Source organism: Streptomyces sp. NPDC088124, assembly GCF_040685895.1.
Taxonomy (GTDB): domain Bacteria; phylum Actinomycetota; class Actinomycetes; order Streptomycetales; family Streptomycetaceae; genus Streptomyces.
This window is the reverse complement of sequence record NZ_JBFBJB010000045.1, coordinates 1-57,671: the sequence shown is the minus strand read 5'-3', so window position 1 is coordinate 57,671 and position 57,671 is coordinate 1. Positions and strand designations below refer to the sequence as shown.

36 protein-coding genes (1 of these 36 running past the window's edge) are annotated in these 57,671 nt (G+C 70.2%); 14 read left to right on the top strand and 22 right to left on the bottom strand.

The genetic code is table 11. The annotated features are described in order from the left end of the window. The 4 genes from AB0P17_RS31115 to AB0P17_RS31100 form a co-directional block, all read right to left on the bottom strand. A protein-coding gene (locus tag AB0P17_RS31115; protein ID WP_365816032.1) for a PQQ-dependent sugar dehydrogenase crosses the window boundary here: on the bottom strand, positions 1 to 3,186 show its 5' portion. It extends 114 nt beyond the left edge of the window; the window shows 3,186 of its 3,300 coding nt (coding positions 1-3,186); the start codon lies at positions 3,184 to 3,186; the stop codon falls past the left edge of the window. A gap of 43 nt (positions 3,187 to 3,229) precedes the next feature. Next, on the bottom strand, positions 3,230 to 4,213 hold the full coding sequence (locus AB0P17_RS31110) for a sugar phosphate isomerase/epimerase (protein WP_365816030.1): 984 nt from the start codon (positions 4,211 to 4,213) through the stop codon (positions 3,230 to 3,232). A gap of 259 nt (positions 4,214 to 4,472) precedes the next feature. After that, the gene (locus AB0P17_RS31105) at positions 4,473 to 5,426 is read right to left on the bottom strand and encodes a hypothetical protein (RefSeq protein ID WP_365816028.1); all 954 of its coding nucleotides are present in this window, start codon (positions 5,424 to 5,426) and stop codon (positions 4,473 to 4,475) included. A gap of 756 nt (positions 5,427 to 6,182) precedes the next feature. Beyond that, a complete protein-coding gene (locus tag AB0P17_RS31100; protein WP_365816026.1) occupies positions 6,183 to 6,722 on the bottom strand; it encodes a DinB family protein in 540 nt (179 codons plus the stop codon). Positions 6,723 to 6,893: 171 nt separating this feature from the next. On the opposite strand from AB0P17_RS31100, the gene AB0P17_RS31095 reads away from it, so the two are divergent. The 3 genes from AB0P17_RS31095 to AB0P17_RS31085 all read left to right on the top strand — a co-directional run bounded on the left by AB0P17_RS31095 (position 6,894) and on the right by AB0P17_RS31085 (position 9,588). Then, positions 6,894 to 7,802, top strand: coding sequence for an ABC transporter substrate-binding protein (locus AB0P17_RS31095; RefSeq protein ID WP_365816076.1), 909 nt, complete (start codon positions 6,894 to 6,896; stop codon positions 7,800 to 7,802). Positions 7,803 to 7,936: 134 nt separating this feature from the next. Beyond that, on the top strand, positions 7,937 to 8,758 hold the full coding sequence (locus tag AB0P17_RS31090; RefSeq protein ID WP_365816074.1) for an amino acid ABC transporter permease: 822 nt from the start codon (positions 7,937 to 7,939) through the stop codon (positions 8,756 to 8,758). Next, on the top strand, positions 8,755 to 9,588 hold the full coding sequence (locus tag AB0P17_RS31085; protein ID WP_365816024.1) for an amino acid ABC transporter ATP-binding protein: 834 nt from the start codon (positions 8,755 to 8,757) through the stop codon (positions 9,586 to 9,588). The genes AB0P17_RS31090 and AB0P17_RS31085 overlap by 4 nt, the downstream gene beginning before the upstream one ends. Positions 9,589 to 9,645: 57 nt before the next feature. Here AB0P17_RS31085 and AB0P17_RS31080 read toward each other — a convergent pair whose 3' ends face one another. Continuing rightward, on the bottom strand, positions 9,646 to 10,845 hold the full coding sequence (locus tag AB0P17_RS31080; protein ID WP_365816022.1) for a low temperature requirement protein A: 1,200 nt from the start codon (positions 10,843 to 10,845) through the stop codon (positions 9,646 to 9,648). 656 nt (positions 10,846 to 11,501) lie between these two features. Here AB0P17_RS31080 and AB0P17_RS31075 point away from each other — a divergent pair. Both AB0P17_RS31075 and AB0P17_RS31070 read left to right on the top strand, forming a co-directional pair. Continuing rightward, positions 11,502 to 15,683: an amino acid adenylation domain-containing protein gene (locus AB0P17_RS31075; RefSeq protein ID WP_365816020.1), complete on the top strand. Its 4,182-nt coding sequence runs from the start codon at positions 11,502 to 11,504 to the stop codon at positions 15,681 to 15,683. Next, positions 15,680 to 25,447: an amino acid adenylation domain-containing protein gene (locus AB0P17_RS31070; protein ID WP_365816018.1), complete on the top strand. Its 9,768-nt coding sequence runs from the start codon at positions 15,680 to 15,682 to the stop codon at positions 25,445 to 25,447. The genes AB0P17_RS31075 and AB0P17_RS31070 overlap by 4 nt, the downstream gene beginning before the upstream one ends. 40 nt (positions 25,448 to 25,487) lie before the next feature. Here the strand turns inward: AB0P17_RS31070 and AB0P17_RS31065 are convergent, their stop codons facing one another. Beyond that, entirely contained in the window at positions 25,488 to 26,705 is a 1,218-nt protein-coding gene (locus AB0P17_RS31065) for a BPL-N domain-containing protein (RefSeq protein ID WP_365816016.1), read from the bottom strand. Positions 26,706 to 26,958: 253 nt separating this feature from the next. Between AB0P17_RS31065 and AB0P17_RS31060 the strand changes: the two genes are divergently transcribed. After that, positions 26,959 to 27,675, top strand: a complete 717-nt coding sequence (locus tag AB0P17_RS31060) for a lysophospholipid acyltransferase family protein (protein ID WP_365816014.1) — start codon at positions 26,959 to 26,961, stop codon at positions 27,673 to 27,675. A gap of 75 nt (positions 27,676 to 27,750) precedes the next feature. On the opposite strand, the gene AB0P17_RS31055 is transcribed toward AB0P17_RS31060, so the two are convergent. The 10 genes from AB0P17_RS31055 to AB0P17_RS31010 all read right to left on the bottom strand — a co-directional run bounded on the left by AB0P17_RS31055 (position 27,751) and on the right by AB0P17_RS31010 (position 37,863). After that, complete coding sequence (locus AB0P17_RS31055) at positions 27,751 to 29,262, bottom strand: alpha/beta hydrolase (protein WP_365816072.1); 1,512 nt, start codon at positions 29,260 to 29,262, stop codon at positions 27,751 to 27,753. A 208-nt stretch (positions 29,263 to 29,470) separates the two neighbouring features. Next, positions 29,471 to 30,256: an urease accessory protein UreD gene (locus AB0P17_RS31050; RefSeq protein WP_365816012.1), complete on the bottom strand. Its 786-nt coding sequence runs from the start codon at positions 30,254 to 30,256 to the stop codon at positions 29,471 to 29,473. Then, positions 30,253 to 30,930 (bottom strand): urease accessory protein UreG, encoded by a 678-nt coding sequence (gene ureG / locus AB0P17_RS31045; RefSeq protein ID WP_365816010.1) that lies wholly within the window; start codon positions 30,928 to 30,930, stop codon positions 30,253 to 30,255. Before ureG ends, AB0P17_RS31050 begins: the two co-directional genes overlap by 4 nt. A 120-nt stretch (positions 30,931 to 31,050) precedes the next feature. Further along, positions 31,051 to 31,725, bottom strand: a complete 675-nt coding sequence (locus AB0P17_RS31040; RefSeq protein ID WP_365816008.1) for an urease accessory UreF family protein — start codon at positions 31,723 to 31,725, stop codon at positions 31,051 to 31,053. A 28-nt stretch (positions 31,726 to 31,753) separates the two neighbouring features. Beyond that, positions 31,754 to 33,475, bottom strand: coding sequence for an urease subunit alpha (locus tag AB0P17_RS31035; protein ID WP_365816006.1), 1,722 nt, complete (start codon positions 33,473 to 33,475; stop codon positions 31,754 to 31,756). Further along, entirely contained in the window at positions 33,468 to 33,779 is a 312-nt protein-coding gene (locus AB0P17_RS31030) for an urease subunit beta (RefSeq protein WP_365816004.1), read from the bottom strand. The genes AB0P17_RS31035 and AB0P17_RS31030 overlap by 8 nt, the downstream gene beginning before the upstream one ends. A 13-nt stretch (positions 33,780 to 33,792) precedes the next feature. After that, complete coding sequence (locus AB0P17_RS31025) at positions 33,793 to 34,095, bottom strand: urease subunit gamma (protein WP_365816002.1); 303 nt, start codon at positions 34,093 to 34,095, stop codon at positions 33,793 to 33,795. Positions 34,096 to 34,310: 215 nt separating this feature from the next. Then, positions 34,311 to 34,622, bottom strand: a complete 312-nt coding sequence (locus AB0P17_RS31020; RefSeq protein ID WP_365816000.1) for a type II toxin-antitoxin system Phd/YefM family antitoxin — start codon at positions 34,620 to 34,622, stop codon at positions 34,311 to 34,313. A gap of 188 nt (positions 34,623 to 34,810) precedes the next feature. Next, complete coding sequence (locus AB0P17_RS31015; RefSeq protein ID WP_365816070.1) at positions 34,811 to 36,808, bottom strand: DUF2264 domain-containing protein; 1,998 nt, start codon at positions 36,806 to 36,808, stop codon at positions 34,811 to 34,813. Further along, complete coding sequence (locus AB0P17_RS31010; protein ID WP_365815998.1) at positions 36,808 to 37,863, bottom strand: hydroxyacid dehydrogenase; 1,056 nt, start codon at positions 37,861 to 37,863, stop codon at positions 36,808 to 36,810. Before AB0P17_RS31010 ends, AB0P17_RS31015 begins: the two co-directional genes overlap by 1 nt. 300 nt (positions 37,864 to 38,163) lie before the next feature. Here AB0P17_RS31010 and AB0P17_RS31005 point away from each other — a divergent pair, with 300 nt between their 5' ends. From AB0P17_RS31005 to AB0P17_RS30980, 6 genes are all read left to right on the top strand, one after another. Next, positions 38,164 to 39,042, top strand: coding sequence for an AraC family transcriptional regulator (locus AB0P17_RS31005; RefSeq protein WP_365815996.1), 879 nt, complete (start codon positions 38,164 to 38,166; stop codon positions 39,040 to 39,042). Between the two features lie 331 nt (positions 39,043 to 39,373). Further along, positions 39,374 to 40,228, top strand: coding sequence for an ABC transporter permease subunit (locus tag AB0P17_RS31000; protein WP_365816068.1), 855 nt, complete (start codon positions 39,374 to 39,376; stop codon positions 40,226 to 40,228). Between the two features lie 65 nt (positions 40,229 to 40,293). Next, complete coding sequence (locus AB0P17_RS30995; RefSeq protein ID WP_365815994.1) at positions 40,294 to 41,157, top strand: carbohydrate ABC transporter permease; 864 nt, start codon at positions 40,294 to 40,296, stop codon at positions 41,155 to 41,157. Between the two features lie 88 nt (positions 41,158 to 41,245). Continuing rightward, positions 41,246 to 42,907 (top strand): extracellular solute-binding protein, encoded by a 1,662-nt coding sequence (locus tag AB0P17_RS30990; protein WP_365815992.1) that lies wholly within the window; start codon positions 41,246 to 41,248, stop codon positions 42,905 to 42,907. A gap of 560 nt (positions 42,908 to 43,467) precedes the next feature. Next, on the top strand, positions 43,468 to 45,702 hold the full coding sequence (locus AB0P17_RS30985; protein WP_365815990.1) for a glycoside hydrolase family 78 protein: 2,235 nt from the start codon (positions 43,468 to 43,470) through the stop codon (positions 45,700 to 45,702). Between the two features lie 182 nt (positions 45,703 to 45,884). Next, positions 45,885 to 47,018, top strand: coding sequence for a glycoside hydrolase family 99-like domain-containing protein (locus AB0P17_RS30980; protein WP_365815988.1), 1,134 nt, complete (start codon positions 45,885 to 45,887; stop codon positions 47,016 to 47,018). Positions 47,019 to 47,565: 547 nt separating this feature from the next. On the opposite strand, the gene AB0P17_RS30975 is transcribed toward AB0P17_RS30980, so the two are convergent. The 6 genes from AB0P17_RS30975 to AB0P17_RS30950 form a co-directional block, all read right to left on the bottom strand. Then, positions 47,566 to 47,970 carry a transposase gene (locus AB0P17_RS30975; RefSeq protein ID WP_365815986.1) on the bottom strand — a complete coding sequence of 135 codons (405 nt, stop codon included), beginning with the start codon at positions 47,968 to 47,970 and terminating at the stop codon, positions 47,566 to 47,568. A 181-nt stretch (positions 47,971 to 48,151) separates the two neighbouring features. Beyond that, positions 48,152 to 48,352 (bottom strand): winged helix-turn-helix domain-containing protein, encoded by a 201-nt coding sequence (locus tag AB0P17_RS30970; protein WP_365816066.1) that lies wholly within the window; start codon positions 48,350 to 48,352, stop codon positions 48,152 to 48,154. 51 nt (positions 48,353 to 48,403) lie between these two features. Continuing rightward, positions 48,404 to 49,114 carry a hypothetical protein gene (locus tag AB0P17_RS30965; RefSeq protein ID WP_365815984.1) on the bottom strand — a complete coding sequence of 237 codons (711 nt, stop codon included), beginning with the start codon at positions 49,112 to 49,114 and terminating at the stop codon, positions 48,404 to 48,406. A gap of 39 nt (positions 49,115 to 49,153) precedes the next feature. Next, positions 49,154 to 53,182 carry a glycosyl hydrolase gene (locus AB0P17_RS30960; protein WP_365815982.1) on the bottom strand — a complete coding sequence of 1,343 codons (4,029 nt, stop codon included), beginning with the start codon at positions 53,180 to 53,182 and terminating at the stop codon, positions 49,154 to 49,156. 156 nt (positions 53,183 to 53,338) lie between these two features. After that, positions 53,339 to 54,703, bottom strand: coding sequence for a GDSL-type esterase/lipase family protein (locus AB0P17_RS30955; RefSeq protein WP_365815980.1), 1,365 nt, complete (start codon positions 54,701 to 54,703; stop codon positions 53,339 to 53,341). 2 nt (positions 54,704 to 54,705) lie between these two features. After that, positions 54,706 to 56,229, bottom strand: a complete 1,524-nt coding sequence (locus AB0P17_RS30950) for a hypothetical protein (RefSeq protein WP_365815978.1) — start codon at positions 56,227 to 56,229, stop codon at positions 54,706 to 54,708. Positions 56,230 to 56,747: 518 nt separating this feature from the next. Here AB0P17_RS30950 and AB0P17_RS30945 point away from each other — a divergent pair. Together AB0P17_RS30945 and AB0P17_RS30940 are read left to right on the top strand one after the other, a co-directional pair. Beyond that, positions 56,748 to 57,287, top strand: coding sequence for a winged helix-turn-helix domain-containing protein (locus tag AB0P17_RS30945; RefSeq protein WP_365815976.1), 540 nt, complete (start codon positions 56,748 to 56,750; stop codon positions 57,285 to 57,287). After that, positions 57,284 to 57,671, top strand: a 388-nt coding sequence (locus tag AB0P17_RS30940; protein WP_365815974.1) for a transposase, incomplete at its 3' end; no start/stop codon positions are given. The genes AB0P17_RS30945 and AB0P17_RS30940, both read left to right, overlap by 4 nt.

The window sequence follows — 57,671 nt, the reverse complement described above, 5'->3', positions numbered from 1 at the left end:
CGCGCGGGCCTGGCTGATCCTGCCCGCCTCGGCGTGCCCGCGTGCCTGGTCGAGCCGGACGGTCAGGCGCTGCTTGCCCTGATCGGTGACGAGCTTGTCGGCGCTCAGGCGCGGGATCAGCGCGGCCAGGTCGTCGAAGGAGGCGCGGGTGGTGAAGCGCACCGTCTTCGTCGTGGTGTTGCCCGCCCGGTCGACGGCCTTCACCGTGAGGTCGTGGCCGCCGAGCGGCAGCCGCCACAGGTCGAGCGGCTGCCCCGGCGTGATCGGGGCGCCGTCCAGGGTGGTGGTCGCGGTGACCCCGCCGGAGACCGCGTCGGTGGCGGTGACCACGGGCTTCGGGCGCTGGGAGTCCCCGTAGGCGCCGTCGGCGTCGAGGCCGGTGACCGTGACGGCGGGGCCGGTGCGGTCGATCCGTACGGTCAGGGTGCCGGTCTCGGAGACGTTGCCGCCGCTGTCGGTGGCCCGGTAGCGGACGGTGGTGGTGCCCTCCGTCGACAGGGTGACGGCGGCGTTCGCCGACAGCCAGGTCGTACCGCCGTCGACCGAGTACTGGCGGCTGCTGACGGTGCCGTTGTCGGTGGCGGTGACGTTCAGCGACACATTGCCGGTGTACCAGCCGTTGGCGCCGTTCGGCCGCGGCGGGTCGAGGGTGGCGGCGACCTTCGGCGGGGTCTTGTCGGCGACGCCCGTGCCCTGGAAGGTCAGGGAGTCGAGGTCGACGCCGCCGGAGGTGGTGACGTAGAGCTGCCCGCTGCCCGAGGGGGCGTCCGGCAGCTTGGTGGTGACGGTCCCCCAGCCCTCGCCCGCCGGCACGGTGACGGTGGCGAACGGCGCGGCGTCGGCGGCGTTCCAGCGCAGCTCCAGCTTTCCGGCGCCGGAGGCACGGGTCTGCACCCCGGTGATGCCGGCGAAGGAGACCGGGTCGTAGGCGATCCAGTCCCCCGCGTCGAAGGAGGTCACCTTGCGCTGCCCCGACGCGGTGGTGTCGTCGGTGATGGTGACCCCGTCCGCGGAGTCGTAGTGCTCGGCCTGCATGAGGGCCGGGTTGAGGACCACCTGGGCGTCGCCGGTGGCCGGCGGGACGCCGTTCGCGCCCTTGTCCGTGTAGGTGATGCCGAGGACGCCGAAGACGTTCTCGGTGTCACCGTGTCCGGCGTCGGACGGCGTGACGACGGCGCCGGAGCAGCCGGTGCCGCTGTTGACCGGGTGGCCGTGCTGGTTGTGTCCGAGGCCGAAGGTCCAGGCGGCCTTGGCGCAGTCGGGGGTGGCGCCGTCCTCCGGGTCGTCGACGGAGATCCCGTACGGCACGGCGTCGCCCCAGTTGAAGAAGCCCCCGTCCGGCGGCGAGGTGATCTTCACGGTGGGCGCGGTGTTGCCGACGGTGATCTGGCGGCTCGTCAGTCCGTTCTTGCCCTGCGGGTCGGTGACCTTCAGGCGGGCCTGGAACTGTCCGTTCTCCGGGTAGGTCCGGCTCGCCGTGGGGCCGGTGGCGTCGAAGGTGCCGTCGCCGTCCAGGTCCCACTGGTAGGTGAGGGCGCCGTTCTCCGGGTCGGTGGAGCCGGTGGCGCTGAAGTTGACCGTGAGGGGGGCCTGTCCGGAGGTGACGTCGGCCTTGATCACGGCGGTGGGCGCCTTGTTGCCCTCGGCGTAGTCGATCCGGTAGAGGCCCGCGTCGGGGTTCTGGCGGAAGAAGCCGTCGCCGTAGTCGAGGACGTAGAGCGCGCCGTCGGGGCCGAACTCCAGGTCCATCGGGTTGTCCCAGGGCGGGTTGCCGGTCGCGGACCGCTCGCTGTTGGGGAGGACGTTCTCCAGCTTGCCGACCGGGCCGTCGGGGCCTTCGAGGGTGAAGGCGGCGACGTAGTCCTGGGAGAACTCCCCGAAGAACGCCTTGCCGTCCCAGTACGCGGGGAACTTGCCGGGGGACGGGTTGTCCGCGTCGTAGTGGTAGACCGGTCCCGCCATCGGGGCCTGGCCGCCGGGGCCGCCGGGACCGCGGAACGCGGTCAGCTCGGGCCAGGGCTGGTCGCTGTCCTTGTCCCCGTACCAGAGGGTGGCCGGGGTGGCCGGGGGCAGCACGGAGGCGCCGGTGTTCCAGCGCGAGTCGTTGACCGGCGCGTCGCAGTCGAAGGCCGGGCCCGGGGTGAGGGTGGCGAAGTCGAAGTCCCGGTACGGGTGGGAGTTGTCACCCGTGCAGTACGGCCAGCCGCCGTTCATGGGCTTGGTGGTGGTCTGCCACTCGACGTATCCCATGGGGCCGCGGTTCGGGTCGGCGGTGCCCGCGTCGGGTCCGTAGTCGCCCCACATCACGGCGCCGGTCGCCCGGTCCACCGTCATGCGGAAGGGGTTGCGCAGCCCCATCACGAAGATCTCGGGGCGGGTCTTCGGGGTGCCGGGCGCGAAGAGGTTCCCCTCGGGGACGGTGTAACTCCCGTCCTCCTTCACGTTGATGCGGAGGATCTTGCCGCGCAGGTCGTTGGTGCTGCCCGAGCCGCGGCGCTCGTCGAGACCGGGGTTGTAGCCGGCCGCGTCGTTGATCGGTGTGTACCCGTTGACGTTGGGGCCCGACGCCGGTGTGTTGCCGCCGGTGGAGAGGTAGAGGTTGCCGTCCGCGTCGAAGTCCACGTCACCGGCGACATGGCAGCACTGGCCGCGGTTGGCGTCGACGCGGATGATCTCCTGGGCGGTGGACAGGTCCAGCTTGTCGCCGGTCCACTTGAACCGGGTCAGGGTGTCGTACCCCTCCCATCGCTTCCAGTACGCGTCGGTCTCCCCGGCGGGCAGCTGGAGCGGGGCGGAGCCCGCCGGTGTGTCGAGCGGCGGGGAGTAGTAGAGGTACACCCACTTGTTGTTCTCGAAGTCCGGGTCCAGGGTGACGGTCTGCAGCCCGTTCTCGGAGTTCTGGTACACGTTGATGTGGTTGACGACCTTGGTCACCCCGGTGCCGGGGTCGGTGAGCCGCAGATCGCCGTTGCGGGCGGTGTGCAGCACCCGGCTGTCGGGCAGCACGGCGAGGTCGATGGGTTCGCCGGTGTCCTTGGTGAGGGTGGTCTTCTCGTAGTTGCCCCAGTCCAGGGCGTGTTCGTGGTTCTCGTGCGCCTGGGCGGCGGGGGCGAGGCCCGCCAGACCCAGCGCGGGCAGGGCGGTCAGCAGGACCCCTGCCATCAGGCGTCTCAGGGAACGGTGCACGGTGAATGCGTCTCCTCGGTCGCTGGTGGGTGGGGGGCGGGCCTCAGCTGAGGAGCCCGTGCAGCGCCGCGTAGCTGCGTTCGGCGGCGCCGAGCGAACCCGGCGGGTTGGGCTGGGCGTTGGGAGCCGTGTCCTGTTCCCAGATGCCGATGTGGGCGGCGCGCGGACCGATGTCGCGGATGAACCGCTCGTACGGCAGGTCCCCGGCGCCGAACTCGACGATGTCGAAGCCGTTCGCGTTGGACGGGTTGGCGTCACCGTCCTTCATGTGGAACAGCGGGTAGCGGTAGGGCTGGTTACGGACGTACGCGGCCGGATCGAACCCGGGGTAGCGGTACTGGCCGACGTACGCCCAGTAGATGTCCAGCTCCAGGTAGACGTGGCGCGGGTCGGTGTTCTTGAGGAAGACGTCGTAGAGGCGTACGGACGGCTTGTCCGTGGCGAAGGCGAACTCGCCCGCGTGGTTGTGCTGGTAGAGCTTGAGGCCGCGCGCGGTGGCCGCCGCGCCCCACGTGTTGAACTCGTCGGCGGCGGCACGGTAGCCCGCGACGGTGTTGAGGTTCGTGGGCGCGTTGGCCGTCCCGACGTGCGGCATGCCGAGGATCTGCGCCGCGTCCAGCTCGGCCTGGAGGTTGGTGCGCAGGTTGCCGATGGCGACATGGCTGCCGACGGCGGTGAGCCCGTTGTCGTCGAGGAGGCGGCGGATCTCCGGAACGGTGATCTGGCGGCCCAGGATGTCGGTGTTCTGGGTGTACCCGGCGAACTCGACCTCGCGGTAGCCGATCCGGGACAGCTCCGCGAAGACGACGGCGAAGCCGAGCGCGGCGACCTTGTCGCGGATGCTGTAGAGCTGGATGCCGATGCGGTCCTTGGGGATGGTGAGCCCGCGGGTGGCGGCGGTGCTCGGGGCGGCGGTGGCGGAGGTCGCCGCCGCACCGGTGACGGAGGCGGCGGCGAGCGCCACGGTGGTGCCGGCGGTGGCGCGCAGGAAGTCCCTGCGGTCGAAGGACTTGTGCAGGTGGCCCATGGTCACTCCTGAGGGATGGGCGGTGGTGTCGTCACGGCGAGGTGGCGGCGTGGGCGTGTGGGGGGGTGCCGGGGTGTGGACGGTGCCGTCGGGGATGACGGAGGGGCAGTGGTGTGCGCGGTGGCGCAGGAGGCCTCCCGGGGCGTACGGAACGACGCGCCGGCCGGCGTACCGGAGTGCGGGACGGGCGGCGCGCCGGACGGTGTCCCGTCGGGAGCGGCCGGGGTTCCCTTCAGCCGGGGTTCCCTTCAGCCGGGGCTCACTTCAGCCGGGAGTCGCCCGCCGCGTGGGCGTCGGCCCGCGCCTCGGCGGCGCGCTCCGCGGCCTTCTCGGCGAGTTCGCTGCCGCGGTCCCGCGCCGCCGCCTTGGCGGAGCGGGCGGACGAGGCCGCGGGGGTGGTCTCGCCGGTGATGCCGCCGCGGACCCGGGCCAGGTCACCGACCTTGAGCGCGGGCGTGTTCCCGGTGGCGGTGAGCGCGCCCCGGACGATGGTGTTGTCGAGCACGGCGTTGGCCGTGTTGCCGGTGACGGCGAGGTCGCCCCCGAGGTACGTGGCGCCCCGGCAGGAGCCGAGGAGTCCCTCACCGCCGAGCTGGAGGGCGTCGGCGTTGTCCTTGTACACGGTGTTGCCCTGGACCTCGCTGGCGCAGAGGACACCGCCGAGGGTGTTCCCGCTCACCGTGAGCGCGCCCTTGACGGTGCTGTCGTACACGTCGGTGTACTGGTTGCGGTCCCCGGTCAGCGCCCCGCTGAGGGTGCTGCCCGACACGTACAGCTCGCCCGACTCGGCTCTGACGGTCCCGCCGAGGGAGGAGTCGACGGCGTACACGAAGCCCTTGGTGGCGGCGATGCCGGACTTGACGGTGCTGTCCTGGAGGTGGGCGCCGAACGCCGCGCTGGTGGTCAGCGTGCCCTTGACGGTGGTGTCGGTGAGGTCGAGGTAGGCGTTCCCGCCCACGTTGACGGCGCCGTTGAAGGTGGCTCCGGCGGCGACGAGGTCGGCACCGTCCTCGACGGTCACGGTGCCCTTGACCTTCGTGCCGGTCAGGGTGCAGGACTTCCCGGCCGGTACGACGAGATCGCCGTTGACGGTGACGGCGCCGCCGTCGCCGACACAGGTGGTGTAGAGCGCCGCCTGCGCGGAGCCGGCGAAGGCGACGATCCCTCCGGAGGCCACCAGCGAGGCCGTGGCGATGAACGTGCGTACCTTCATGTCGTATCCCTTCCGCTGCGGTGACGACCGCGGCGTTCGCGCGGCCGAGACCCCGTACGTCGACGGGGGTGCTGCACAGTGAGTGAGCGTGCGACCGCCTGGGCGGCGGGCGCGCAGCGCCTCGGGACGGGGCCGGACAGGGCCGGGCCCGACCGTGGGGGGAGAGACGTGGAAAGACTCATGTGGTGAGGGGCGTTCGTGTGAACGCCGGGCGGCTGCGGTGTTACCGCGTCGAAACACTTGTCCGGTGGGCCGAGACATTAGGACGCCGGGTGGGAGCTGTCCAGAGGTTCGGTACGAATCTCTGGAACTTTCTCATCATCCGTCAAAAGATCTGCCGCTCAGAAGAAAAGGCTTTCCGCCGGTGTGGGATCACACCGGCGGAAAGCCTCCTCAACGGGTCCGTATGCGAACGCGACGGCGCAACGACGTCCGGTCGAGCCGTACCGGGCCGTACCCGTACAGCGGTCCTGCGGTACGGCAGTTCTGTGGTGCGCCAGCCCCGCGTACCCGGTCCTGGGGCGTGTTGCGAAAGTAGCGCCGTCCGCCCGCAGGGCGGGGCTCGCGGCGTCTGGTGCACTGCACTCGCTCCGCTCGCTCCGTCTCGGCACATTGACTCGTCCTGTGGACGCCGAGCGCGATCGCAAGGCGGAGGATCGGCGCCCTCGATGGCCTGGCCGTACGTGGACGACTCCGACAACGCGGCGAGCGTGCCTGCCAGACGCCGCGAGCCAGGCGGGACTTTCGAAACACGCCCTAGCGGTCCGCGGCCCCGGCCCGCACGTGGAAGCGCTGGGTCAGGCCGATCTCCGCGACGTTCTTGGCCAGTTCGAAGTTGACCCAGCTCACGACGTCGACCAGGGCCGTCTCCTCTCCCCAGGGCAGCCCGGCGGTCCGGTCGGTGGAGTCGAGCTCGGCGTCGGTGAGCGGGAGCAGCGCCGCGCGCCACTCGTCCTTCAGCCCGCGCAGCCACGTCGCGGCCGCGTCGGCGCCGCCCGGCCAGGTGATCTCCTCGCGTGCGGGCGCGCCCGGCCCGAAGCAGTGGGCGAGGGTGGTCGTCCACCAGTAGCCGATGTGCCAGGTGAGCCAGCCGATCGAGGTGGCCGGGGCGGGGTCCGGTTCCGTCGTCTCCCAGTCGGCCGCCCAGCCGCCCCGGCCGTCGGGGCGCACGGTCCAGCAGTCCGGCGCCGGCTCCCAGAGGCAGGCGGCGTCGTCCAGATCCCGCAGGTAGTACTCGAACAGGGACCAGGTCAGGTCGAGTTGGCGGGTCAGCAGTTCGGCTCGGGCTGTCGTCACCCGCAGAGCCTGGCAGCGTCCGCGATCACCGGGCAAACGCCTTTACGAGCCGCCGGGCGCCACCCCACGCCGGCGGCCGTTGGCCCGCGGCGGAATTCACCCGGCCGCAATGCCCTGATCTCGACAGACGCCCCCGCACGATGGCACTCTCCCGCCATGCGCCTCACCGCCATGTCCCTCACTGCCAGGAGCCTCGCCGCCAGGAGCCTCCTCCCCGCCGTCCTCGCCCTCACGGTCGCCGCCGCCACGGGGTGCGCCCCACAGGACGATCCGCCGGCCGCCGGTACGCCGACGGGCGCGTCCGGGCCTGCGTCCGCGTCCGGCTCCGGCTGCGCCGCGGGCGGGCTCGCGACCCGGACCAAGGGGAAGCTGACAGTCGGAACGGACAAACCGGCCTACGCCCCCTGGTTCCAGGACGACGACCCGGCGAGCGGCAAGGGTTTCGAGTCCGCCGTCGCGTACGCCGTCGCCAAGACCCTCGGCTACGGGGCGGATCAGGTGGTGTGGCAGACCGTACCGTTCAACAACTCCTTCGCGCCGGGCTCCAAGAGCTTCGACTTCGACATCAACCAGGTCTCCATCAGTGACGAACGCAAGCGGGCCGTCGACTTCTCCTCCGGCTACTACGACGTCCGTCAGGCCGTCGTCGCGCTGAAGTCGTCCCCGTTCGCGGGCGCGAAGAACGCCGCGGCGCTGAAGGGCGCCAAGCTCGGCGCCCAGGTCGGCACCACCAGCCTCGACACGGTCGACGAGATCATCAAGCCGTCGCGGCAGCCCGCGGTCTTCCAGAAGAACGACTTCGCCAAGTCGGCGCTGCGCAACGGCCAGGTCGACGCGATCGTCGTCGATCTGCCGACCGCCTTCTACATCACCTCGGCCGAGGTCCCCGACGCGAAGGTCGTCGGGCAGTTCACCGGCTCCTCCGGCGACGCGGAGCAGTTCGGGCTGGTCCTCGACAAGGGCAGCGCGCTGACCTCCTGTGTCACCCGGGCGGTCGACACGCTCCGCGCGGACGGCACCCTCGCGGAGCTGGAGAAGCGGTGGCTCTCCGACGCCGTCGACGTGCCGGTGCTCAAGTGAGCGGCGGAGGCGTCCGCGTGGGGAAGTCCCCCGGCGGGGACGGCACGGACGGGAACGGCGCCGACGGCCACCACGAGAGCGCCGGCACCAGGGGCGCGGGCGCGGAGGATCCGTACACACCGTCGGCGCGGCGGATCGAGCGTGAGCGGTACAAGCGCGCCCGGGCCCGCCGCGCCACCGCCGTCGCCGCGCTCTCCACCCTGGTCACGGGCGCCGTCCTCTTCGTGGTCATCACCGGCTCGCCGGGCTGGCAGCGTACCCGCGAGACCTTCTTCAGCGCCGAGTACGCCCGGATGGCGCTGCCCCGGGTCCTCGACGGGCTGCTGCTCAACCTCCGGCTGCTGGCGGTCTGCGGCGCCTGTGTCCTCGTCCTCGGGCTGCTGCTGGCGGTCGCCCGTACCCTGCGCGGCCCGGTCTTCTTCCCGGTCCGCGTGCTGGCCACCGCGTACACCGACTTCTTCCGCGGACTGCCGCTGATCATCTGCCTGTTGATGGTCGTCTTCGGCGTGCCGGCGCTGCGGCTGCAGGGTGTCACCACCGATCCGGTGCTGCTCGGCGGCACCGCGCTCGTCCTGACGTACTCCGCCTATGTCGCCGAGGTCTTCCGGGCCGGCATCGAGTCCGTACACCCCTCCCAGCGGGCGGCGGCCCGTTCCCTGGGGCTGTCGCGGGCGAGGACGCTGCGGTACGTGGTGCTTCCGCAGGCGGTACGGCGGGTGGTGCCGCCGCTCCTCAACGATCTGGTGTCGCTCCAGAAGGACACCGGTCTCGTCTCGATCGCGGGGGCCGTGGACGCCGTGTACGCGGCGCAGATCATCGCCGGAAAGTACTTCAACTACACGCCGTACGTGGTCGCGGGGCTCGTCTTCGTCGCGCTGACGATCCCGATGACCCGGTTCACGGACTGGGTCACCGCCCGGATGGACCGCCGCCGCGCGCAAGGAGGCACCGTATGACCGCCGACGCCACCGACGCCGCCGACGCCCCGGACATCACGCCGGTACCCGCGCCGGGCACGCCCGGGACCGGCGCCGGCGCCACCCCCGTCCTGCGCCTCGAATCCGTGCGCAAGAGCTTCGGGCGCGACCGGGTCGTCCTGCGCGACGTCACCCTGGACGTGGCCCCGCACACCGTGACCGCGCTGATCGGCGCCTCCGGCTCCGGCAAGTCGACCCTGCTGCGGTGCGCGAACCTGCTGGAGGAGATCGACGACGGGGCGATCTTCCTCGACGGGGAGGAGATCACCGATCCGCGGGCCGACGCCGACGCGGTGCGCCGCCGGATCGGCGTCGTGTTCCAGTCGTACAACCTCTTCCCGCACATGACGGTCCTCCGGAACGTCACCCTCGCGCCGCGCCGGGTCCTCGGCGTCCCCCGCGAGGAGGCCGAGGCGGGCGCCCGTGAACTGCTGGCGCGGCTCGGGCTCGGCGACAAGGCGGAGGAGTACCCGGACCGGCTCAGCGGCGGGCAGCAGCAGCGCGCCGCCATCGTGCGCGCCCTCGCGGTGCGCCCGCGGCTGCTGCTCCTCGACGAGATCACGGCGGCGCTCGACCCCGAACTGGTCGGTGAGGTGCTGTCGGTCGTGCGGGAGCTCAAGAGCGACGGCATGACGATGGTGCTCGCCACCCACGAGATGGGATTCGCCCGCGAGGTCGCGGACCAGGTGTGCTTCCTGGACGCGGGAGTGGTGCTGGAGCGCGGCACACCGCAGGAGGTCTTCGGCGCCCCCCGACAGGACCGTACGCGGCGGTTCCTGCGCCGGATCGTCGAGGCGGGGCGGCTTTAGGGCCGGTCGTCCGGATCCGGTCGACAGCCGGACGACCACGTCCCCCGCCGGCTCGGGTCATCCCGGCCGCACGGCGCCCCGGGCGGGCCGCCCGGGGCGCTCGGCCAGCGTCACCCCGACCGCGACGCTCGCCGCCGCCACCAGACCGGCGGCGAGTACCGCCCAGGTGCCCGCGAACGTGCAGGCGGCCGTCGCCAGGGCCGCGACCGGCAGGACGAGTTGCTGCGCCGGACCGGTCTTGAAGTGGCGCGCGTGCAGCAGCCAGACGGTGAACGGGAAGAGCGCCGCCGGTACGGTCACGGCGGCGGAGGCGGCGAGTGCGGAGATCGGTGCCTTGCCCACCGCGTGTTCCACGGCCACCTCCAGCCCGGCGCCGATGGCGGCGGCCGACCCGAAGATGACGAAGTGTCCGTATCCCCACTGGAACGCCTGCCGGTTGCCGGTCAGCCGCTCGTGCGCGGGGACCGCGAAGTAGACCCACCACGCGGCGAACACGATGAGAACGCCCCCGGCGGCGATGGGCAGCAGTTCCCCGAGCGCCTCGCTCTCGTCCAGGGCCTCCTGGACGGCGACGGTCGCGGCGGACATCGTCTCGCCCAGCACGATCAGGGTGAACAGACCGTAGCGCTCCTCGATGTGGTGCGGGTGCCAGGGCGTCCGGTGGACCCGCTCCGCGACCACCGGCACCAGCAGTTCGGCGACGACCAGAATCAGGAACAGCCAGTGCCTCAGGTATTCCGGCGCGACCAGCAGCGTCGCCCAGGCGACCTGGCAGAGCGCCACGCCGGCCGCGTAGCGCACGGCGGTACGCCGGGCCGGCCCCGCGGGCTCCGACAGGGCCGCCCGGAGCCACTGCGCGGTCAGGGGCACCCGCATCATCACATAGCCGATGAGCGTGACACTCCAGTCGTTGTCGACGAAGGCCCGGGGCACGCCCGCGGCGTAGACGAGCACCCCGCAGATCTGGAGGAGCACCGCGATCCGGTACGGTACGTCGTCGCAGTCGTAGGCGGAGGCGAACCAGGTGAAGTTCATCCAGGCCCACCACACGCCCCAGAACACGAAGAGGTAGCCGGTGATCCCGGCGACCGGATGTCCCTCGGCGAGGGCGTGCACGAGCTGCGCCCCGGCCTGGGCGACCGCCACGACGAAGCACAGGTCGAAGAAGAGTTCCAGCGGGGTCGCGGTGCGGTGCGCCTCGGTACGGCTGCGCGCGGTCATCCGGCGCAGCGGCCCCGCTGCGGTGGTCGGCGTCATGGACCCAGCACACCAGAGCGGCACGCGGCGGGCGGGTAGGGCGCGCTCCCTGCCCCCGTGTGGCGCCGCCAAACCCCGGCACCCCGCGTCTGCCCGGAAGGGCAAGGTGGGAGGAACGTACGGGCACCACCGGGTAGCGCCCGGAGCCTCCCGGCGGCCGGGGCGGGGCGGCCACGCGGACCCGTCACCTCCGTATGAGGCTGTTCCGTCGGGTCAACTTCCGCTGCCGTGGGTCTGATTGCCGTCCGAAACCTCTGCGGGGCACGGCGTTTCCCTGCCCCGGGCAACCATTGACATGATCAGAATCCTGTCCAATCATCATCGAGCCAGTGACGCCGAAGGGCCGTCGGTGGCCCGGCGTCCGGTCGGCGACATGCACGCGCACACGCACACGCACACGCACACGCACAGCACACGCACACCCGCACCGACAACACCGACATCGACACCGCTCCCCATCGACACCCCCATCGACACTCCTCACTGCCACGCATACACACACTGGCACGGGCAGAGAACGACCGGCGGTGCCTCGACGCACCGAGGCGGGCGCGGTCCACACCCCGCGTGACGACGACGTCCGCGGCGCGCCCCCGCACCACCCACCCGCGCGATCTCATCCCCCACTGAGCCTCTCCCAGGGGAAAGGGCTGGTCATGTCGGCGATACGCAGCTCCTCGCACACCTCGCACACCTCTCCCGCCTCGACCGCACCGCCGCCCCGCGCCGTCCCGCCGTCCGGCGGCGACGAACCGGACACGGGGCGGGGGACGCGGGCTCCCCTGTCGGCGGCGCAGCAGCGGTTGTGGATGCTGGGGCAGTTGGAGGGGGCCGGCGCGGCGTACAACGAGCCGGTGGCCTTCTCCCTGCGGGGGCCGCTGGACCGTACGGTGCTGCGCCGGGCGCTCGACGCGCTGGTCGCCCGGCACGAGTCACTGCGTACCAGGATCGTGCCCGGGGAGGGCGAGGCGTACCAGTGGATCGACCCGCCCGGCACAGGTTTCGCCCTCGTGGTGGAGGACCTGACGGGGCGTCCGGACGCGGAGGCGCGGCTCGCCACCCGGCGGTACGAGGAGTCCGCGGCCCCCTTCGACTTCGCCAGGGGCCCGCTGGCCCGTGGCCGGCTGCTGGTGCTGGGCGCGGACCACCATGTCCTGCTCATCACGGTGCATCACATCGTCTTCGACGGGGCGTCCCGGGACATCATGCTGCGTGAACTGGGCCTGCTCTACACCGCGTTCGTACGCGGTGAGCGTCCCCAGGACGACGCGTCCGCCGACCGCGCCGAGGAGGACGTGCGGGACGCGCCGGGCACGCGGGACGCGCCGGACGTGCGGGACGCCGCCGTACTGCCGCCGCTGACCTGGCAGTACTCCGACCACGCCGCCTGGCAGCGGGAGTGGCTGTCCGGCGAGGAGCCCGCCGCCCGGGCGGAGCTGGCCGCGCAGAGCGCCTACTGGACCGGGACACTGGCCGGAGCCCCGCCGCTGCTGGAGCTGCCGACCGACCGGCCCCGCCCTCCCGAGCAGGACTACCGGGGCGGCCGGGTACGGGTCAGCATCGACGCGGAGCTCACCGCGGCGCTGAAGGACCTGGCGCGGCGGCACGGCGTCACTCTGTACTCGACGCTGCTGACCGGCTGGTCCGTGGTGCTCGGGCAGCTGACCCGGCAGTCCGACATCGTTGTCGGCGCGCCGACGGCGAACCGCCGGCGCGGCGATGTCGCCGATCTGATGGGCTTCTTCGTCAACACCCTCGCGCTCCGGATCGATCTCTCGGGATCACCGACGGGCGCGGCCCTGCTGCACCGTGTGCGCGGCGCGCTCCGTGGGGCCCTGCGCCACAGCGATCTGCCGTTCGAACGTGTGGTGGAACTCGTCAACCCGCCGCGGAGTCCAGCGTACTCGCCGCTCTTCCAGACCATGTTCGCCTGGGTGCCGTCGCTGCGCGGGCTGATGGAGCTGCCCGGTGTGACGGCGGAGCCGCTGGACATCCCGTACGCGCCGGCCAAGTTCGACCTGGTGCTGGCGCTGACGGAGGAGGACGGCCGGATCGTCGGCGATCTGGACTACGCGAGCGCCCTGTTCGACCGGGGGACGGTCGAGCGGTACGCGCGCTACCTGCCCCGCGTGCTGGCGGGTCTGGTCGAGCGGCCCGACCGGGAGATGGCGGACCTCACGCTCATGGACGCGCGGGAGCAGCGGGAGCTGCTGGCGAACTGGAGCACGAACGACGGCAGTTGGCCACCGGTCGCGGTCCCCCCTGGTCCTCCGTCGCCCTCCCTGGTGGAGCGCTTCGAGGCCCAGGTACGCCTCCGCCCCGCCGGGGCCGCGGTGGTGCACGAGGGGGCACGGCTCGACTACGCCGCGCTGGGGCGGCGCGTCGACCGGCTCGCCCGTGCCCTGGTCGCCCGTGGAGTCGGCCCCGGCCAGGTGGTGGGGCTGCACGCCGGGCGGTCGGCGGAGCTGGTGGTGGGGGTCCTCGGCATCCTCACGGCGGGCGCCGCCTATCTGCCGCTCGACCCCGGCCAGCCCGCCGGGCGGCTGGCGGCCATGGTGGAGGACGCCGTACCCGCGCTGGTGCTGAGCGACCTCGCCGCGCCGCCGGACCCCTGGCGGTCCCTGACCGCGGTCGAGGCCGAGGCCGCGGACGGCGGGGGCGGTGACGGCGGGGGTGGTGACGACGGCGCGCCCCGGGCCGCGGTTCACCCGTCGGATCCCGCCTACGTCATCTACACCTCCGGCTCGACCGGGCGGCCCAAGGGTGTCGTGGTCACGCACCGATCCGTGACCAATCTGTTCGACCAGTGGCTGGCGCGGTTCGGGGAGACTCCCGGCGAGGCGGCGTCGGCCTGGTCGAGCATCGGCTTCGACGGCTCGGTGCACGAACTCCTCCTGCCGCTGACGACCGGCGCCGTACTGCATCTGGTCCCCGACGAGCTGCGCGGCGACCCGCGGGCGCTGATGGGCTGGCTGCGGGAGCACCGCGTCACGCAGGCGTTCCTGCCCCCGGCCTACGTCAAGTGGATCGACGAGGATCCGGCGGAGCGCCTGGCGGGGCTGGCTCTGCGGCAGTTGCTGACGGGGGTGGAATCCCTGCCCGAGGCGGCTCTGTACCGGATGGGACAGGTCCTGCCCGGGCTCCGCGTCTGTTTCGGCTACGGGCCGACCGAGGCGACGCTGTACACCACGGCGTACACCGACTTCCGGCCGCTGGAGCGGCCCTGCCCGATCGGCAGGCCCCTGCCGGGCACCCGGCTCTATCTGCTGGACGAACGGCTGCGGCCGGTGCCGCCCGGGGTGGCGGGCGAGGTCTTCGTCGCGGGCGCCGGCCTGGCCCACGGATACGCGCACCGCCCGGACCTGACGGCGGAGCGGTTCGTGCCCGACCCGTTCGTGCCCGGACAGCGGATGTACCGTACGGGCGATCTGGCCCGGTGGCTGCCGGACGGCAACGCCGTGTACGCGGGACGCGTGGACGACCAGATCAAGCTGCGCGGCTTCCGGATCGAACCCGGCGAGGTGGAGGCGGCGCTGCTGGCCCTGCCCGGGGTGCGGGAGGCGGCCGTGCTCGCCGACCGCGCCGGCCCGGGTGAGCCGCGTCTGGTGGCGGGCATCGGCCGGGGCGACACCGCCGCCGGGCCGCCGCGAGAGCCCCGGCCGACGCACGAGTGGCGGGCGGCGCTGGCGGAACGGCTGCCCGACTATCTGATCCCCTCGGTCTTCGTCGAGTTCCCGCGGCTGCCGCTGAACCGGAGCGGCAAGCTGGACCGTACGGAACTGCTGGAGCGCTCCCGCGCCACACTGCCGTCCCAGGTCAACACGGCCACCCCGCGGGACCACGTCGAAATGGCGCTCCACCGGATCTGGAGCCGGCTGCTGCTCCATCCCCGTATCGGGATCACCGACAACTTCTTCGACCTGGGCGGCACCTCCATCTCCGCGATCAAGGTGGCCCACGCCGTCCACGAGGAGTTCGGCGAGGACCTGCCGATCCGGGACATCCTCCTGCACCCGACGGTCGAGGCGCTGGCCGAGCGGCTGCGGAAGGGGGCCACGGGGCAGCCGGGGCCGGGCGGCCGGGACGATCACCTCGTCGAGTTCCGCGCCGGTGACGGGGAGCGGCGGGTGGTCTGTGTCCATCCGGCCGGCGGCACCGCGTTCTGCTATCTGCCGCTGGCCGCCGCCCTGCCCGCGAGCGTGGGCGTCCAGGGCATCCAGTCCCCCGGCATCAACGCGGGCGAGCTGCCGCTGCCGAGCGTCGAGGCCATGGCGGAGGAGTATCTGAAACGCGTCGATCCGCTGCCCGGCGAGTCCCTGGTCCTGTGCGGGCTCTCGTACGGCGGTCTGGTCGCCCACGAGATGGGGCGGCGGCTGGCGGCCGCGGGGCATCCGCGGCTCAGTGTGGTCCTGCTCGACACCCACGGAACGGAGGACGCGGTGGAACGCGCGGCGATCGAACCGGTGGACGCGGCCGAGTTCCGGGAGAAACTGGTCCGGTTCAACGGTATGTACCCGGGTATCGAGGACGACCAGATCGACCGGTACTTCCGGGTCTACAACCACAACCGGATGACCGCCCGGGACTATCTCCCGCCACCGTCGGCGGCCCGTTTGGTGTTCGTCCAGGCCACCCCGGACGGTGCGGACGACGCCGACCGCGAGGACGGTTCCCGCGTACGGGAGTTCTGGCAACAGCGGGCCGGACAAGGGCTGTTGACCGAACCGGTGGCATGCGGCCACTGGGACATGCTGGAGAGCGACGCGGTGCCACGGGTGGCCGAGCTGATCACCGCGGAGCTGGCCCGGCTCGCGTCCACCACGCTGGAGGCACGATGAGACCGGCGACCGGACTGGCGCGGGCGGTGTACGCACAGGCCCTGCGCACCCCGCGTGCCATCGCCGTGAGCGACGGGGAGCGGCGGCTCGACTACACCGAACTCGCCGCGACGGGCGAGGCGGTGGCCCGGGGGCTGGGCCGCGCCGGGGTGCGTCCCGGCCAGGCGGTGGCCCTCGCCCTGCCCCGCTCCTGGCAGCAGGTCTGCGCCATGCTCGGCGTGCTGCGCCTCGGCGCCCGGGTCGTCCCCCTCGATCTGCAGAGCCCCCCGGAGCGGCGCCGCCACATCCTCACCGACTCGGGCAGTGTGGCGGTACTCCACGGCGGGACACCCCCGGACGGCCTCCCGGACTCCGTACGGCCGTTGCCGGTCACCGGGCTTCTCACCACGGACCCGGGCGATTTCACACAACAGGGCGATCTCGAGCGGCCGTTCACCGACCCACCGGTCTCCTTCGTCTTCTACACCTCGGGAACGACCGGCGTGCCCAAGGGTGTCGAGGTGGGGGACTCGGGCATCCTGCGCCTCGCGCTCGCCGGGCCCGGCTATCCCGGGCCCCCGGCCGAGGGCGCGCGCTACGCCTGCCTCGCCAACCCGGCCTTCGACGCCCTGAGTTTCGAGGTGTGGGTGCCGCTGCTGACCGGCGGCCGCTGTGTCATCCTCGGCGACGAGGCCGTCCGTACCCCGCACCGACTGGCGGCGGCGCTGCTGCGGGAGCGCATCGACACGGCGTTCGTCACGACGGCGCTGTTCAACGCCGTGGTCGACACGGTGCCCGACTGCTTCGCCGGGGTCGGCCAGCTCCTGGTGGGCGGCGAACAGCTCAACGCGGCCGTGATACGCCGCTGGTACGCCCACAACGCGGCCGCAGCGACCCGGCTCCACAACGTCTACGGGCCGACGGAGGCGACCACGTTCGCGCTCTGCCACCCCATCCCGCGTGATGGCGCGGGGGACCGCATACCGATCGGGCGGGCGCTGCCGGAGACCGGGACCCTGCTGGTGGTGCCCGGCACGGAGCGGACGGCCGCGCCCGGCGAAACGGCCGAACTCCTGCTCTCCGGCGCGGGCCTGGCGGCCGGGTACCGGGGTCTCCCCGAGGAGACGGCGCGCCGCTTCGTCCGGCTCCCGTGGCACGACGGCGGCCGTACGCGGTACTACCGCACCGGCGACCTCGTGCGCGCGGACGCCGACGGTGTGATCGAGTACATCGGGCGCGCCGACCGCCAGGTGAAGGTACGCGGCTTCCGGATCGAGCCGGGCGAGGTGGAGCGGCGGATCGTGGCGCATCCCGAGGTCCGCCAGGCCTACGTGTGCACCCGTCGCGACGGGGAGCACGGGCCCAACGAGCTGCTGGCGTACGTGGTGTTCGGGCGGGACGTGTCCTTCGAGGAGTTCGACCGCCATCTCGCGGACGGGCTGCCGGCCTATATGCGCCCGCACCGCCTCCACCGCGTCGACGCCCTTCCCCGGACCGCCAACGGCAAGGTCGACCAGGCCGCGCTGCTGGGCCTCGGCACCCCGCCCTGGCGCCCGGACGGCGGTGCGGCGCCGGGGGCCGGCACGGCGCGCCAGCGAGCGGTGCTCGACCTGGCGGCGGGGATCCTCGGCGTACCGGACGCGCGGCTCGACGACCGCTGGATCGCCCTCGGCGGGGATTCGCTCAAGGCCCTGCGGCTCCGCTTCGAGATACGGCGGCGCTGGGGCCGCGAGCTGGCCCAGACGGCGGTGCTCGACGGGAGCCTCGCCGGGATCGCCGACGCGATCGGCGACACGCGGCCGACAGAGCCCGCGCGGACCACGGAGACCACGCGGACGTATCCGGTGCCCGCCGCCCCCTCCGGGGCCTGGACCGCTCCCGCCACGAGCGAGCAGCAGCGCCTGTGGTTCCTGCAGCAGCGCTCCCCCGGCTCCCGGGCCTACCACGTGGGCCAGGCGTTCCGGGTGGACGGTACGGTCGACATGATCGCGCTGCGCCGGGCCCTGCGCGGGCTGGTCGCCCGGCACCCGGCGCTGCGCACCGGCTTCGAGGCGGCGCCCGAGGGGCTGCGCCAGGTGGTGGGCGAACCGTACGACCCCTGGAGCGCGCCCGTTCCGGATACGCCCGGCCCGCACACGGCCGTTGGCGACACGGTCGTTGGCGACACGGCCGACGAGGACCTGGCCGACGAGGACAGCCCCGTACGGGCCTTCGCCGACGCGTTCTTCGGCCGGCCCTTCGATCTGGCCGAGCCCCGGATGCTGCGCGTGAGCTGGCTGCCGCGGAGCGGCGGCGGTGTGCTGTTCCTGCAACTGCACCACATCGCGGTCGACGGCTGGTCCCTCAATGTCCTGCTGGCCGATCTGTCGGCCGGATACGCGACCGCCCTCCGGGACCCGGCCGCCCCCCAGGCCCCGGAGGCGACACCGGATCCGGCGGAACCCCCGTCCCTGCCCCCGTCCCTGTCGCTGTCCGAGGCGCCGACGCCGCTCGACTACGCCGTCTGGCAGCGCGACTGGTTCGACGCCCCCGCCTACCAGGAGCAGCGCCGTGCCCTGCGCGACCACTACGCGGGCCTCGGCGCGGCGGCGGAGCAGCAGGCCATGCCTACGAACGCCGACGGCTTCTCCCCCGGGCGGCTGCTGCACACCCGGCTCGACGCGGCGCGACGCGCCTCCGTGGACCGGCTCTGTGCCGAACTCGGCCTGACCCGCTTCGAGTTGCTGCTCGGTGTCTTCGCCTGCTCGCTGTACGGAGTGACCGGCAGGACCCGGCCGCGCCTGGCCGGACCCGTGGCCAACCGGCCGGTGCGGGAGTTCGAGGACAGCGTCGGGATGTTCGCCAACACGGTTCTGCTGCCGTCGGCCGTCGAGCCCCGCGCCGACCTGCGCGGCCAGGTGGCCCGGCTGGGGGCCGGGGCGCGTGCGGTGCTGGAGCTGCAGGACGTGGCCCTGGCCGATGTCCTCGCCGACCGGGCCGCGGGGGCCGGTTCATCGCCGTTCGACTTCCTGTTCGTCCTGGAGAACACCGACTTCGGCGCGCTCGCCCTGCCGCGGTCCGCCACCCGGCCGCTGTGGTGGCCGCCCGCCGAGGCCAAGTGCCCGCTGACCCTCTCCGTGGTCGAGCGCGGGGACAGCCTCGACTGCCTGTGGGAGTACGCCGACGGCCACGTCACGGCGGCCGAAGTGGCCGCATTGGCCGACCTGTTCAACCGCGGTCTCGATCTGCTCGCGGACGGGGTGACCACGACACCGGCCGAGCTGGCGGCCCCGTACCGCCGGGCGCTGCCCGATCCGGGGCGCGGCACGGCGGCGTCCCCGGCCTGGACCACCGTGGCGGAAGGGTTCGCCCGCCAGGTCGCCAGGACGCCCGGCGCGCCCGCCCTGAGCAGCGCCGGCGGCACCGTCGGCTATGCCGAACTCGACGCCTACGCGGGGGCCCTCGCCGCCGAGCTGCTCGCCGCCCATCCGCTGCCGGAGGACGACGGCCGCCCCTGCCATGTCGCGCTCCACCTCGAACCCTCGGTCGAGCACGTGGTCGCGCTGCTGGCCCTGGCGCGGCTCAACCTGACCGTCGTACCGCTCGACCCGTCGTACCCGCCCGCCCTGTTGCGGCGGATCCTGGAGCGGGTGGACCCGCTCTGCGTGCTGCTCGCCCCCGGCGGCGAGGCGGCGTTCGACGCCGTGGACCCGGGTGGCGTCGCACGTCACACCGTCACACTGTCGACGGCCGCCGCCCCGCCCGTACCACCGCACGACGGCGCACGGCCGCTGTACACCCTGTTCACCTCGGGCTCCACCGGCGTCCCCAAGGGGGTGCGGGTCTCCGACCGTACGCTGTGCAACCTGCTCCAGTGGCAGGCGGAGTCCGGCGGTCTGGCGGGGCCCGCCGCCACCCAGCAGTTCTCCATGCTCTCCTTCGACGTCTCCTTCCAGGAGATCTTCGGCACCCTGTGCGGCGGTGGGTGCCTGCACCTCGTACGGCCCGCCTGGCGGCAGGATCCGCCGGCGCTCCTCGCCCAACTGGAGTCGGCCGGCGCGGAGCGTGTGTTCATGCCGTACGTCGCGCTGCAACTCCTCGCCGAGCACGCGGTGCACCTGGGCCGGTACCCGGCGCGGCTGCGCGAGGTGGTGACCGCGGGCGAACAGCTCGTGTGCACCGACGCGATCCGCCGCTGGTTCGCTGGCATGCCGGGCGCGCGGCTCTTCAACCACTACGGTCCCACCGAGACGCATGTGGTGAGCGCGCTCCGCCTCGACGGCGACCCGGCGCGCTGGCCGGACCGTCCCGCCATCGGGCGGCCGGTCGCGGGCGCGGTGCTGCGCGTGGTGGACGAGGCGGGCGAGCCGGTCCCGCCCGGGTGCACCGGCGATCTGCTGATCGGCGGCACCATGGCCGACCGCTGCTACCTCGGCGACCCGGCGCTCAACGAGACGCGGTTCGTGGAGGTGCCCGGCCTCGGCCTCTTCTACCGCAGCGGCGACCGCGCCTCCTTCGACCGGGAGGGCCTGCTGCACTACCGGGGCCGGGACGACCAGCAGATCAAGCTGAGCGGCCACCGGCTGGAGCTGGGCGAGGTGGAGGCGGCCCTGCTGCGCCACCCGGAGATCGTCCAGGCCGTGGTGGTACGCGACGGCGAACACCTGGTGGCCTGCCTCCAGTTCCGCGCCGGCCAGGGGCCCACGGCGGGAACGGTCCCGCCGCCCGTCCGGGAAATCACGGCCCATCTCGCGACGCTGCTGCCGGCCCATGTACGGATCGACCGGTTCCGGCGGCTGGACTCCCTCCCGCGCACCCCGAGCGGCAAACTCGACCGCGACGGCGCCCTGCGGGCCCCCGGTACGGAGCTGCCCCGCGACACCGGGGCCGTCCCCCTGACAGCACGTCCGGAGGCACGTCCGGAGGCACGTCCGGAGGCACAGCTGGAGGCACGGCTTGCCGCGGCCTTCGAGACCGCGACCGGCTCACCCATCGGGCCCGAGCAGACCTTCTTCGACGCCGGGGCGTCGAGCCTCGGCCTGATGCGCTTCCATCTGCGCTGCACCACCGAACTGGGCCTGGACTTCGGCATCGCCGACCTGTTCGAGCATGTCACCCTCCGCGCGCTGGCCCGCTTCCTCGACGGCGACGGCCAGAAGCCCGGCCCCAGTCCCACGCCCACGTCCGCCCACGGGTCGACGCCCACATCCCCGTCCACATCTCCGTCCCCGTTCACCATGAGCCGGCCCACTGTCCCGGCCACGGAGCCCATCGCCGTGATCGGCATGGCGGTACGGCTGCCGGGCGCCCCGGATCTGGGCGCCTTCTGGGAGATGGTGAGGTCGGGCGGCAGCGGCATCACGTACTTCGACGCGCCCGAGGGTGTCGTCGGGGCACGCAGCCAGCTGGACGGTCCGCTCGCCTTCGACCCCGGCCACTTCTCCCTCAGCCCGCAGGAAGCCAGGCTGATGGACCCCCAGCAGCGTCATCTGCTGATGAGCTGCGCGGACGCGCTGGCGCACGCGGGGATCGCCGATCCGTCCGCGCGGCGCGTGGGTCTGGTCGCCGGTGCCGGGGAGAACACGTACTTCCAGGCCATGCTGCGCGAGGCCGACCCCGCTCTCCTGCCCGACGGTTTCCGGCTGGCCCTGCACCACGACAAGGACTTCCTCGCCACCAAGGCCGCCTTCCACCTGGGGCTGACCGGTCCCGCCTTCACCGCCCAGGCCGCCTGTGCCAGTTCGCTGGTCGCCGTCCATCTCGCCGCCGGGCTGCTGCGCCAGGGCGACGCGGAGGTGATGCTGGCCGGCGGCGTTCTGATCGACATGGAACTGACCGGCGGCTACCGCTACCGGCCGCAGCACATCTTCTCGGTGGACGGCCACTGCCGGCCCTTCAGCGACGACGCGAGCGGCACCGTCGGCGCCAGCGGTGTCGGTGTGGTGGTGCTCAAGCCGCTGAGCCTCGCCGAGCGCGACGGCGACACGGTCTACTCGGTGATCACCGGCTCGGCCCTCAACAACGACGGTTCCGACAAGCTCAGTTACAGCGCGCCCTCCCTCGCCGGCCAGCGCGAGGTGATCCGCGCCGCCCTGCGCCGCGGCGGCCGGAGCGGCGCGGACCTCGGCTATGTCGAGGCGCACGGCACCGGCACCACCCTGGGCGACCCGGTCGAGGTCGGCGCGCTGCGCCAGGCGTTCGACATGACGGAGTCCGGCCGCTGTGCCCTGAGTTCGGTCAAGAGCCAGATCGGGCATCTGGGGGCGGCCGCGGGTGTGGTCGGGCTGATACGGGCCACCCTCGCCGTGCACCACGGTCTCATCCCGCCGCACTCCGACTTCCGCGCCCTCAATCCGGCGATCGGCCCGGACCCGACGCCCTTCTACATCCCGACCGAGGCACGGCCCTGGCCCGCCGGCCGGGACCGGGTGGCGGCGGTGAGCAGCTTCGGCATCGGCGGCACCAACGCCCATGTCATCGTCGAAGGGGCCGTGCGGGCGGGCTCGTTCCCGCCGGGCACGGCGGTGCCTCCGCTCTCGTCGCTCTCGTCGGTCGCGTCCAACGCACCCACCGCAACCGCCGCGTTCGTCCCCTCCGTCCCCTCCGTCGCACCGGTCGTGCCGATCACCATCGCGCCCTGTCTGACGCTGTCGGGCAGCAGCGAGCGCGCGCTGCGTGCCGACGCCGCCCGGATCGCCGACTACCTGACGGCGCGGCCCGAGGCGTACGGACAGGTCCTGCGCCATGTGCAGGCGGGCCGGCCGGCCCGTCGCTGGCGGCTCGCGGCGGTCTGCCCGGACGCGGCCGGCGCCGTGGAGTGGCTGCGCACCGCGGCCGAGGACGCCGTGCCCGCGGACGGGGCATCCTCGGCCGACGAGGTCCGGGCCGGTGCGGCGATCCCGGCGACCGGCCGGACGGCGGCGGAGCTGGCGGCGGCGTGGACGGCCGGGCAGCCGATCGACTGGCCCGAAGGTCCCGCGCAGGCGCCGTGGGACTTCCCGCCGCCCGCCCTCGCGACGGAGGAGTACGACTTCGCGCGCGCCGCGCCGCCGGCCGCCCCGGCCGGGGGAACGGCCGCGCCGGACGCCACGCCGCCGGCCGGGCCCGCGGTCGTGGAGACGCCTCGACGGCTCCCGGAGAACGCGTGGCTGCACCAGCCCCAGTGGGTGCGGCTGCGCCACGCCGCCACCACGGCCGCGGCGCGCACCTCCCGGCTCGTGGTGGTGCTGACGGACGGTCCGGTACGGCCGGAGCTGGTCCGCGCGTTCGAAACGGTCCACGCCCGGGTGGTACGGGTCCGCGCCGCCGCCGGTTTCGCCCGGCGGGACGACGGCGGGTTCGAGGTCGACCCGGCCGACCCGGCGTCCCTGCGCACCCTCCTCGACGCGCTGACGGAAGAGAGCGGCGAGGGCGGCCGGGACGGCTGGGACGGCCGGGACTGCGAGGACGGCGAGGACGGCAAGGGCACCGTCATCGAGTGGCTCCACGCGCTGCCGCTGGCGCTCGCCGGACCGGTCGGCGCCGACACACTGGAACGCGCCCACTGGGCCTGCCTCGACACACCGGCCGCGCTGCTGCGGGCGGTGGCGGACGGTCCCGGCACCGCACGGCTGCGCCCCTGGTGGCTGTCGTACGGGGCCCGGCCGGTGGACGGTCCCGTACGGCGGCCGGAGTCGAATCTGCTGGCCGGCGCCGTCGAAGTGGCCCCGCAGGAGGGCGCGGCGGCCGGGCACTGGCTGGACCTGCCGAGCCCGGAACCGGCCGGCTGGGCGCCCCAGGTGGCCGCGTTGCTGGCCGCCACCGACCACGCCGCGCCCGGGACGCCCGGGCAGCTCGCGCTGCGGCAGGGCTTCTGGTGGGAGCGGACCACCCTGCCGGTGCGGGCGGACGCGGCCGGCCCGGCCGACCCCCTCGGCGGGGACGTCGCGGCGGGCGCCGACGGCGTCCACCTCGTCCTGGGCGGCACGGGCGGCATCGGCGGCGCCGTCGCGGCCTGGCTGCTGGAACGTACCGCGGGCCGGGTCCTCCTCCTGGCCAGGAACCCCGTACTCCCCGCGGATTTGGCACCCTGGGCCGACCGCGTCGAGCTGATCGCGGCCGATCTCGCCGAGGCGGCGTCCGCGGCGACCATGGCCCTGATCGGGGCGCGGACCGAGCGGCTCGACAGTGTGATCCACGCCGCCGGAGCGGGAGCGGGCGGCCTGATCGTACGGCGTGACGCCACCGCGACGCGTACCGCGACGGCGGCGAAGGCGGGGGGCGCGCTGCTGACGGAGCGGCTGATCGAGCGGTACGCGCCGGGGCTCGCGGTCTACTGCTCCTCGATGTCGGCGCTGCTCGGCGGCGTCGGCCAGTTCGACTACGCGGCGGCCAACGCGCTGCTCGACGGCTTCGCCCACCACCGGTCCGGCGACGGCGGGAACACCGCGCGGCTCACCGTCAACTGGGACGTGTGGCGCGAGGCGGGTATGGCCCTGCGCGTCCCGGGGGCGGACGCCCGTCATCAGGCGCACCTCGCGGTCGGCCTGACGGTCTCGGAGGGCAAACGGCTGTTCGGGCGGGCCGTGGCGCTGCGACTGCCGCAACTCCTCGTCTCCACCACGGATCTCGACGCGTCCCGGGTGTTCTACGAGGCTCCGGCGACGGGAACGGAGACAGCGGCCGAGGGGGAGGCGGCGACCACGCCCATGGAGGTCGCGGTGGGGCTGCTCACCGAGCGGCTGTGCGAGTGGATGGGGGTGGACCGGCTCGACCCGGACCTCCCGCTCTACGACCTGGGTGCCGACTCGCTGACGATGCTGGACCTGATCAGCGAGGTCAAACGGCACTTCGGGGTCGAACTCGAACTGTCCTGGCTCAGCCACCGGGTCTCGCTCAACGAGATCCTGACGCGACTGGCCGGGGCGGCCCACGACGGACACTCCCCCGCCGGGGCACTCGCGGAAGGGGCGGCACCGCTCGCCCCCGTGTCGGGCTCCGGCTCCGGGTCCGGGTCCGGCGACGTCGACGTGGAGCTGGAGGTCTGGCAGGAGGGCACCGGCCGGGGCGGCCCCGGGCGCGCGGGCCATGGAGACCCCGGGCGCGAGGTGCTGTGCCTGGTGCACCCGGTCGGCGGTGACATCCAGGCCTACCGGTCGCTGGTCTCGGCCCTCGACCCGCGGCTGACCGTCTGTCTCATCGCCGACCCGGCGCTGCGCCGCCCCGGCGGCCCGGCGTGGTCCCTGGCCGAACGGGCCCGGCGCTACCGCGCCGCGCTCCTCGCGCGCTTCCCCGCCGAGGAGTGGCGGATCGGCCTGGCCGGCTGGTCCTTCGGCGCGTGGGTGGCGGCGGAGATGGCCGCCGAGGCGGAGGCGGAGGGCCGGGCGGTGGCCGCGCTCGACCTGCTCGACCCGCCGCCCCCGGGCGCCGGCGCGGGCTTCCAGGCGTACGACGAGACCCAGCTCGAAACGGTCTTCGCGGCCGAACTCGGCCACAGCGGCGGCTCGTCGGCCGGTGTGGCCGCGCGGGCCTACGCCGAGCGGCTCGCCGCGTGCTGCCGGGCCAATCTGCGCAGCATGGCCGGGCACGAGGTGCGGCGGCTCGCGGTCACCCCCACCCGGTTGTGGCTTGCGGGGCGGCCGGTGGCGGGGATGCCCTCGGCGGGGTCGCCGGAGGAACAGCGGGCGCTGTGGCGGCCGTACCTCCCGGAGCTGCGTTCCTGGCAACCGCTCGACACCACGCACTACGGCGTGGTCCGGCAGCCGTACGTGGCCGCGGTGGCCGAGGCGATCAACCCGGCCGTGTACGGAGACCCCCGCACGGGGTGACGGCGGCGGGGCTCGGGCGGGCCCGGACTCCCGTACGAGCTCACGCCAGCACCGCGTTCACCAGGTCGACGCCCATGTCACGGGTGTGCCGGACCGGCAGGTCGACGTCGGTGAACCAGTCGTCGGTGGCCTCGGGATGCGGCCCGACGACACCGACGCGGCCGGCGCCGAAGCGGGCGGTGAGCGCGGCGACCGTACCGTTCGGGTAGGTGGCCAGGACATCGGCATCGGGGGCGTCGCCGAGCGTGAAGTACGGCCCGTCCTGGAAGTACAGGGAGCGGGGCCCGCCGCGCCAGGCCACCCCGACGATCGTGTCGCGCTCGTCGTGGACGGTGGCGTCCGGCGAGGTGATGTACTGGTCGGTGTCGCCCGGCAGCAGCGCGAACCCCGGTCCTGATCCGGCGAGATAGCCGCCCATACAGAAGCCCAGATACCGGCCGCCGTCCCGGACATAGCCCCGGATCGCCTCCCCGTGCCGCTCCAGGTGCCGGTAGGCCTCGTCGAGCCCGCCGCCACCGGGCTGGGCCCCGGGCTCGATGCCGAGCGCCTCCGCCCAGACGTCCCGCACCTGTGTCTCCGTGGTGCCGTGGGCGGCCACCACGGGTCCGGCGCCGAGCAGCCGGCGGGACGGGGCGGGCAGTCTCCCGAGGTCGGCCTTCCCGCTGGGCATGGCCGGGATGGCGTCCAGGATGTCCAGGTAGGCCGGCACCATGTAGGCGGGGAGTCTGCCGCGTACCCGCTCGTACAGCCGGGCGGCGAGGTCGTCGTCCCCGTCCTCCGTGCGGTCCGGCGCGCGGGTCACGTAGGCGGCCAGCTCGCTGTCCCCGTTGCCGGCTCCGCCGTCCGGCGCGGGGGCCCGTGTGGTGACGGCCTCGGCCACACCGGGGTCCTCCAGCAGCACGCTGTCGATCTCACCGAGGTCGACGCGGTATCCCCGGATCTTCACCTCGGAGTCGGCGCGTCCCAGGAACTCGATCGCCCCGCCCGGGGCCGTCCTGCCGAGGTCACCGGTGCGGTAGAGCCTGCTGCCCGCGGGGGCCAGCGGATGTTCGATGAACCGGTCCGCGGTCAGCTCGGGCCGTCCGGTGTAGCCGCGGGCGAGCCGATTGGCACGGGCGTCGAGCTGGGCATAGGTCAGCTCCTCCCGGCCGCACTCGACCGCCGTCGCCGACGGGATACGGTCACAGGTCGATTCGAAGAAGAGGTGGAGCCGCTCGCCGGCTCCGCCGGGAGGCTGTCCGTTCACACGCTCGGGCACGGTCACACGCTATGTCCCGATTCTCTGACGGAGCGGCAGGGACACAACCGTCTCCGTGTCGGGCGGCACCCGCTCCGGCGCGGAGAGCCGCTGACGGGACGGTTCACGGCGGGCCGTCGTGGGAACGGCTCACGGAGCCTCGTCCCGCCTTCCGGCCGCCCTCCGCGCTGCCTACACTGGCGTCCTCCGGAATCCCCGTTGACCTGGGACAACGCCGTCCCGTGGCCGGTCGGGCCAGTGAGGAGCGCTCTCCTTGTTCTACTACGTCCTGAAATACGTGCTGCTCGGACCGCTGCTGCGGCTGCTGTTCCGGCCCAGGATCGAGGGGCTGGAGCACATCCCGGCCGAGGGGGCGGCGATCGTCGCCGGCAACCATCTCTCGTTCTCCGACCACTTCCTGATGCCCGCGATCATCAAGCGGCGGATCACCTTTCTCGCCAAGGCGGAGTACTTCACGGGCCCCGGGGTCAAGGGGCGGCTGACGGCCTTCTTCTTCCGCGGCGCGGGGCAGATCCCGGTGGACCGCTCGGGCAAGGAGGCGGGGCAGGCGGCCATCAGGGAGGGGCTGGGGGTGCTGGCCCGGGACGAGCTGCTGGGCATCTATCCGGAAGGGACCCGCTCGCACGACGGCCGGCTCTACAAGGGCAAGGTCGGGGTCGCGGTGATGGCGATCAGGGCGCAGGTGCCGGTGGTGCCGTGCGCCATGGTCGGGACCTTCGAGATCCAGCCGCCCGGGCAGGTCCTGCCGAGGATCAAGCAGGTCACGATCAGGTTCGGCGAGCCCCTCGACTTCTCGCGCTACGCCGGGCTGGAGAACCAGAAGGCGGCGGTGCGCGCGGTCACGGACGAGATCATGTACGCGATCCTCGGGCTGTCCGGCCAGGAGTACGTGGACCGGTACGCCGCCGAGGTGAAGGCGGAGCAGGCGAAGGCCGCGCCGGTCAGGACGTTCCGGCGGCCGCGTCGCTGAGAGCGGTGGCCGGCGCCGTGGGTACGGGAAGGGGGCGGCCGGTCCTGGCCGGCCGCCCCCTTCACCGCGTACGCCCTACGGCTTGGGTGTGGCGTGCGGGGCGCACGTCACGTCCGCGCGGTCCAGCGCGCCCGTCAGGAGGTAGGACTTCACCCGGTCGTTGATGCACGGGTTCACCAGGTTGGTGATGCCGTGCGAACCGGCGTCGCGCTCGGTGATCAGACGCGAGCCCTTGAACCGCTTGTGCAGTTCGACGGCGCCCCCGTACGGGGTGGCGGCGTCCCGGGTGGACTGGGTGATCAGCACCGGCGGCAGCCCCTTGCCGGTCTTCACCTCCACCGGAGTCTGCTGCTTGACACCCCAGGTGGCGCACGGCAGGTTCATCCAGGTGTTGGACCAGGTGAGGAACGGGTGGTCGCGGTGGAGCCGGGTGGTGTCCCGGTCCCACTTCCGCCAGCTCGTGGGCCACTTGGCGTCGGTGCACTCGACGGCGGTGTACACCGCGTTGCTGTTCTCCGACTTGGCGTTGCCCACGGTGTCGGAGAGGTCGGGCGAGCCGGCGTCGATGAGCGGCTGCGGGTTCCCGGCGACGTACTCGCTCCAGAGGGTGGCGGTGGGCACCCACGCGGAGTCGTAGTACGGGGCGCTCTGGAACACACCGAGCAGTTCGGCGGGTCCGACCACACCGCCGAGCGGGTTCTTCTTGGCGGTGGCGCGCAGCGTGTCCCACTGCTTGCGGACCTTGGCCGTGGTGTCACCGATGTGGAAGGTCGCGTCGTTCGCGGCGACCCAGTCCAGCCAGTCCGTGAAGCGGGTCTCGAAGGCGACGTCCTGGTCCAGGTTGGCCTGGTACCAGATCTTCTCCTTCGACGGGTTGACCACACTGTCGACGACCATGCGGCGCACATGCGTCGGGAAGAGGGTGCCGTACACCGCGCCGAGGTACGTACCGTAGGAGACGCCCAGGTAGTTGAGCTTCTTCTCACCCAGGGCGGCGCGGACGACATCCAGGTCGCGTGCGGTGTTGGGGGTCGTCATGTGCGGCAGCATCCAGCCGCTGCGCTCCTTGCAGCCGTCCGCGTACTCGGCCGCCAGCTTGCGCTGGGCGCGCTTGTCGGCCTCGCTGTCCGGGACGGGGTCGGCCTTCGGAGCCTTGACGAACTCCTGCGGGTCGACGCAGGAGATGGGCGTGGAGCGGCCCACACCGCGCGGGTCGAAGCCGACGAAGTCGTACGCCTTGGCGGCGTCGGCCCAGAGGGCGTTCTTGGTGACGACGCGGCGCGGGAAGGCCAGACCGGAGCCGCCGGGGCCACCGGGGTTGTAGATCAGGGCGCCCTGGCGTTCGTCCTTGGTCCCGGTGGAGCCGATCCGGTCGACGGCGATCTTGATCTGCCGGCCGTCGGGCTTGCTGTAGTCGAGCGGAACGCTGACATAGCCGCACTGGATGGGCTTCTCCAGCGCCCAGTCGGCCGGGCAGTCCTGCCAGTCGATGCCCTTCTTCGCGGCCCGCTCGGCGGCGAGCTGCACGCCCTTGGCCGCCGGGTCGATCCGGTTCCGGCCGTCGGCGGTCGCCGCCGGAGCCGCCATGGCGCCCGCTATGAGCGTGCCGGCCAGCAGTGTGCCTGCCGAGCCGAGCGCTGCGGTGCGTCTCACGTGGTACCTCCCCCTCTTGTCGCGCCGCCCGCGCGGCGCTGTTACGTGCGTGCTCCCCGGATCCTTTCGCCTGTGAGCTTGCCGAGAACAGGCCGGACGGGGATTTCTTTACCCAACCAATAACCGGTGAGCGGAGTTCCGCTCAGCGGTACACGGTAGCGGCGGTGTGGTGCGGCGGGCCGCCGGGCAGGCCGTCGAGCAGCTCGTCCAGCGCCTCGTCGAGGAGCCGGCGCAGCAGCAGCGCGTCCGGTGCGAGGGCGGTGACGAGCGCGCCGGGGCCGGCGAGCGGGGTGCGTACGGCGGTGTCGCCCAGCAGCCGCGGCGGTACCGGCCGCTCCTCGAACCCGGGTGCCACGACGAGGAGTTGACCGACCGCACGGTGACCGGCCAGGACCGCGGGGCCGTCCCAGCCGGCCGGTGCGCCGGGGCCGCAGGCGAGTTCCTGGTCGAGGAGCGCCCGGCCCGCGCGCCGTACCGTGAGCCGGCTGAAGAGGGTGCCGGTTTCCTCGCCATGGCGGCCGAGTACCTGCTCCTCACGGAGCACCAGCACGGCGGTGGGGGCCAGTTCGACCCGGGTCCGCATGCGCAGCTCGCTGCCGCCCGCCGAGATGAGCTGCTCGGGCAGCCAGCGCAGCTCCGCCCCGTCCCCGACGGTCAGCCGCACGTCGTAGTGGGCGGGTCCGGGCACGCCGCCGGGCAGGGCGACGGTCGCGGCGGCGCTGTCGACGGTCAGGGTGGCGCCGTCCCGTGCCTCGGCCTCGACGGTGAGCCGGTCGCCGCCGAGGGGGCCGCTCATGGCGCCGACGACGGTGACGCGGCTGCCGGGGCCGGTGGCGCGGGTGCGGCGCGGCGCGAGCGGCCCCTCGCCGGTCAGTACGGGCAGTCCGGCGCGGGTGGCGACGATCCTGGCGGTGGCGCGGACGCTCATGCGGTCCAGTCGGCGAGCCGGCCGAGCACCCAGTCGGTGACGGGCCCGACGCCGTCCTCGCTCTTCAACGAGGTGAAGGCGACGGGGAGTTCGCCGCGCTGATCCTTGGCGTCGCGGGCCATCCTGCCGAGGTCGGAGCCGACGTACGGGGCGAGGTCGGTCTTGTTGACGACCAGCAGGTCGGCGGTGGTGACACCGGGGCCGCCCTTGCGCGGGATGTCGTCGCCGCCCGCCACGTCGATGACGAAGATCTGGGCGTCCACGAGCCCCTTGGAGAAGGTGGCGGTGAGGTTGTCGCCGCCGGACTCGACCAGGATCAGGTCGAGCGGCCCCACGGTGTCCTCCAGTTCCTCGACGGCTTCGAGGTTGGCGGAGATGTCGTCGCGGATCGCGGTGTGCGGACAGGCGCCGGTCTCGACGGCCTGGATGCGCTCGGGCGGCAGGACGGCGTGGCGCAGGAGGAATTCGGCGTCCTCGCGGGTGTAGATGTCGTTGGTGACGACGGCGAGGGAGAGCCGGTCGCGCAGGGTGCGGCAGAGCGCGGCGACGGTCGCCGTCTTGCCGGAGCCGACGGGCCCGCCGAGGCCGATGCGCAGGGCGCGGCGCCGTCCGTCGGGGCGTACGGCGTCGGCGGAGACGGCCGCCCGGTCGGTGTGGCCGTGGTCGAGGTGCATGGTGCGGCTCCGGTGGGTGAGGGGGCGGGAGTTCGGGGCGGGCGGGTCACGGGTTCACGGCTCATCGCTTACGGGCTCATGGCTCATGACTCACGGGCTCTTGGCTTACGGGCTCATGGCTCATGAGGCGAACAGCCGGACCGGCCAGGCCGCGTGGGCCTGCGCCATGACGTCGAGCAGCGGGCCGGAGGCGGCGGGCAGCGCGCCGGTCCCCTCGGCCGCGGCCCGTTCCGCGTGGGCCGCGGCCTGTTCCGCGATGTCGTCGAGGGCGGGCGCGAGCCGGGCGAGGACGGCGGTGGCCTCGAAGGGGTCGAGCCCGAGCAGCCGTACCACCGCGGTGGCGGGGCCGCTGACGCTCTCGTACGCCGCGCAGTGCGCCGCGTCCACGGGGGTGAGCCCCGCCGAGCGCGCGGTCAGGCCGAGCACGACGGGCTGGTGCGCGCCGCGCGGGCGGGCGGCGGCGAGCGCGTCCAGTTCCGGGCTCGGCCAGGTGGCGCGGGCGGCGCGCATGAGCTGGCGGCCGAGCCTGCGGGCGGCGGCGCGCAGGGCGGGGGCGGGCGTACGGGCGTCGGCGGCCTCGTCCAGTTCGAGCGGGTCCACGCCCCGGGCCGCCGCGGCGGCGAGCGCCGCCGCGGTGAGCCCGGTGGTGGTGAGCCGTCCCCGGCAGAAGGCGGCCAGCTCCCCGGCGGCGCGGATCCGGCCCGCCTTGACGGCCGGCTCCGCGCCGCCCGAGTGGGCGTGGCCACCGGCGGGGAACCGGCCGTCGGCGAGGACGAGCAGGGCGGCCCGGCTCATCGCGCGCTCCTCGGCATCGGGGCGCCCATCAGAAGAGGAAGTAACGCTGGGCCAGCGGGAGTTCGGCGGCGGGCGCGGGTTCGACCGGCTCGCCGTCGATCCGTACCGTGAACGTGTCGGCGTCGACCTCCACGCGCGGCAGCGCGTCGTTCTCCCGCATGTCGGCCTTGGTGATCCGCCGGGTGCTGCGGATCGGTGCGAACTCCTTGACCAGGCCGAGGCGTTCGGGCAGTCCGTCCTCGATCGCCGCCTCCGCGACGAAGTTGACGGAGGTGGCCGCCGCGGCCCGTCCCAGGGCCCCGAACATCGGGCGGGGCAGCACCGGTTGCGGGGTGGGGATGGAGGCGTTGGCGTCGCCCATCTGCGCGTACGCGATCTGGCCGCCCTTGAGGACGAGTTGCGGCTTCACCCCGAAGAAGGCCGGGTCCCAGAGGACCAGGTCGGCGAGCTTGCCGGTCTCGACGGAGCCGACGCGCCCGTCGAGGCCCTGCGCGACCGCCGGGTTGATGGTGTATTTGGCGACATAGCGGCGGACCCGGTGGTTGTCGGCGCGGCCGTCGCCGGGCAGGGCGCCGCGGCGCTTCTTCATCACGTGGGCGGTCTGCCAGGTCCGCAGCACGACCTCCCCCACGCGCCCCATGGCCTGGGCGTCGGAGGAGATGATCGAGATGGCCCCGAGGTCGTGGAGGATGTCCTCGGCCGCGATGGTGGAGGGCCGGATCCGGGACTCCGCGAAGGCGAGGTCCTCGGGCACGGCCGGGTTGAGGTGGTGGCAGACCATCAGCATGTCGAGGTGTTCCTCGATGGTGTTGACGGTGTGCGGCCGGGTCGGGTTGGTGGAGCTGGGCAGGACGTGCGGCTCGGAGACGACGGTGATGATGTCGGGCGCGTGCCCGCCGCCCGCGCCCTCGGTGTGGTACGCGTGGATGGTGCGTCCGGCGATGGCGGCGAGGGTGTCGCCGACGAAGCCCGCCTCGTTGAGTGTGTCGGTGTGGATGGCGAGCTGGGCGCCGCTCTCCTCGCAGACGCCGAGGCAGGCGTCGATGACGGCGGGGGTGGCGCCCCAGTCCTCATGGATCTTGAACCCGAGTGCTCCGCCGCGCAGTTGGGCGTGCATCGCCGCGCGGGACATCGTGTTGCCCTTGCCGAGCAGCCCGATGTTGACGGGGAAGGTCTCCAGCGCCTCGAACATCCGGGCAAGGTGCCAGGCGCCCGGGGTGACGGTGGTGGCCTTGGTGCCCTCGGCGGGTCCCGTGCCGCCGCCGACGAGGGTGGTGACCCCGGACGAGAGCGCCTGGTCCACGACGGTCGGTGAGATGAAGTGCACGTGCGCGTCGATCGCCCCGGCGGTGACGATCCGCCCGTTGCCCGCGATGATCTCGGTCTCGGGGCCGATGACCAGGTCGGGGTGGACCCCGTCCATGGTGTCGGGGTTACCGGCCTTCCCGATGCCCGTGATCAGGCCGTCCCGGATGCCGATGTCGGCCTTGACGATGCCCCAGTGGTCGATGACGACGGCGCCGGTGATCACGGTGTCGGGCGCGCCCTCCGCCCGGGTCGTACGGGCCTGGCCCATCGACTCGCGGATCACCTTGCCGCCGCCGAACACCGCCTCGTCCCCGGCGCGACCGGGGCCGCCGCAGCGGTCCTCCTCGATCTCGACGAGCAGATCGGTGTCGGCGAGCCGGATCCGGTCGCCGGTGGTGGGGCCGAAGAGGTCGGCGTACGTGGCGCGGGACAGCTCAGTCATCGAGGGAACCTCCGGTCTCCCCGCGCAGTCCCGGCACGACGCGCAGACCGGCGAGGGGGACGAGTGCGACGGCGACGGGGATGCCGGGTTCGAAGCGGACGGCGGTGCCCGCGGCGATGTGCAGCCGCGTGCCCCGGGCGGCGGCCCGGTCGAACTCCAGGCCGGGGTTGGCCTCGGCGAAGTGGTAGTGGGAGCCGACCTGGACGGGCCGGTCGGCGGTGTTGACGACGGTGAGCCGGGTGACCTCGCGCCCCTCGTTGAGGGCCACGGGCTCGTCGGCGTACAGGATCTCCCCGGGGATCATCGGCGCTCCCCCGTCAGACGATCGGGTCGTGGACGGTGACGAGCTTGGTCCCGTCGGGGAACGTGGCCTCCACCTGGACGTCGTGGATCATCTCGGGGATGCCCTCCATGACGTCGTCGCGGCCGAGGACCTGACGCCCCGACGCCATCAGTTCGGCGACGGTACGGCCGTCCCTGGCGCCTTCGAGGATGTGCGAGGTGATCAGGGCGACCGCCTCGGGGTGGTTCAGCCGCAGTCCGCGCGCGCGGCGCTTGCCGGCGACGTCCGCCGCGACATGGATGAGCAGGCGCTCCTGCTCGTGCGGGGTCAGTTGCACGCTTCCACCTCATCGTCCGGGGCCCGGGGAGGGCCGGGCGCAGCGCGATCCTAGCCAATATCAACACTTTGTTGAATGACGATCGGGATGCTTCCCACCCTTGGCATCGCACCGTAGGACGGAAGTTTTTCGGGCGCGTTAACTCGTGACCGCAAAAGCCCCTGGGAGCGCCGGGCCGTATACGGCGCACCGCCCGCCCCGCGTCCCGTACGGGCTCACCGGCCGGCCCCCGGAGGCCGCCCGCCTCCTTCCGGGCGGCGGTCGGGGCGGTGCTCGGCGGCGATGCCGAACCGGCCCCGGTCGCCCGGCGCGGAGGAGAGGGGGCGGACCGACGAGACCGAGCTGATCACCCGCTCCTCCGTCTCCTCCGGTTCACTCTCCAGCCGCTCCAGGTCAGCGGCGGAGACGAGCGCGACCAGCGGCTTCCCGTGACGGGTCACGACCACGCGCTCGCCGCCGTAGACGACGCGGTTGATCAGATCGGCGAGCTCTGCCCGGGCTTGCGTCACCGGAATCTCATAGGTCATGCTCCTAGCCTATGTGGCGTCCACTTGGTCCAGGATGGTCCATGGCGGCAGCGAATGCCCATGTCAGAGGCTCTCGTGTGCTCCCACGCCATCGACTACCACCAGTCGCACCCCGATCACGCACGCGAAATCATCGCGACCGCCCGACGTGACCCATGCCCTCACGGTGGAGCGCGAGCACCGCATCCTCACGTGCTCGCGGCTCGCCAGCTGGGCAACAGGAACGTCGTGGACTCGTCCTCATGCCAGGTGACCACTATCCGGTTCCCTTGGCCGGCCACGTCCTCCACCGCCACTTCGGGAGCAGGGGTGTGGTCGGGCCGGCGGGTCAGGCCGACCACGGCTGCGACGATGTCACCGGCAGACACCGTCCGTGTCGCGAGCCAGGGCACGCCGGTGTACTCGCCGAGGGGGCTGGTTCCCTGCTCGACGGCGACGCCGGCTTCGTCCAGTCCACGCACTGCGTGGATAAAGGAGCGCAGATCGTCACGGGCTGTTTCGGCGAGGACGGGCTGCTTGCATGTGTCCGAGGCCGATGAGAGGGGGCCCGCGTCCGATCGGAGTGGGGTGGAGGAGGCGAGGGGCCACCCCCCGACGCGAAGCCTGACGGCCGATGTTGGGCCGTCGACCCGCGCCAGGCGTACCTCGATGCCATCACGAACAACGGAAGCGACGGTGAGAACGGGGCCAGGGGTGGCCGCACCGGCTGGGCCCGCTCCAAGGGTGGGGCCGGTATCGGCGGCCGCATCTGTCCAGTGCACGGGCCCCTGTGAAGCAGCGACCAGAACCCTGTTCGCCAGTTCCCGCGTGAACAACGTACGAAAGCCGCTTCGATGGCTGGCCCTGCCGGCGGCGTCGAGCAGGACCACTGTGTTGTCGACCGGATCGGCAACCGTCGGGCCTGTCGGCGAAGGCAGCGTCGCCGTGGAGTAGCCGAGCCGGGTGTAGAACGGGGAGTCGGCGCCGGCTTCTCCGGGCTGTGAAACGTCCGTGCCATGGTTGAGCACGGTGACGACGCCGTCTGACTGGCGGGCGGACACCAACCAGCCGGGTGCCTCGACCACATGGGCGATGTCGCCTGTCTCGATGGGCAGCGGTTGCTCAAGGTGGGACCACACCGCATGGTCGGACGGGATGAGCAGACCGAGCATGCCTTTCGCCGCCCAGTACGGAGAGCCAGGCCCTGAGTAGGACTGTCGCATGCGGGGCCAGGGGCCGTGCCATCCGAGACTGAGCAGGCCGTCCGGTTCGAGCGCGCCGTGCTTCACGAAATGCGAGACGATTCCGCTGGCCGCGCGTCGGAGCAGCCCCGGCGGGTGCTGATCTGAACCGGCGAGCGCGGACACCCACAGCGGGGCGGCTGCGGCGAAGCGATAGGTGAGGCTACGGCCCTGAAGCAGGGGCGAGCCGTCGGCGCCGATGAGGCGCAGTACGTCATCGGTGTAGCGACTCAGATCCGCGGCCCACTGGTCACGGAGCGGTTGCGGGCACAGCGTTCCGGTCACGTCGAACAGGCGCGTCCACAACATCGGGTACAGGTGCAGCGCCCAGCCGTTGTAGTGGTCGAACAGTCGGCCGTGCCCGTCGGCCAGCCAGCCGTTGGCCGCCCGAAGTGAGGCGTGAACGGCGAGACTCTCCTCGATCTCTGCGGCGGACCAAGGGCCGTCGACCTCGCGGAGGAACGATTCGACGATGATGCGGAACCAAGTCCAATTGCTCTGCGGATACCACTGTCCGAGCACGGCGGACAGCCAGCCGACGGTCTGTTCGCGAACGCGTGCGTCCAAGTGGTCCCACAGCCAGGGCCGGGTGACCTGAAGACTCAGCGCGATGGACGCGGCCTCCACCTTCGCCTGGTGCAACCCGTCGTCGGGACGCGGCCAGGCTTCTGGCGACGCCGGATCCGTGCCCGCGGCCAGCCCTCTGGCGTACCTCTCAAGGTGGTTACGAGGATCGTCACCGCCACGGCCGGCCACGAGGAAGCCTGCGATCAGAAAGGTGCGGGCGAACCCCTCCAAACCGTCGGAGATCAAGCCGCTGCCGCTGGCTGGGCCGGGAAGATCCAGCCGGGCGCTGGCGGGGGAGCGGTAGGGCTCGACGGCGGTCAGCATACGGTCCGCCAGCATCTCCCAGTGGTGCCGTGTCCATCCGGTGTACGGGGAGAGGGTGAAGTCGGGTGGACTCATCATGCTTGTACCGCCAGGTTCTGTCGGGTGACGGGATACAACGGGGGAAGTCCCGCCGCATACCGCTCGAGTTCGGTGAGCGCTGCACGCGCCATGAGGCGTGTCTCTCTCCCCTGGGATCCCGCTATGTGCGGCGTCAACAAGACGTTGGGGAGATCGTAGAGGGGGGAGTCCGCGGGGAGCGGCTCGGGATCGGTGACGTCGAGGATGGCGTCCAACCGGCCCGACGCGCAGGCAAGTTCGAGTGCCATGGTGTCCACCAGTGCCCCGCGGGCTGTGTTGATCAAAGTGGTGCCCGGCCGAAGTTTCGCCAGTTCCGCAGCGCCGATCATGTGCCGGGTCTCGGGCAGCAACGGTGTGTGCAGTGACAGGACATCGGCACGTGGCAACGCTTCGGCCATGTCGAGCAGTTCGGCACCTGCTGCCTGTACCTCCGCGGGATCCGCGAACGGATCCACCACGAGAATCGGCCCCTCGTGCAGGGTCCGCAGGAGGGCTGCTACGCGGCGTCCGATCCTTGAGAAGCCTACGATCACGACCGTGCGGTTGTGCCCGCTCAGCTCGCCCCGGCGATCCCGGTAGCCCACGTCTTCCCGGTACTTACGCGCGTCTTGGGCGAGGAACGGAACCTTTTTGAAGGACCACAACACGGCTGCGAGCGTGTATCGGGCGACCGGCTCGGCGTTGGCATCGGCAGCAGTGGTGACCACGATTCCGCGGTCGAGGACACGTTCGTCGACGTGCCCCCGCACACTGCCGGCGGCATGGAAGACGGCACGCAGACGCGGCGCGGCATCGAGGACGTCGGCGTCGAGCGGTGGGCATCCCCACGAGGTGATGAGCACCTCCACCTTCGCCAGCCGCGAGCGGACGTCATGGGATGTCAATTCGTCAGTCGCCAGGGGCTCGGCAACCGTGGCCACGGCACGTAGTCGGGTGAGCTCGGCTTCACCGAACTGAACCTGCAGGGAGTCGCGCCCCATGGCCAGCAGAGTTTCCGGACTGCGTCCATGGGGCTCAGCCACAACAGGTTCGTGCGCCGGATGTTTGCGCATCAGAGCCCCCTGTCCAAGGGCGCGGCCGCCGCAGGCGGAAGGGGACCTGGAATGGCGCCCAGCCCGCGACCTTCAGATGGCGGACTGGAGAAGACCCCGAATTTCCCATGGAAGGGGAGCTGCTCGAGCACACTACCCATCACGGGTACTGGGTGCGGAACGTGGTACATCAGTCTGGGCCATTGCTCTGTCACGAACGTGATGATATTGAAGAGAGCATAGATGTAGTGCAGGGCCGGATTGTGTGGGAGTAGGACGAAGTTGTCTCGTGGTTCGCGACACAGATATGAGCGTGCAACCGTGTTCCGCTCGGACGGGCTGCCCGTCTGGGCCGATCGTCATGAGATCACCGCCGACGTGGCGGCCCATGATCACGATTTCTTGGAGATTGCCCTCGTCATCCAGGGGCGTGCCCTCCATGTCTCCGTCGACGGTGACCACCCCATTCGCCCGGGTAGCGCGGCGGTGATCCCGCCGAATCAGTGGCATGCCTATCGAGAGTGCGAGGACCTGGTGGTCTTCGACTGCTTCGTGGCGCCGGAGCTGATACATTCCACGCTGCCGTTCCTCGATGCCGAGTTGCCTTTGATGGCTGGACTGCACGCCTCGACCCTGCCGCTTCCCCAGCGGATGCAGCTTGGTTCGGGCGCGCTGAGTGCGGCGATCGCAGAGCTGTACAGCATGAGCGACATCACCTCCGGGCCGCGCTCCCGTGTCCAGGTCATTGGGCACCTCTTGATCTACCTCGATCTTCTGAGTCGCTCGTGGGCCGCGGAGGACTCCATGGGGCGCCGTCGGCGAGCCAAGCTCCACCCCGCGGTGTCGTGCGCTGTCAAGGTGATGGAAGAAGGCCCCGGCCGCTCGTGGACCCTTGCGGAACTGGGTGCTCTGACCTCGATGGAGCGTACGTACCTTGTCCGGTTGTTTCAGCGCGATCTCGGAGTCTCGCCGATCGCCTACCTCAACCAGTTGCGGGAGCAGGCCGCGGCGCGGCTTCTGGTGCAGACGGACCAGCCGGTCGCGAAGATCGGCGCGCATCTCGGTTGGGGCGACGCCGGCTACTTCGCGCGTCGATTCAAGGCCGCTTACGGGCTGACGCCCTCTGCGTATCGCAGGCGCGCCCTCAAGGGCCAAGGCTGGGACCACTATCCGACGGGCTCGGAGTCCACCGAGCCGTAACGAAGGCCTCTCGCCATGGCGCGCCAGGACAACTCTGTCCGACTCTCGGCCAATTCAGGCCATGGTGACAGTCAAGTTTGGCCAATAGTGTCGCGACCGTGACAGAACAGCGTTACTCCCATGTGAACTCCGCCGGAAGATCTCGTCACTCGGGATTCCCGGCATGAGCGGGCCGGAGGCGGGGCTCGCCGAAATCGACTCAACAGCCCGCAAAGCCGACGGTGACGTGTCTCCGGGCGTGACCGGTCCGGCCGAACCTCCCCGCCGGCACGGAAGGACGAGCTTCGTAAGGCTGGGGCGACTCCGACGCGACCGGTTGTTCGTCATCCTCATGCTCCCGGGGCTGGCCTACTTTCTGCTGTTCCACTATGCGGTTCTCTTTGGCAACGTCATCGCCTTCAAGGACTACATTCCTTTTGACGGGTTCTGGGGAAGCGCATGGGTTGGCACCCAGAATTTCACGGACCTTCTCGGTGACTCCGGCTTTTGGCATGCGACTCTCAATACCGCAGAGATCGCCGGGTTGCAGTTGATTTTCTACTTCCCTGCCCCGTTGGCCCTGGCTCTGCTGTTGCACGGCCTCACGTCACACACCCTTCGGCGCCTTGTGCAGTCCGTGGTGTATCTGCCGCACTTCATGTCGTGGGTGATCGTGGTTGCGATGGCCCAACAGATGCTCGGCAGCACCGGTCTGTTCAACTCCGCGTTGTCGGGAGCCGGACTGCACACGGTTGACATCATCGGCAACCCGGAATTGTTCAAACCGCTGACCGTACTGCAGGTCATCTGGAAGGACTGCGGCTGGGGGACGATCATTTTCCTTGCGGCACTGACGCAGGTCGACGATCAACTCTACGAGGCCTCGGCCATCGACGGAGCGGGACCGTGGCGGAGGTTCTGGCACATCACGCTGCCGTCCATCCGGCCCATCATCATCCTGCTGCTCATCATGCGGATCGGGGACATCCTCTCCGTCGGCTTTGAGCAGATCCTGCTGCAGCGGACAACTGTGGGACCCGACGCGGCAGAAATCATCGACACCTTTGTCTACTACAAGGGAATCATCGGCGGAAACTTCGGATTCGGTGCTGCGGTCGGCCTCTTCAAAGGGGTGGTGGGGGCGATCCTCGTCTACGCCGCCAACAAGATCTCGCACCGCCTCGGGGAACAGGGAGTCTACAAGTGAGCGCTGTTGGTGGGACTCGTTCCAGTAGCCGTCGGCAGTCGGCCGGGCAAGTGCGCCCGGTCTGGATGGAGAAGCCCCGAAAGGCCACGCTGGCCGCAAAAGGTGCCGCCCTTGCGGTGATAATCCTGCTGGTCCTCATGCCTTTCGTGGTCGTCATCGCCACCTCGCTGTCGTCCACAGAGTCCGTCGTTGAGAACGGCGGCTGGGTGGTGTGGCCCAGTGACCCGTCTCTTCAGGCTTACCAGCAGATCTTCAGCGGTGGCATCGTCACTCATGCGCTGTGGGTGAGCATCGGGGTCACGGTCGTCGGGACGGCGGCGAGCATGGTGTGTACGGTCATGCTGGCCTACGCGCTCGCTCGCCCCAAGGTCTTCGGCGGCAAACCTGTGCTCCTGCTCATACTTTTCACCTTCCTGTTTCCGCCCGGAATGATCCCGACCTATCTGATGGTCAAGAACCTCGGGCTGCTGAACAACTATGCTGCGCTGATCGCCCCGGTGCTGATCAGTGTCTTCAACCTGGTGGTCCTGCGGGGGTTCTTCCAATCCGTTCCGGAAGAGCTGTACGAGGCTGCCCGGCTGGACGGTGCCGGAAACTTCAGGATCCTCGTGGCCGTGGTACTGCCGCTTTCCAAGGCTGCTCTTGCGATGGTCTCCCTCTTCTACGCCGTGACCTATTGGAACTCATGGTTCCAGGCGTCGATCTATATGGATGACGACCACTGGCCGCTCCAACAGGTGCTACGTACCTACGTCCTGAGCGGCGGTCAGCTCGCAAGCTCCACCGGCGCGGGCGACGCGGCCGTAGCCGCCCCGCAGACCATTCAGATGGCCGTCCTTGTCGTGGCTACGGTGCCGATCCTGCTGGTGTACCCGTTCTTGCAGAAGTACTTCGCCAAGGGCGTGCTCTCCGGCGCCATCAAGAGCTGAATCAAAGCTGGCTCCACTCGCCCAAAGGGCGCCCGCAGAACTCCTGGGCCATCAGCGCCAAAAGGCCTTCCTGAAGGGAAGTACGACTATGCACACCCCCTCCCGTCGTTCCGTTTTGCGCACCATAGGCATCGCCTCCGCGGCCGTCGCCGCACCTCCCTTGCTGAGCTCCTGCAGCACCTCCAGCTCTTCGGGCAACGCCACCAACGCGGGAGCCGAACTGGCGCCGTGGCCCACCTACGTGCCCAAGAAGGCCGTCACCCCGGACCTCAGGGGCGACGGCGTCACCGGCATCCAGGACACCTACCTGAAGTACCCCTCCGAGCTCACCAAGGGGACCTCTGGGACACCGGGCGACGGCTCCACGCTCAAGGTCATGACCATCACCTATGGCACAGCCCCCACTCCCCGCGGGCAGAACAAGTACTGGCAGGCCATGGAGGAGGCGCTGGGCGTGAAAATCGACTTCACTCCGGTGCCGGCCGCGGACTTCACGGCAAAGATGGCCACGTTGATGGCCAGCGACGACCTCCCGGACATCCTGAACCTCACCGGCGGCGCCACACTCCCGCACGAGGCTCCCTTTGTCCTCAAGACGATGGCCAGCATCTCGGAGTTCGTCTCCGGCGACGCCGTCAAGGACTATCCCAACCTCGCCAACATCCCGACCGCTTCCTGGAAGGCGCCGGGTCGCTTCCACGGCGGCATCTACGGTGTCCCCATTCAGCGAGCCAGGCCGGGCCTGGCGCTTTGGATCAACAGCACCAACTTCGAGAAGCACGGTTTCCGCCCCGACAACAGCAGCTACAGCCGCGAGGACTTCACGCGCCTCCTCCAGGAACTCACCCACGGCAGGCAGTACGGCATCGGTGCGGCGAAGGACAACGCTCTGAACTGGTTCGGCGCCCACGCGCAATTCCACGGGGTGCCGAACGCCTGGTCGATCTCCGGCGGAAAGTTCAGCACCTACTACGAGAGCCCTCGCTTCAAGGAGATGCTGGCGTACCTGCACACTCTGTGGAAGCAGAAGCAGTACTACCCCGACTCCGCTTCGACTGCGACGGTCGACCTCAAGACTCAGTTCTACAACGGAACTGTGCAGTCCTACACGGACAGCTTCGGTGCCCTTCCAACAACGCTCAGTCAGGTTCAGAATTTCAAGGCGACGCCGATGATCTCCTACTCAGTGAACGGAGTCGACGCCACTCCGTGGGCAGGCCCGGGGTATGCCGGGTACACCGTCATCAACAAGAAGCTGTCGAAGCCGAAGATCAAGATGGTCCTGAAGATGCTGGATTTCCTGGCCTCACCCTTTGGCACCGAGGAATACCAGCTCCTCATGTATGGCGTCGAGGGCGTGCATTTCACCTACAACAAGAATGGCGACCCGACGCCCACGGCCCTCGGTAAGACCGAGAACGTCGTCAACCTGCCATTCTACTTCATGTGCAGCGCCCCCCAGGTGCTATATGTGCCGAACGCACAGGACGAGACCAAGGCTGCCTACGAGTGGCAGCGTCAGACCTGCCCCAAGCTCATCGACAACCCAGCGACTGGCTTGCGTTCCAATACGCTGAGCACGGCCGGTGCCACGCTAAGTCAGGCCATTGACGACGCGATCATCGGCATCATCACCGGACGTCAATCCGTCAATTCGTGGGATACCGCTGTGAGCAAGTGGAAGTCCGGTGGTGGCGACAAGATCGCCTCGGAGTACGAGTCCGAGTACGCGGCAGGTACGACCAAGTGATCTGATGTGCCCCGAACCCCCCGAAATCTACTGAGGCATCGTCATTTTCGCCTCGGCGCAGATCGATGCGCCCGGCAGGTTGGCGCGCTGAGGCACACCTCGCCCGATGGGCAGTGGCCAGCGCACCATCGACGCCGGACGCGTAAACGTTTGAACACGGTGCCCGCGCCGGGTCACCACGGATGACCTGAGGAGACCGCGTGCCGCACCAGGGAGACAAGCTCCCGCGAGTAGATGCACCCCGCGCTGAACACCACCGAGAACCACTGGGCATCGGAGAAGCTCGCCCGCGACTGTCCTGGGCCGTACGGGATGCACCTGCCGGGTGGCAGCAGAGCGCCTACGAGGTCGAGTGCGCGGACCTCGAATCCGGAGACGTCGTCACCAGTGGACGGATCGACTCCGAGGACCGCGTGCTCGTTCCGTGGCCGCACCGTGAACTCGGATCACGCTGTCGGCGGCAGATCCGCGTACGAGTCTGGGGATCGGAGAGGGTTCGCGCCTCCGCCTGGAGCCCGGCGCTGACGCTGGAGACAGGTCTTCTGGAGGCATCGGACTGGATGGCGGCCTTCATCACGCCTGACGTGCCTGGGGCGGACGAGAGCGTGCCGCTGCTGCGTAGAGACTTCTCGGTTAAAGGCCCCGTACGCCGTGCGAGGCTCTACGCCACAGCGCTGGGACTCTACGAGCTTGAACTCAACGGAGTCCGTGTGGGTGACATCGCGCTCGCCCCCGGCTGGACCAGCTACCACCATCGGCTGCGCTACCAGACGTATGACGTCACCGAGGCGCTGCACTCCGGTTCCAACGCGCTGGGGGCCTCGTTGGCCGATGGATGGTTCCGGGGGCGCCTCGGATTCAACGGCGGCACTCGCCACATCTACGGTTCCCAAAGAGGGCTGTTGGTTCAGCTGGAGATTGAGTACGCCGACGAATCCACCGAGTTCGTCGGCACAGACGGGAGCTGGCGCACTGCACCGGGCCCCGTTCGCCGTGCGAGTCTGTACGACGGCGAACACCACGATGCGCAGCGTGAACGTCCGGGCTGGTCCACCCCTGGCTACTGCGCCGGCGACTGGCGTCCGGTCCAGCTGATGGACCGTGACAGGGCATCGCTGGTGGCCCCCCAGGGGCCGCCGGTCCGCTGCACCCAGGAACTCAAGCCGAACGCCGAAACCGTCTCACCATCGGGGAAGAGGATCGTCGACTTCGGACAGAACCTGGTCGGCCGCCTGCGCATACGGGCTGAAGGCCCCCCGGGTGCGATGGTCCGGCTTCGCCATGCCGAGGTGCTGCAGGACGGCGAACTCTGCGTCCGCCCCCTGCGCCAGGCGCGGGCGACCGATGAGTACGTCCTGCGCGGCGGCGGTCAGGAAAGCTGGGAACCGCGATTCACCTTCCATGGCTTCCGTTACGCCGAGATCAGCGGAGACGTCGACGACGTTGAAGTAGTGGCCCGCGTCTACCACACCGACATGGTGAGGACCGGCACCTTCACGTGCTCGGATCCCCATCTCCAGCGCCTGCACGAGAACGTGGTGTGGAGCATGCGCGGCAACTTCCTCGACGTTCCCACCGACTGTCCACAACGTGATGAACGGCTGGGCTGGACCGGCGACGTACAGATCTTCGCGCCGACGGCATCATTCCTGTACGACTGTGCGGGCATGCTGTCCTCGTGGTTACGCGATCTGGCCGCCGATCAGCTGCCCAACGGTTGTGTGCCCTACTTCGTTCCCGCGATATCGGCACCGCCCCTGGAACTGGAAACCCTGACGCCGGCGGCAGCCTGGGGTGACGTCGCCGTCCTCACACCGTGGGAGCTGTATCAGCAATACGGGGACGTTGAAGTGTTGCGGGCACAGTATCCGAGCGCGAGGGCGTGGGTCGACTGCATGACCGCGCACGCGGGTGGTGATCAGCTCTGGGACTCGGGCTTCCAGTTCGGTGACTGGCTCGATCCGTCCGCGCCGCCGGACGATCCAACCGCCAACAAGGCTGATCCGTACCTGATCGCAACCGCATACCGTGCTCGTTCGACAGCGGTTCTCGCCAGGATGGCGCACACTCTGGGCTATTCCGATGATTGCCGCCACTATGAAGAACTCGCGCGAACCATCAAGGACGCGTTCACGCAGAAGTGGGTTCTCGCGTCCGGATTGCTCGACAACGACGCCCAGTCCTCCTATGCCATCGCGCTCCATTTCGACCTGTTTCCCACCCCGGCGCAACGCGAGGTCGCGGCTCGGCGTCTGGCCGCGTTGGCAGAGGAGGCCGACTTTCACATTGCCACCGGTTTCGTCGGTACTCCTGTCATCTGTGACGCCCTTACCGACTCGGGGCATCTCGACGCCGCGTACGCCCTGCTTCTGAAGCGGACGTGCCCGTCCTGGCTCTATCCGGTAACCCAGGGTGCGACTACGATATGGGAGCGTTGGGACAGCCTTCTCCCGGATGGAAATGTCAACCCGGGCGACATGACTTCCTTCAACCACTACGCCCTGGGCGCGGTCGCCGACTGGCTGCATCGCGTCGTTGCCGGGATGGCCCCCGCCGAACCCGGCTACCGTCGCCTCCTCATCCGCCCCCGACCCGGTGGCGGCCTCACCCACGCGTCGGCGGCGAAGGAGACGCCGTACGGGCGAGCCGAAGTCAGCTGGCTGCGCGAGGCGGACACCTTCTCTGTCCATCTCACCGTGCCGGTGGGAGTCACCGCCATCGTGGATCTTCCTCGCCGGCCAGCAGAGACGGTCGGGCCAGGGCGTCATCGTTGGCATATTTCGGACCTCGATTGAATGGCCGGGGACGGGCCCGCACGGGACGTCCCCCGCGGGACTCCTCGGTGGTCAACTCTGCCCTATTTTTCCTCAATCCAGCCCGCAGCGTGGACGCCGCGTCTTCAATACAGTCGCAGTTGTGATTGATCAACGATTTGCATTCAACTCACCGGCCACCGCGCGGATGTGGGGGTGTCGGCGTGAACAGGGATGAAGTGACGCTAGCGGCGTACTACTTTCCGAACTACCACGTTGACCCCCGCAATGAGCGGTGGCACGGCGAAGGATGGACCGAGTGGGAGGTACTGAAGAAGGCCGGCCCGCGCTTCGAGGGCCATGCACAGCCGCGTGTCCCGCTGCATGGCTGCGAGGACGAAGCTGATCCGGCGGTGATGGCCCGCAAGATCGGGATGGCCATGGAGCACGGGGTCGATGCCTTCATCTTCGACTGGTACTGGTACAGCGGGCTTCCCTACCTGGAACGCCCGCTCGAAAAGGCGTTCATGCCCATCGCGGCCGATCACAACGTGAAGTTCGCTGTGATGTGGGCGAACCATCATTGGACCAATATCCATCCGTGGAAGTCCGGGACGGAGCACACCGAGCTAGAGTCGGGAAGCGTCGATGCCGCCCAATTCCGCGCGGCCATGGAGTACTTGCTGGAGCGGTACTTCCACCACCCGGCGTATCTGCGGCTCGACGGCCGCCCCTATCTGTCGATCTACGACCTGCCCACCCTCATTGACGGGCTCGGCGGAATCGACTCGACCAGGGGCGCGCTTCACGATCTGCGTTCGCGTGCTGCCCGGGCGGGCCACGGTGACGTGCACCTCAACGCCATCACGCGCGATCAGCCGGTGCTGCCCCAGGACGGTGTAGCGCTCGACGAGGCCGAGTTGGTGAGCCGCCTTGGATTCGACAGCGTGACGTCCTATGTCTGGGCACACCACCACCCACTGCCTACGCTCCTCACTCCGTACCCCGACGTCCTGGAGCAGGCGGAGAAGGGCTGGGAGGACCTGGCGGCCAGGTTTGACCAGCCCTACTATCCTAACGTGACGGTCGGGTGGGACCCGTCACCGCGGACGGTCCAATCCGACGGGTACAACCCTGGCCTCGGCTACCCCCACACCAACATCATTTCGGACTGCACGCCCGAGCACTTCGGGCAGGCACTTGAGAAGGTGCGCGAGTACGTCGAGAACACTCAGACCCCACTCGTGACCATCAACGCGTGGAACGAGTGGACCGAGGGCACCTACCTTGAGCCCGACACCGTCTACGAGTACGGGCATCTTGAGCAGATCCGCAGAGTGTTCGGTATCAGCCGCTGAGTCAGCGATGCACAGCTTCGGATCCTGGAGCCGACAACCGCCAGTGATTTCACTCGGCGAGTGACACATGCCTTTGCAGACCTCCGAAGGACGAGACGGGGCTGGCGCACGCGTCGTCAGCCTCGCTTCCCCGCCGCCTACTTGGTGCTGGAGGAGAACGTGACCAACAAGTTCGGAGTGAGCATCAAGGGTCGTTACTCGAGAAGCCGGGGTATCGATCGGGCACGGTTTCCAACACCACGAACCGCCCGAACGTAGTGGCGCCTTCCACCCGCATCCGCCTGGAGGAGGCCATTCACACACTTGGGTGCGTACGCACGGAGGGCGCGTCGGCTTCACGGGCTCCCGTCCGGACGACGTGGCGGGGCCCACATGGCGATGCGGCACCTGCTCCACCTCGGCCACGAGTTCATTGCCTACGTGGACGGGCCGGACTCCCAAGGGGGCCGTCGTCGCGCCCAGGGCGTGGCGATGCGGCCCGTGGGCACGCCCGGCAACGGGGACTTGGCCTGCGGGTGGATTCCTTTGCCGTATGTGCCCCGAAGTCCTACTGATCTTTTCGTAAGTTCGGTGGGTGTGGTGGGTGGATGGTGAGGCCGGTGTGGTGGAGGAAGGACCACGGCAGTTGCTGGTTGTGGTTGATGCGGTAGATGCCTTGTCCGGTGGCGTCGGCGACATCCGCGAGGTGGTCGCCGGCGAGGTTGGCAAGTTCACGTTTCTTGAGCGACGACCACAGCAGTTCCACCGGATTCAGCTCAGGAGCGTAGGCGAGTAATCGTTCCGGAGTCAGCCGGTCCTGTTCCGCGCCCCAGGCTCGCATCGCCCGGCTCCAGTGGGCGGGCAATCCGTCCCACACCAGAATCACGCTGACCCCGCGGTAGGACGCCTTGACCTGATCCAGGACCTCGATGAGGGCGGTGGTGTCGTAGTTGCCGGGCTGAGGTGGAAGCACAGGCGGGGACCGCGGTCGGGATCGGTGGAGTGGTGGCCGAGAGCCGCGGCCATCGGCGCACGTTTCCAGTTCAGCCCGTGCCGCAGGAGCGGGGTGCGTCCGCGGGGTGCGAAGGTGCGGCGGACCTGGGGTAGCAGTGAGACGCCTGATTCGTCGAGGAACACGATCCAGGCGCGTGTGTTCACCGCCCCTTTTTGATACGCGGCCACTCGCGCGCGATCCAGCGGGCGATCTCGGACTCGTGCCGCGCGACCGCCCGCCTCTCAGGCCGCTGGAGACTCCAACTCAATCGGCCGGTCAGCAGACGCCGGACCGACGCCCGCGACAGCGACACCCCCATCACCCGCTCGACGACCAGGCCGACTCTCTCCAAGGTCCACAAATCGGCCTCGAACCCTTGGGCCTGGGCACCCCGCTCCAACGCCGCCCGTACCTACTCCACCTGCGTGTCGTCCAACTTGGGTGGGCGACCGGTGGCCGAGCGCCGGCGCAAGGCCGGAGCACCACCTTCCTCCCACACGCGCCTCCACCGCCGCACGCTCTCGGCATGGCTGCGGATCGCCTGGCGGGCTCCTTGGTACCGATCGGTGCACTGCCTGATCCCGCGACCGCCGTTGACGACGAGGATCTGCCGCGCACCGCTGTCCAGCAGGTGGTCCACGGACAGACGGCCGCCGGTGACGTCGTCGACGGCGACCGAACAGCCCACCTGCGGCGGCAACTTCCGGTCGGTCAGGACCAGGGGGATGCCGCGTCGGCGCAGCCTGGTCAGACGGTCCGGATGGCCGCCGAGGGGGACGACAACGACGCCGACCGCACGCTGTTCGGCAAGTATGTCGAAGTAGTCGCGCTCCCGGTCGGGGTGATCGTCGCTGTCGCACAGGACGAGTGAGAAGCCGTGCCCGTACGCGGCCTGGGCCGCCCCCGGGCGATGCGCGCGTAGAAGGAGTTTACGATCTCCGGGAGGACGAGCCCGATCGACGACGCGCGGCCGCTGCGCAGGCCGGCCGCTCCCGGGTACGGCACATAGTCCAGGGCCGCGATCACGGACCGGACCCGGTCGGCGGTGCGGGCGTTGACGCGCGCGGGGCGGTTGAGGAGTTGGAGACCGTCGATACGGAGACGCCTGCCGCGGCCGCGACATCCTGGATACGCGCGGGGGGTCTGGTGGTCGTCACGCCCCTCATCCGCCGATCGCCTCGGTCTCGGTGGCCTGTGCCGTCTCCGTCGGTGGCGGTGGCGGTGGCGGTGGCGGTGCGGTAATGATAGTGACGGGGCCCAGCAGACCCGAGACCAACTGCGAGGGAAAGGTCCAGGCCGTGGGGGTGGCCTCGCTGAAATACGGGGCCAGCGTGTTGTACACCGTCACGTCGATGCGTACCGTTCGGCCAGCCGTGCCTGGCAGAGGGAAGCGGTACGGGGCGCAGAAGGCCTCGCCTGTCTTCTCGCCGTCGACGGCCACCTCGACGGAGCCACGTACCCGGCCGAGGTCGAGCACAGGCGTCACCACCGGGTCGGAGCCGGGCGGCATCGTCACCGTACGAGAGTAGCGCAGCCCTCCGCTCCACCCGGCAAGTCCGATGCCGTGCCAGTCGGCCAGCGGGACGGGGGCTTCGGCGACGCGGACGCCGGCCGGTCCGGACAGGGCACTGCCGCCGCGGAGAGTGGCCGTGGGTTCGGTGACGATCTCCAGTTCCGCGGGTGCCTGCAGCGGCTGGTCCAGGTGGAGTGCGCTGCCGTCGAGCCGCCGCTCGGTGCCGTCCAGCGTCACCGCGGCGGCGAGCCGTAGGGGTAGATTCACCGCGACCGTGCCGGCAGGAAGCGTGGACCGCAGGCGTTGCGGCACCGGCACGACGTCGTCGGTGGCACGCACCGCGTCCACGGCCGAACCGAGGGCCGGGGCGCCGTGCAGCCATGCGGTGTCGTGCAGCGGGTGCGGCCGGGTGGCGGCATGGCAGGGCTGCAACTCGGTCCAGCGACCTCGGTGTTCGATCGTTGGCCCACGCCAGTCGCCCGTTTCGGCTTCCCAGTCGGCGCCGCTGACGAGGGCGACGACTGAGGATTGTGTACGGGCGACCAGGTCGGCGTAGAGCACGTCGTCGGCGTGGGTGCTGTCGGCAACCAGCTCCAGGAGGTGCTCGCCCGCCGGCAGGTGCAGTTCGTGGCGGAAGAACATCGGGGTGGCGCCCCAGGCCGACTCGTAATACTCGACTTTCTCCTGCCGGGCCACGGCGGCGCCGTCCATCAGCACGGTGACGCCGGTGGCCGCGCCGACCACGAGGACGGTCTCGGCGGCATCGTCGTCGAGACACACGCGGGCCCGGTAGGTGGTCCGGCCCGACGGCCGTACCGCATCCGGCAGGCGCATGAACTGGGGCCGGGGGGAGAACTCGCCGGGCCGGGTCAGACAGAAGTAGCTGCCGAGTGGTTCGGTGTCCGCGGCGAGCCCGGTGCGGACGTCGGCATCAAACAGCTCGTACTCGATGACGTTCAGCGGCTGGTCGACATCGACGCGCACCGTGGTCAGGTAGCCGCTGCCGGTGGGGAGTGCCACGCCGTTCCACCACAGGCGCTTGCCGGCCGCGGCGCCGACGTGCAGGTCGGCGGCGCCGAGCCGGTCCGCTTCGATGATGGCTCGGACCCGGGCGACCATGCCGTCCGTCGGCATGCGAAGGCGCACGAACTCCTCGCCGACGAACCCTTTGTGGCCGAGTGTGCCGTAACCGGGATCAGCCACGCCCCGGCTGGCGGAGTGGAGCGAGACCTCCCATCCGGCCAAGTCCTCGGCCAGCGACGACTGCCCGGCGAGGACCCGGGCGACCGCGTCGCGGTCCAGCGGGTCCGGCGCCTGCGCAACCGGGACCGGGGAGAGTACGCGGACGCGGTTGCCGTACGTCGCGAGCGCCTTCTGCTCCGGGTGGCCGGCGGGCCCCTCGGACCAGTGGAAATTCCAGACCTGCAGGTCCTCGACGGACGACGCGGCGGGCAGCGCCATGTCACCCCAGGTGTTGTCCATGGTGGTGACAAGCCGACCGCGCCAGCCCGTCGATATGTCGGTCGTGACGACGGCAGGAGTCGGCGATGCAGGCGTGGGCGCCGAGGCCGGTACCTCGCCTTCCCGCCAGACCACGAGTGCGGCGGGCGCGCCGTTGAGCGGCACCTCGATCCTGGAGCGTTGCCCGGACACCGTGACATGGGCGGCCTGGCGGACGCCGGTGGCCGGATCCCAGACCTCCGCCGCCGCCACGACGGCGTTCACCTCGACCGACGACATTGCCGCATAGCGCGCCGGGTCGAAGTCGAAGTCCTCCCACTGCCGGGTCACGGGGTCGCGCAGCGGATGGGCGCTGGCGTTCGGAAACGCCCCGGTGACCAGGGCGACGGCCTCCGTTCCCTGGCGGCGCACCAAGAGGGGGACCTCTCCGGTGGCGTAGTCGTACCGGCCGGCCACGGACTTGGCACCTGACTCGGGGTCGGCGACGCGCTCAAGACGTGGGTGGGCGGCCAGCGCGGTGACGACGGCATCGTCTCCGGCGGTCCCGGCCGCGAAGGCCGGCAGCCGGCCGACGACCACGACCCGGCCGCCGGCGTCGAGCAGCGCGACGAGTTGCCGTGCCGTGGCGGTTTCGAGCACGCTCGCGGACGGCAACAGGACCGCGGAGAACCGCAGCCCGGCCACCTGTAGCGTCCCGTCTGCGATGTCGGCGCGCAGGACTGAGTCGTCGTCGATGACCTCGAAGGCCACCCGCTGCCGGTCCAGTTCACCGATGCGGGTGTGGAACCAGTTGTTGGTGCCGCACAGCTGGAGATAGTGGCGCTGGGTCTCGTCCAGGTCCGTGTGCGCTTCACCGACCTGGCCGTCGCCGAAGTGGTCGACGGGCAGGTCCAGCCGCAGCAGCGCCTGCGCGGTGGTGGTCGGGTGCAGGACCGCGACGCCGACGTCGTACGTTCCCCACGACGTGATCGATGCGATGCGGGAGACGGCCCGTGAAAAGGCCCGGTACTGCTTCCAGTACGGCTGGCGCCAGTCGGTGGACGGCGGCGCCCATTCGAACCAGCCGCCCGCGGTGCCGAAGTAGCTGGCGTGCGGGTTGTACAGGTTGGCGCCGCTGCGCAGGAAGGGCAGCAGCCAGTCGTACGTATCCTCCAGCGTCCCGCCCCAGCCGGAGGAGTGGAACGCCTCGATCCACACCCGCTCGTGGCCATAGAGATGGGCCATGGACGAGTGGACCTTCGCGTCTCCTTCGTGGTCGGTGCCCGCGGCGCTGTACCAGCGGTGAGTGCGGAAGTAGTCGGTGTAGAGCTGGGTGGACTGTGTGGGGTATCCCGCCCGCGCCGGGTTGCTCTGGTCGGCGCCCAGCAGCATGCCACGGCTGTCGTGCCATTGGCCGAGTGGCTTGAAGAGCGCCTCCTCGGTGAGTTCGGCGCGCACGCTGTAGTAGTCGGTGCGCACCTTGGCGGCCTGCCGGCCGCCGTGCCGGAACAGTGCGGGCAAATGATCGAGGAGGTCGTAGCCCCGGCGGGCCCTGAACTCCTCGGGAAAGCGGGACGTCCAGGAGTTGGTGGCGGGCAGCTCGTCCTGGAAACTCCCGGCGATGACATGGCCCAGATACTGCGGAACGCGGCGCTCGTACTCGCCGTGAACGGTGTTCATGAGAAGACCGACGGCGTGCGGGTCCAGGTAGTCGAAAGCCGTTGGGACGGAGGTGACCAGCAGGGCCTCGGTGTCATCGGGGGAGTCCGGGACGTGCAGCCTGCTGCCGTCCGTCCGGTACGCGCCGATCAGTGTCTCCGTGCTCAGCAGGTCGACGCGACCGCCGGTGACGACCGCATCGCGACAGCGCAGCGCCTGCCCGGCCGCTTCGGGGTGCCGGTGGGTGATGCCGCCCTGGACGTTGGCGCCGGAGAAGCCCACCTGGTCGTAGAACCACAGCCGCGTGCCGAGCTGTTGCGCAATCTCGCAGGCGTCGATGAAGCGCGCCCACCACTCCTCGCTGAACCAGGCCGGATCGTCGGCCTGGGCGCCGAACGCGGGCCCCGCCGGGGCCAGGTTGATCACGACAAGGTTGTGGATGCCGCCCGCAGCGAACGCGCGCATCTGCCACTCGAGCCGCTCCCGGGTGACCTTGGCCCCCGACCACCACCACAGCGGGGTGGGGCCGAAGTCGCGGGGCGGGTCCTGGAACAACTCGGTGAGAGTACGGAAGAGCACAGGGCCGTGGTCCTTTCGCTGACTTCAGATGCCCAACGCGATGCAGAACATTTTTATTCGCGTCACCCTACGCGCCGGACGCAGGCTGCACCAACCTTCGATTTCGTCTATTGGGTGCGATTCGCCTGCTTCACCATCTCGAAAAACACTCTTAGGCTAAATAGCAGGCCAGACGGGGCGCGACGGCATCCGCATGTCAAAATATCCCTGAAGCGATGCCGCCAGCTTATGAGAAATCTTATCCTGGGCGGCGACGGTGGGATGCGTTCCGTCAGTTGTCTCGGTCGCGACATCAATCCAGCCGGACGTTTCGATGTGTATCACCTTCGCATCCCCTATGGAATTCCTTGCGCTTACCGTTTCGAATATCTCATTTCTGTGGGCTCCGTTGAACGGGGTCATGGCGAAGATCACCGTGTCGGGATAGTATGTTCTCGCATTTTCGAGGAACGTCGTATATGCAGGCTTGAAATTCGGAGCTTTCGTCCCGGTTGACGGATCGTTTGTCCCCAGATTTATCACGAGATAGTCGGGCACGTACTGCGAGGTATCCCATACCGGAACACCCGATTCACCCGGGATGTACTCGGACAGCTTGGTGTAGCGGCTCACCATCCCCGTCGCGTCCGGCCCTCCGGATCCCGCCGCTACGGCTATCCCGCCAAACGCGACGGTGTTATGGGAAAGATCCAGGAGTTCCGGCGTCCTAAAGGTGAAAGAATTTTCGAGAGAATTGACCAACCCTGCCCCGACGTACCCTACCGAAATGGAATCCCCCACGAATTCCATGGTCGGCCTCTCGGGGAGAGGCTTCGTGTTTGCGTCGCGGTCGATCTGGAAATGCTTTATTTTCGGAAAGGATTGCTGGTATTCTGAATAGATCCGCACAGAGTGCACCCCCCCTTCGAGGCCTGAAGCGATAGCGAGCGTGCCATTCGCGCCGACATTTCTCCGGAATTCCCCTCCGTCTACACTGTGAAGGAGGCGACAGGTTTCTTCGAGCATCACAGAAATGGATGTTCCAGTAAATCCAAACTCAAGACCACTTTCGTAGTACCCGTAAACGGATCCGCTTGTTTGCTCCTCCCAACGGCCCCTGTACTTGATGTTCTTGTCATTCGTCGAGATCAAGCCCCTGGCGCAAGACACGGAGTCATCTGCGTGATAATTCGCTTGCATATCAGGCGTTGCCGTCGGGAGGGCTCCTTCACTGGGCCGCCCCGCCGCGAATGCGGGATTGGACGCACCCAGAACAATTCCGCCCGCTGTGATTGATGTTGCTTTGAACAGTGCCCTTCGGCCGATCCCGCCGGCGACTCTCCCTCCAAGCTTGTGATCCCGTTCAGGCATACCGTTTTCTCCTTCGACGTGTGTTGTCACGCTGAACCTGGCGGCGAGGGGCATGTTTTCGACCGGTGCCGGCTTTTCGAAGGGGCCGTGACCGAGCTCTTCAACGGGGACGCTCTGGCTGCCAACCCTGCCCGCCGACCGCCTAGTGGCTGGTCGGCGGGCCGTACTCACCGCTAGAGAGTCCGTCGTCCTGGTGTTCCGGAACTCGTTCGGGGCACGTCAGAGATGGCGTCCAGGCGTAGCGGCCTGCCCGCGTCCCTGATTTCGAACAGGGTCGGGCAGATCCAGCCGCCCTCGTCGAATTCGTTCCAGGCGTAGACGAGGACCGTGTTGGCCGACGCATTGTCTGGATGAGTGTTGTTCCAGCTCACGGCCCCGTGCAGGTGTTTTGCGATCTCCTGAGGTGTCGCCTGTTGTGTCCACTCATCCTTGAATCCCGTGTAATTGGGCTCCCAGGAAAGTGGATAGTCGTACCGTGGGCGCTTGTCCCAACCTGTCGAAACGGTCGGGACGACGTCTCCTGCCGCAGCCGCATACTGGTCCCACAGGCTGGATTCCGCGTCAGCGAGCCGAGAATACGGCTGGCCATTTCGCTCGCCCGTCGCGTAGCGGCTGACCGCATCGGCGCCCACGGCGGCCTTGAGGTCAGCCGCGCCCTGTGCGGTCCACGCCATGACCACAATATATGGATCAGGGAGCCCGGCCTGTGAACAAGCGGCCCTCATCTTGGCCACCTGATCCGCCGTAGCCGCAGTGAAGAAGTACACGAGGGGCCGTCCGCCGAGCACGCGCTGGTAGTTCGGCTCACTGAACTGTGCCACGAGGTGCGGAAGATTCGTGCCGTAGCTGCCGGTGAAGTTGCCATCCAATATGGCACACCAGCTGACCTCCCCCTTCCTTTCGCTGGAAAAGTACAATTCCCTGGCGCGAGCCAGCGGCTGCTGCGGATAGTAGACGAACGCCCAGTAGTCGATGCCGGCATTCTTGGCGTACTGGATCTCCTGATCCATGACGTCCTGGAGCGTCGCATCGCTATTGACCGACTCAGTCACCCGTACACTGATGTCGTCGATGTAGAGCTCGCAAGGCGAGCCCTCCCTGGTGCCGAAAGCGAGAGAGTCGAGCACCGCCGTGGATTCGCGCAACGCCGCACTGCGCACCTTTCGTATCCCGTTCACGAAGATATCGAAAAACGGTGCAGCAGCTTCTGGGGGCGCGGGATCGATGACGATCTTGATCGAGTACCACGTATCGCTCTCGATGGCTTGGACGACGTTCCAAGAGCCGTTGGACGCGCGGTAGACAAGTTCCTTGGCACCGATGTCGTCTCGGGTTGCCAGATCGACGGCAACCGACGCACCGCCGCTCAGCCTTGCGAGAGCCCCTTGGCCGGCAGTTGTCTCCTTCCACTGCCACTGCACAGTGACAGCACGCTCCTGCGCGGGGAAGGCGCGGGCCACCGTCGCCGCCGCGGATCCGGACGAGCTCTGTAGGTGCACAGACTTGCCCGCTCTTCCGGACACCTCAACGACCGACGCGTTGGAACCCGTAGGCGTCGTGACATCCCAACCGGCAGGAGCAGCACCAGTCGTTTCGCCGTCGAACTTCTGGTCGATCAGCATCGGCCGCGGAACCGTGATGTCGGTGTAGAAGGGAAGCCGGAAGTGGTACTTGTCCGGCGACAGCGTGCGGTTCACGCCGCTTCCATAGGCAGAATCTCCACCCACCCAGGCATCCCATCGAATCGCGCCGACCAGGGTCCTGATGGTGCGCGGTCCTCGCCTGGAAGCTACGGCTGAATTCGGTAGGGCCAAGCCGAGGACGGCACCACCCGACACTGCGGTTGCCCCCCTGAGGATGTCCCGTCGACTCGGCTTGCCGGCAGGAGTGGAATGTGAGTTGTCTGCTGTCATCGAAAATTCCTCTGAGCTCCGAGATGTCCCCTACGACGCTTGCGATCTCTTCGGCCGAGGCGAACGTCGGCAGCTGCATTTCGATGCCTGTTGCCGACGGCCTGTCCACAAACCCGCGGCAGACCATATCCTTTGCCGGAGAGAATGTTGCCGGGATCATGTTGGGTAGTTGTTGGACAATCTTGCCGACTGCTGGGCGCCGGGGCGGCTCAGCATCCATTGCCAGTGAAGGTCACTACTGAGGTTGAACTCGTGGAGTCGTAGGGGCTGACTGCTCGTCGCCCGTGCGGTATCACCGGTGCATGCGGTTTCCACAAGGGGGTGGTCTGACCGCCGAACGGCAGCAGTTCCGACAGGAGTTACGGCTCGAGGCGGCCGAGAGATTCGCCCAGGGCGAGGCGAGCTCGGTGATAGCCAAGGACCTGCGGGTCAGCGTCCGCTCGGTGCAGCGATGGCGGCAGATGTGGGAGGAAGGCGGTCCGCGTGCTCTGCGGTCGCAGGGGCCGGCGTCACTGCCGAGGCTGAGCCAGAAGCAGTTCGCGCAGCTGGAGGCGGAGCTGGCCAAGGGGCCTGCCGCACATGGCTGGGAGGACCAGCGGTGGACGCTGGCGCGGGTCAAGACCGTGATTGGCCGGCGCTTCCACCTGACCTACACCATCCAGGGCGTGCGGAAACTGCTGGTGCGTAACGGTTGGTCCTGCCAGGTTCCGACCCGACGCGCGATGGAGCGGGACGACGAGGCGGTGGCCGGGTGGGTCAAGGAGGTGTGGCCCTGCGCGGAAGACTCGCGGCGGCTCGTGGAGCCTGGCTCGTCTTTGAGGACGAGGCCGGATTCTCCATGACGCCGCCGCAGGCCAAGACCTGGTCGCAGCGTGGCCGGACCCCGGTGGTGCGGGTCCGCGGCCGGTCCCGCAGACGAATATCGATCGCCGCACTGACCTGCCACAAACCCGGCCACCGGTCCCGGCTGATCTACCGGCCGCGTCGGGACGAGGGACGACGCGACGGTCGCAAGAGCTTCTCCTGGCGTGACTACCGGGATCTTCTGATCGCCGCCCACCAGCAGCTCGGCGGCCCGATCGTGCTCGTCTGGGACAACCTGAACGTCCACAAGGCCGCCGGCCTGCGGGAGTTCGCGGCATCCCGGGACTGGCTGACTATCTACTACCTGCCGCCCTACGCACCCGACCTCAATCCCGTCGAAGGGATCTGGTCCCTCCTGCGGC

Excerpts from the sequence above, each read along its gene's own strand:
- AB0P17_RS31035 (WP_365816006.1), bottom strand. The coding sequence starts at position 33,475 with ATGACTGAGCTGTCCCGCGCCACGTACGCCGACCTCTTCGGCCCCACC.
- AB0P17_RS31015 (WP_365816070.1), bottom strand. The coding sequence starts at position 36,808 with ATGAGTCCACCCGACTTCACCCTCTCCCCGTACACCGGATGGACACGG.
- AB0P17_RS31020 (WP_365816000.1), bottom strand. The coding sequence starts at position 34,622 with ATGACCTATGAGATTCCGGTGACGCAAGCCCGGGCAGAGCTCGCCGAT.
- AB0P17_RS31095 (WP_365816076.1), top strand. The coding sequence starts at position 6,894 with ATGTCCCTCACTGCCAGGAGCCTCGCCGCCAGGAGCCTCCTCCCCGCC.
- AB0P17_RS30995 (WP_365815994.1), top strand. The coding sequence starts at position 40,294 with ATGGAGAAGCCCCGAAAGGCCACGCTGGCCGCAAAAGGTGCCGCCCTT.
- AB0P17_RS31055 (WP_365816072.1), bottom strand. The coding sequence starts at position 29,262 with ATGGCGGCTCCGGCGGCGACCGCCGACGGCCGGAACCGGATCGACCCG.
- AB0P17_RS31105 (WP_365816028.1), bottom strand. The coding sequence starts at position 5,426 with ATGAAGGTACGCACGTTCATCGCCACGGCCTCGCTGGTGGCCTCCGGA.
- AB0P17_RS31085 (WP_365816024.1), top strand. The coding sequence starts at position 8,755 with ATGACCGCCGACGCCACCGACGCCGCCGACGCCCCGGACATCACGCCG.
- AB0P17_RS31080 (WP_365816022.1), bottom strand. The coding sequence starts at position 10,845 with ATGACGCCGACCACCGCAGCGGGGCCGCTGCGCCGGATGACCGCGCGC.
- AB0P17_RS30945 (WP_365815976.1), top strand. The coding sequence starts at position 56,748 with ATGCGGTTTCCACAAGGGGGTGGTCTGACCGCCGAACGGCAGCAGTTC.
- AB0P17_RS31030 (WP_365816004.1), bottom strand. The coding sequence starts at position 33,779 with ATGATCCCCGGGGAGATCCTGTACGCCGACGAGCCCGTGGCCCTCAAC.
- ureG (WP_365816010.1), bottom strand. The coding sequence starts at position 30,930 with ATGCACCTCGACCACGGCCACACCGACCGGGCGGCCGTCTCCGCCGAC.
- AB0P17_RS31075 (WP_365816020.1), top strand. The coding sequence starts at position 11,502 with ATGTCGGCGATACGCAGCTCCTCGCACACCTCGCACACCTCTCCCGCC.
- AB0P17_RS31040 (WP_365816008.1), bottom strand. The coding sequence starts at position 31,725 with ATGAGCCGGGCCGCCCTGCTCGTCCTCGCCGACGGCCGGTTCCCCGCC.
- AB0P17_RS31010 (WP_365815998.1), bottom strand. The coding sequence starts at position 37,863 with ATGCGCAAACATCCGGCGCACGAACCTGTTGTGGCTGAGCCCCATGGA.
- AB0P17_RS30990 (WP_365815992.1), top strand. The coding sequence starts at position 41,246 with ATGCACACCCCCTCCCGTCGTTCCGTTTTGCGCACCATAGGCATCGCC.
- AB0P17_RS31110 (WP_365816030.1), bottom strand. The coding sequence starts at position 4,213 with ATGGGCCACCTGCACAAGTCCTTCGACCGCAGGGACTTCCTGCGCGCC.
- AB0P17_RS31000 (WP_365816068.1), top strand. The coding sequence starts at position 39,374 with ATGCTCCCGGGGCTGGCCTACTTTCTGCTGTTCCACTATGCGGTTCTC.
- AB0P17_RS30965 (WP_365815984.1), bottom strand. The coding sequence starts at position 49,114 with ATGTCGCGGCCGCGGCAGGCGTCTCCGTATCGACGGTCTCCAACTCCT.
- AB0P17_RS31050 (WP_365816012.1), bottom strand. The coding sequence starts at position 30,256 with ATGAGCGTCCGCGCCACCGCCAGGATCGTCGCCACCCGCGCCGGACTG.
- AB0P17_RS30985 (WP_365815990.1), top strand. The coding sequence starts at position 43,468 with ATGGCGGCCTTCATCACGCCTGACGTGCCTGGGGCGGACGAGAGCGTG.
- AB0P17_RS31070 (WP_365816018.1), top strand. The coding sequence starts at position 15,680 with ATGAGACCGGCGACCGGACTGGCGCGGGCGGTGTACGCACAGGCCCTG.